Origin of the sequence: Cupriavidus sp. Agwp_2, from assembly GCF_040784895.1 — a bacterium.
GTDB lineage: Bacteria > Pseudomonadota > Gammaproteobacteria > Burkholderiales > Burkholderiaceae > Cupriavidus.
Genome location: NZ_CP088085.1, coordinates 630,506 through 688,176, shown reverse-complemented (window position 1 = coordinate 688,176; position 57,671 = coordinate 630,506). Strand labels below are relative to the sequence as shown.

Annotated in this window: 46 protein-coding genes and 13 pseudogenes (2 of these 59 running past the window's edge); 33 read left to right on the top strand and 26 right to left on the bottom strand. The window is 60.5% G+C overall.

Features of this window, described 5'->3' with window-relative positions:
• The 6 genes and pseudogenes from merA to LPA45_RS33420 all read left to right on the top strand — a co-directional run.
• On the top strand, positions 1–60 hold the final stretch of the coding sequence (merA, locus tag LPA45_RS33445; protein WP_367395188.1) for a mercury(II) reductase. 1,626 nt of this gene lie to the left of the window's left edge; 60 of the gene's 1,686 nt are visible here — the last part of the coding sequence; the start codon falls outside the window, past its left edge; its stop codon occupies positions 58–60.
• Positions 61–137: 77 nt separating this feature from the next.
• Positions 138–497: a mercuric resistance transcriptional repressor MerD gene (gene merD / locus LPA45_RS33440; protein ID WP_367395187.1), complete on the top strand. Its 360-nt coding sequence runs from the start codon at positions 138–140 to the stop codon at positions 495–497.
• A gap of 176 nt (positions 498–673) precedes the next feature.
• Positions 674–934, top strand: coding sequence for a broad-spectrum mercury transporter MerE (gene merE, locus LPA45_RS33435; RefSeq protein ID WP_367395186.1), 261 nt, complete (start codon positions 674–676; stop codon positions 932–934).
• A gap of 196 nt (positions 935–1,130) precedes the next feature.
• Positions 1,131–1,787, top strand: a complete 657-nt coding sequence (gene merB, locus LPA45_RS33430) for an organomercurial lyase (protein WP_367395185.1) — start codon at positions 1,131–1,133, stop codon at positions 1,785–1,787.
• A 121-nt stretch (positions 1,788–1,908) separates the two neighbouring features.
• Positions 1,909–2,564: pseudogene (locus LPA45_RS33425) on the top strand (FAD-dependent oxidoreductase); the annotation flags it as partial.
• A gap of 180 nt (positions 2,565–2,744) precedes the next feature.
• Positions 2,745–4,100 carry an NAD(P)/FAD-dependent oxidoreductase gene (locus LPA45_RS33420; protein WP_367395184.1) on the top strand — a complete coding sequence of 452 codons (1,356 nt, stop codon included), beginning with the start codon at positions 2,745–2,747 and terminating at the stop codon, positions 4,098–4,100.
• 473 nt (positions 4,101–4,573) lie between these two features.
• Here the strand turns inward: LPA45_RS33420 and LPA45_RS33415 are convergent, their stop codons facing one another.
• A complete protein-coding gene (locus LPA45_RS33415) occupies positions 4,574–5,593 on the bottom strand; it encodes an IS110 family transposase (RefSeq protein ID WP_367395183.1) in 1,020 nt (339 codons plus the stop codon).
• A 186-nt stretch (positions 5,594–5,779) separates the two neighbouring features.
• Here LPA45_RS33415 and LPA45_RS33410 point away from each other — a divergent pair.
• The 5 genes and pseudogenes from LPA45_RS33410 to LPA45_RS33390 form a co-directional block, all read left to right on the top strand.
• A pseudogene (locus LPA45_RS33410) lies at positions 5,780–6,247 on the top strand (transposase); the annotation flags it as partial.
• A 576-nt stretch (positions 6,248–6,823) separates the two neighbouring features.
• Complete coding sequence (gene ltrA, locus LPA45_RS33405; RefSeq protein WP_367395182.1) at positions 6,824–8,014, top strand: group II intron reverse transcriptase/maturase; 1,191 nt, start codon at positions 6,824–6,826, stop codon at positions 8,012–8,014.
• Between the two features lie 609 nt (positions 8,015–8,623).
• A pseudogene (ltrA, locus tag LPA45_RS33400) lies at positions 8,624–9,888 on the top strand (group II intron reverse transcriptase/maturase).
• A 64-nt stretch (positions 9,889–9,952) separates the two neighbouring features.
• Positions 9,953–11,023, top strand: a pseudogene (locus LPA45_RS33395) (IS3 family transposase); the annotation flags it as partial.
• Positions 11,024–11,041: 18 nt separating this feature from the next.
• A complete protein-coding gene (locus LPA45_RS33390; protein ID WP_367395181.1) occupies positions 11,042–11,239 on the top strand; it encodes a hypothetical protein in 198 nt (65 codons plus the stop codon).
• 75 nt (positions 11,240–11,314) lie between these two features.
• On the opposite strand, the pseudogene LPA45_RS33385 reads toward LPA45_RS33390, so the two are convergent.
• The 4 genes and pseudogenes from LPA45_RS33385 to LPA45_RS33370 all read right to left on the bottom strand — a co-directional run.
• Positions 11,315–12,836, bottom strand: a pseudogene (locus LPA45_RS33385) (tyrosine-type recombinase/integrase).
• A pseudogene (locus LPA45_RS33380) lies at positions 12,833–13,770 on the bottom strand (DNA-binding protein). Before LPA45_RS33380 ends, LPA45_RS33385 begins: the two co-directional pseudogenes overlap by 4 nt.
• 768 nt (positions 13,771–14,538) lie before the next feature.
• Positions 14,539–14,880, bottom strand: a complete 342-nt coding sequence (locus LPA45_RS33375; RefSeq protein WP_367395180.1) for a hypothetical protein — start codon at positions 14,878–14,880, stop codon at positions 14,539–14,541.
• A 522-nt stretch (positions 14,881–15,402) separates the two neighbouring features.
• Positions 15,403–15,706: pseudogene (locus LPA45_RS33370) on the bottom strand (IS4 family transposase); the annotation flags it as partial.
• A gap of 525 nt (positions 15,707–16,231) precedes the next feature.
• On the opposite strand from LPA45_RS33370, the gene LPA45_RS33365 reads away from it, so the two are divergent.
• On the top strand, positions 16,232–16,570 hold the full coding sequence (locus LPA45_RS33365; RefSeq protein WP_367395179.1) for a hypothetical protein: 339 nt from the start codon (positions 16,232–16,234) through the stop codon (positions 16,568–16,570).
• Between the two features lie 1,001 nt (positions 16,571–17,571).
• Here the strand turns inward: LPA45_RS33365 and LPA45_RS33360 are convergent.
• A complete protein-coding gene (locus LPA45_RS33360) occupies positions 17,572–17,964 on the bottom strand; it encodes a hypothetical protein (protein WP_367395178.1) in 393 nt (130 codons plus the stop codon).
• A gap of 754 nt (positions 17,965–18,718) precedes the next feature.
• On the opposite strand from LPA45_RS33360, the gene LPA45_RS33355 reads away from it, so the two are divergent.
• The 9 genes and pseudogenes from LPA45_RS33355 to LPA45_RS33315 form a co-directional block, all read left to right on the top strand.
• The gene (locus tag LPA45_RS33355; protein ID WP_367395177.1) at positions 18,719–19,312 is read left to right on the top strand and encodes a hypothetical protein; all 594 of its coding nucleotides are present in this window, start codon (positions 18,719–18,721) and stop codon (positions 19,310–19,312) included.
• A 292-nt stretch (positions 19,313–19,604) separates the two neighbouring features.
• Positions 19,605–19,946 carry a P-II family nitrogen regulator gene (locus LPA45_RS33350; protein WP_367395176.1) on the top strand — a complete coding sequence of 114 codons (342 nt, stop codon included), beginning with the start codon at positions 19,605–19,607 and terminating at the stop codon, positions 19,944–19,946.
• A gap of 801 nt (positions 19,947–20,747) precedes the next feature.
• A complete protein-coding gene (locus LPA45_RS33345; RefSeq protein WP_367395175.1) occupies positions 20,748–20,972 on the top strand; it encodes a hypothetical protein in 225 nt (74 codons plus the stop codon).
• A 91-nt stretch (positions 20,973–21,063) separates the two neighbouring features.
• On the top strand, positions 21,064–21,411 hold the full coding sequence (gene tnpB, locus LPA45_RS33340; protein WP_367395174.1) for an IS66 family insertion sequence element accessory protein TnpB: 348 nt from the start codon (positions 21,064–21,066) through the stop codon (positions 21,409–21,411).
• A 36-nt stretch (positions 21,412–21,447) separates the two neighbouring features.
• Positions 21,448–21,684, top strand: coding sequence for a transposase (locus tag LPA45_RS33335; RefSeq protein ID WP_367395173.1), 237 nt, complete (start codon positions 21,448–21,450; stop codon positions 21,682–21,684).
• A pseudogene (locus LPA45_RS33330) lies at positions 21,681–21,839 on the top strand (hypothetical protein); the annotation flags it as partial. The gene LPA45_RS33335 and the pseudogene LPA45_RS33330, both read left to right, overlap by 4 nt.
• A 190-nt stretch (positions 21,840–22,029) precedes the next feature.
• Positions 22,030–22,923, top strand: a pseudogene (locus LPA45_RS33325) (IS66 family transposase).
• A 17-nt stretch (positions 22,924–22,940) separates the two neighbouring features.
• Positions 22,941–23,441: a hypothetical protein gene (locus LPA45_RS33320; RefSeq protein ID WP_367395172.1), complete on the top strand. Its 501-nt coding sequence runs from the start codon at positions 22,941–22,943 to the stop codon at positions 23,439–23,441.
• 50 nt (positions 23,442–23,491) lie between these two features.
• A pseudogene (locus tag LPA45_RS33315) lies at positions 23,492–23,863 on the top strand (bifunctional UDP-4-keto-pentose/UDP-xylose synthase); the annotation flags it as partial.
• Positions 23,864–24,049: 186 nt separating this feature from the next.
• On the opposite strand, the gene LPA45_RS33310 reads toward LPA45_RS33315, so the two are convergent.
• Both LPA45_RS33310 and LPA45_RS33305 read right to left on the bottom strand, forming a co-directional pair.
• Positions 24,050–24,340, bottom strand: coding sequence for a hypothetical protein (locus LPA45_RS33310; protein ID WP_367395171.1), 291 nt, complete (start codon positions 24,338–24,340; stop codon positions 24,050–24,052).
• Between the two features lie 193 nt (positions 24,341–24,533).
• Positions 24,534–25,598 carry a porin gene (locus tag LPA45_RS33305; protein ID WP_367395170.1) on the bottom strand — a complete coding sequence of 355 codons (1,065 nt, stop codon included), beginning with the start codon at positions 25,596–25,598 and terminating at the stop codon, positions 24,534–24,536.
• A 300-nt stretch (positions 25,599–25,898) separates the two neighbouring features.
• Here LPA45_RS33305 and LPA45_RS33300 point away from each other — a divergent pair.
• Positions 25,899–27,436 (top strand): IS3 family transposase gene (locus LPA45_RS33300; RefSeq protein ID WP_367395169.1). Its coding sequence is split into 2 segments (ribosomal slippage): positions 25,899–26,283 and positions 26,283–27,436, totalling 1,539 coding nucleotides; the frame shifts between segments, so codons are not numbered across the junction.
• Here the strand turns inward: LPA45_RS33300 and LPA45_RS33295 are convergent.
• The 10 genes and pseudogenes from LPA45_RS33295 to LPA45_RS33250 form a co-directional block, all read right to left on the bottom strand.
• Positions 27,399–27,944, bottom strand: coding sequence for a hypothetical protein (locus LPA45_RS33295; RefSeq protein ID WP_367395168.1), 546 nt, complete (start codon positions 27,942–27,944; stop codon positions 27,399–27,401). The genes LPA45_RS33300 and LPA45_RS33295 overlap by 38 nt on opposite strands.
• Positions 27,904–28,698 carry an ATP-binding protein gene (locus LPA45_RS33290; RefSeq protein ID WP_367395351.1) on the bottom strand — a complete coding sequence of 265 codons (795 nt, stop codon included), beginning with the start codon at positions 28,696–28,698 and terminating at the stop codon, positions 27,904–27,906. Before LPA45_RS33290 ends, LPA45_RS33295 begins: the two co-directional genes overlap by 41 nt.
• A 21-nt stretch (positions 28,699–28,719) precedes the next feature.
• Positions 28,720–29,757: pseudogene (istA, locus tag LPA45_RS33285) on the bottom strand (IS21 family transposase); the annotation flags it as partial.
• A gap of 122 nt (positions 29,758–29,879) precedes the next feature.
• A complete protein-coding gene (locus LPA45_RS33280; RefSeq protein ID WP_367395167.1) occupies positions 29,880–30,881 on the bottom strand; it encodes a tyrosine-type recombinase/integrase in 1,002 nt (333 codons plus the stop codon).
• Positions 30,882–31,198: 317 nt separating this feature from the next.
• Positions 31,199–32,197, bottom strand: a complete 999-nt coding sequence (locus LPA45_RS33275; protein ID WP_367395166.1) for a tyrosine-type recombinase/integrase — start codon at positions 32,195–32,197, stop codon at positions 31,199–31,201.
• Complete coding sequence (locus LPA45_RS33270; RefSeq protein ID WP_022535032.1) at positions 32,194–33,126, bottom strand: tyrosine-type recombinase/integrase; 933 nt, start codon at positions 33,124–33,126, stop codon at positions 32,194–32,196. Before LPA45_RS33270 ends, LPA45_RS33275 begins: the two co-directional genes overlap by 4 nt.
• Positions 33,126–34,181 carry a site-specific integrase gene (locus LPA45_RS33265; protein ID WP_367395165.1) on the bottom strand — a complete coding sequence of 352 codons (1,056 nt, stop codon included), beginning with the start codon at positions 34,179–34,181 and terminating at the stop codon, positions 33,126–33,128. The genes LPA45_RS33270 and LPA45_RS33265 overlap by 1 nt, the downstream gene beginning before the upstream one ends.
• Before the next feature lie 281 nt (positions 34,182–34,462).
• Positions 34,463–35,266 (bottom strand): tyrosine-type recombinase/integrase, encoded by an 804-nt coding sequence (locus LPA45_RS33260; RefSeq protein ID WP_367395164.1) that lies wholly within the window; start codon positions 35,264–35,266, stop codon positions 34,463–34,465.
• On the bottom strand, positions 35,263–36,510 hold the full coding sequence (locus LPA45_RS33255; protein ID WP_367395163.1) for a tyrosine-type recombinase/integrase: 1,248 nt from the start codon (positions 36,508–36,510) through the stop codon (positions 35,263–35,265). Before LPA45_RS33255 ends, LPA45_RS33260 begins: the two co-directional genes overlap by 4 nt.
• A 144-nt stretch (positions 36,511–36,654) precedes the next feature.
• Positions 36,655–37,182, bottom strand: a pseudogene (locus tag LPA45_RS33250) (IS21 family transposase); the annotation flags it as partial.
• 187 nt (positions 37,183–37,369) lie between these two features.
• On the opposite strand from LPA45_RS33250, the pseudogene LPA45_RS33245 reads away from it, so the two are divergent.
• Positions 37,370–37,516 (top strand): annotated as a pseudogene (locus LPA45_RS33245) (arsenical resistance protein ArsH); the annotation flags it as partial.
• Positions 37,517–38,136: 620 nt separating this feature from the next.
• On the opposite strand, the gene LPA45_RS33240 reads toward LPA45_RS33245, so the two are convergent.
• The gene (locus LPA45_RS33240) at positions 38,137–38,328 is read right to left on the bottom strand and encodes a hypothetical protein (protein ID WP_367395162.1); all 192 of its coding nucleotides are present in this window, start codon (positions 38,326–38,328) and stop codon (positions 38,137–38,139) included.
• Positions 38,329–38,729: 401 nt separating this feature from the next.
• On the opposite strand from LPA45_RS33240, the gene LPA45_RS33235 reads away from it, so the two are divergent.
• The 4 genes from LPA45_RS33235 to LPA45_RS33220 all read left to right on the top strand — a co-directional run bounded on the left by LPA45_RS33235 (position 38,730) and on the right by LPA45_RS33220 (position 42,911).
• On the top strand, positions 38,730–39,938 hold the full coding sequence (locus LPA45_RS33235; protein ID WP_367395161.1) for an ATP-binding protein: 1,209 nt from the start codon (positions 38,730–38,732) through the stop codon (positions 39,936–39,938).
• A gap of 205 nt (positions 39,939–40,143) precedes the next feature.
• Entirely contained in the window at positions 40,144–40,986 is an 843-nt protein-coding gene (locus tag LPA45_RS33230; RefSeq protein WP_367395160.1) for a DUF5677 domain-containing protein, read from the top strand.
• Between the two features lie 174 nt (positions 40,987–41,160).
• Positions 41,161–41,859: a competence protein CoiA family protein gene (locus tag LPA45_RS33225; protein ID WP_367395350.1), complete on the top strand. Its 699-nt coding sequence runs from the start codon at positions 41,161–41,163 to the stop codon at positions 41,857–41,859.
• 146 nt (positions 41,860–42,005) lie between these two features.
• Positions 42,006–42,911, top strand: coding sequence for a hypothetical protein (locus LPA45_RS33220; RefSeq protein ID WP_367395159.1), 906 nt, complete (start codon positions 42,006–42,008; stop codon positions 42,909–42,911).
• Positions 42,912–42,943: 32 nt separating this feature from the next.
• Here the strand turns inward: LPA45_RS33220 and LPA45_RS33215 are convergent, their stop codons facing one another.
• Both LPA45_RS33215 and LPA45_RS33210 read right to left on the bottom strand, forming a co-directional pair.
• The gene (locus tag LPA45_RS33215) at positions 42,944–43,483 is read right to left on the bottom strand and encodes an SDR family NAD(P)-dependent oxidoreductase (RefSeq protein ID WP_367395158.1); all 540 of its coding nucleotides are present in this window, start codon (positions 43,481–43,483) and stop codon (positions 42,944–42,946) included.
• A gap of 37 nt (positions 43,484–43,520) precedes the next feature.
• On the bottom strand, positions 43,521–44,750 hold the full coding sequence (locus tag LPA45_RS33210; protein ID WP_367395157.1) for a tyrosine-type recombinase/integrase: 1,230 nt from the start codon (positions 44,748–44,750) through the stop codon (positions 43,521–43,523).
• Positions 44,751–44,900: 150 nt separating this feature from the next.
• On the opposite strand from LPA45_RS33210, the gene LPA45_RS33205 reads away from it, so the two are divergent.
• The 4 genes from LPA45_RS33205 (at position 44,901) to LPA45_RS33190 (ending at position 47,636) form a co-directional block, all read left to right on the top strand.
• Positions 44,901–46,112 (top strand): DNA-binding protein, encoded by a 1,212-nt coding sequence (locus LPA45_RS33205; RefSeq protein ID WP_367395156.1) that lies wholly within the window; start codon positions 44,901–44,903, stop codon positions 46,110–46,112.
• A complete protein-coding gene (locus LPA45_RS33200; protein ID WP_367395155.1) occupies positions 46,096–46,362 on the top strand; it encodes an H-NS family nucleoid-associated regulatory protein in 267 nt (88 codons plus the stop codon). Before LPA45_RS33205 ends, LPA45_RS33200 begins: the two co-directional genes overlap by 17 nt.
• A gap of 239 nt (positions 46,363–46,601) precedes the next feature.
• Entirely contained in the window at positions 46,602–46,781 is a 180-nt protein-coding gene (locus LPA45_RS33195) for a hypothetical protein (RefSeq protein WP_367395154.1), read from the top strand.
• A gap of 3 nt (positions 46,782–46,784) precedes the next feature.
• On the top strand, positions 46,785–47,636 hold the full coding sequence (locus LPA45_RS33190; RefSeq protein ID WP_367395153.1) for a DUF6338 family protein: 852 nt from the start codon (positions 46,785–46,787) through the stop codon (positions 47,634–47,636).
• 250 nt (positions 47,637–47,886) lie between these two features.
• On the opposite strand, the gene LPA45_RS33185 is transcribed toward LPA45_RS33190, so the two are convergent.
• From LPA45_RS33185 to LPA45_RS33165, 5 genes are read right to left on the bottom strand one after another with little or no spacing between them, the layout of a single operon-like run.
• A complete protein-coding gene (locus tag LPA45_RS33185; protein ID WP_367395152.1) occupies positions 47,887–50,571 on the bottom strand; it encodes a hypothetical protein in 2,685 nt (894 codons plus the stop codon).
• A 9-nt stretch (positions 50,572–50,580) separates the two neighbouring features.
• Positions 50,581–51,429 (bottom strand): hypothetical protein, encoded by an 849-nt coding sequence (locus LPA45_RS33180; RefSeq protein WP_367395151.1) that lies wholly within the window; start codon positions 51,427–51,429, stop codon positions 50,581–50,583.
• A 19-nt stretch (positions 51,430–51,448) separates the two neighbouring features.
• Positions 51,449–52,459: a hypothetical protein gene (locus LPA45_RS33175; protein WP_367395150.1), complete on the bottom strand. Its 1,011-nt coding sequence runs from the start codon at positions 52,457–52,459 to the stop codon at positions 51,449–51,451.
• Positions 52,460–52,491: 32 nt separating this feature from the next.
• Positions 52,492–53,544 carry a GTPase-associated system all-helical protein GASH gene (locus tag LPA45_RS33170; RefSeq protein ID WP_367395149.1) on the bottom strand — a complete coding sequence of 351 codons (1,053 nt, stop codon included), beginning with the start codon at positions 53,542–53,544 and terminating at the stop codon, positions 52,492–52,494.
• A gap of 18 nt (positions 53,545–53,562) precedes the next feature.
• Positions 53,563–55,047, bottom strand: a complete 1,485-nt coding sequence (locus LPA45_RS33165; RefSeq protein WP_367395148.1) for a metallophosphoesterase — start codon at positions 55,045–55,047, stop codon at positions 53,563–53,565.
• Positions 55,048–56,300: 1,253 nt separating this feature from the next.
• On the opposite strand from LPA45_RS33165, the gene LPA45_RS33160 reads away from it, so the two are divergent.
• Together LPA45_RS33160 and LPA45_RS33155 are read left to right on the top strand one after the other, a co-directional pair.
• The gene (locus LPA45_RS33160) at positions 56,301–57,314 is read left to right on the top strand and encodes an adenosine deaminase (RefSeq protein ID WP_376790716.1); all 1,014 of its coding nucleotides are present in this window, start codon (positions 56,301–56,303) and stop codon (positions 57,312–57,314) included.
• A protein-coding gene (locus tag LPA45_RS33155; RefSeq protein WP_367395146.1) for a non-canonical purine NTP pyrophosphatase crosses the window boundary here: on the top strand, positions 57,311–57,671 show its 5' portion. The gene runs 200 nt beyond the window's last position; 361 of the gene's 561 nt are visible here — the first part of the coding sequence; the start codon lies at positions 57,311–57,313; its stop codon lies off the right edge, out of view. The genes LPA45_RS33160 and LPA45_RS33155 overlap by 4 nt, the downstream gene beginning before the upstream one ends.

Here is a 57,671-nt window from a genome sequence, read left to right as displayed (position 1 = left end):
AAACTTGCCGCGCAGACCTTCTCCAAGGACGTGACGCAACTGTCGTGCTGTGCAGGGTAGGTGTCAGGGCGCAAGTCATTTCCGGACCGTCGGGCGGACGAGGGCAAGGCAGACGAGACGAGCAGGAAGGAGCGGCCATGAACCCGTACACGGTCTCCAAGCTGGCGGAGCAGGCAGGCGTGAGTGTCAACGTGGTGCGCGACTATGCGCTGCGTGGCCTGCTGCACCCCGCGCGCCGCACGGAGGGCGGCTACTGGCTCTACGATGCCCAGGCATTAGTACGGCTGCGCTTCGTGCGTACCGCTTTCGAGGCCGGCATCGGCCTGGATGAACTGACCCGGCTCTGCCGCGCGCTTGATGGGAACGATCGCGCCGCCTTGATCGGGTGTGTCGAGCGGTTAGGTCAGCAGATCGCGACCCGGCAGGCAGCATTGTGCGCAGTCAGGGCGGAACTGGCCGAGCTGGCTTGCTGGTCCGCCGACGTTGCCCCGGCGTAGGGTCGTCGGGCGGTCGCGCTTTGGTGCGGAATGCGCCGCGCGGGTTCGCGGCCTGAGTCGGACATTAATGGGACGGGCCCCCACGTGGATCGGTCCGGTCCTAGCCCGAGAGCCGTTGGCGATGATGGCGACGGAGTTGACCACAACGCTGCATCACCTCGGTAAAGGAGGCAGCCATGGATGATTTCGATGAGGCAATATCGAGCAAGGGCTCGCGTTGGGGCGCCTATGTCTGGGGTGGGCTCGCCGTACTCACCTGCCCCTGCCATCTGCCGCTGCTCGCCGCATTGCTCGCCGGCACGACTGCCGGCGCCGTCATCGGTGAGCACCAGGGTACGGCAGTCGTCGCGGCGACAGGGTTGTTCGCCCTGTTCCTGACGCAGGCGATCAGGGCTTTCAAACGACGCGCACGAGCGCTCGGCGACCGGCGACACTGATGCGCCGCCCCGGTTGACGCTGCCGGTCGGGCACGGGGCAGCCTGAGACTCACCAGCAGCCGGCCATCGGCGCCGGGTGTGGTCGCGGGGACCGAAGCCGTTGCGTTGGCAGCGCTCGCGGTCCCGTGCCTGCCGCCACGCGAGGCCACATCCGGTCGGATCGGCTTCCGTTGCGGCCCGTCTGTCGAGGTAACACATGAAGGTTTCGGACAATATCCGGCGTGAACGCAAGGCGGCCGTGCTGCGCGCCATGCAGACGCTACGAGCGGCATTCCCTTTGCAACAGGCCATGGAAGGGGCCGATCTCGCCCTGCGCGCCGCTTATGTCAGAGCGCTTTCACACTGGACCCTGCAGGGCATGCCCCCTCCGCGAGATTTCGCTTCCAACCAGGCAATCCAGGAGCTGGTCGCGCTGGATGCGCTGGTCATTGACGAGTGCGGGATTGGTTGCTATCCGTTTAGTGCCCGCGAGACGGGCATCCATGTCCACTTTTCCGGGCATCGCGTCGCTGCAATGTGCGCGATCGACGCCCTGGCGATCCCCCGCCTGGTGCAACACACGTCGCGCGTCGCGGCTCGGTGCGCCGTCTGTCATTGCCATCTCGCTTGCGCGGTCGCGGCCAACGGCAGCGTCGACGGGGGCAATCCGCAAGGCGTGCGTGTGGTCTGGCATGCCGGTGCAGTCGCCGAAGGCGCCTGTTGCCGCGTCCTGTGTCCCGGCATTCGATTCGTCTGCAGACACTGCGCCGAACCGCCCGGGGCGACAGGCCTCTCGCTCCCCGAAGCGGCGGCGGTGGGGAATGGCTTTTTCGCGTTCCAACGGCGGTTGCTGCACCACCATGAGCAATCCTGACACCAGGAGAACGCGGTCCCCGGTGGCCTTGGTCTTTTGCGGCGGCGGCAGCCGCGGCGCCATGGAGGTGGGCTTATACAAGGCCATCTGGGAATTGGGGCTACCGGTGGATCTGGTTGAGGTGATCGGTGCCGAGCAGGTTCTTCTGACCACCGGCCGATCTCCGAACACCAACGGTCTTGGACTTGTCGAGGCAGGGATCAGGCTGTCCGACAATGGCGGCATTGCCGTCGACGAGCGGATGCGCACCTCGAGGCCCGGTGTCTATGCGACGGGTGACGTGACCGGCCGCGACCAGTTCGTCTACATGACGGCCTATGGCGCCAAGCTCGCGGCGCAAAACGCGCTGAACGGCGACAGCCACGCCTATGACAATGCCGCCATGCCCTGGGTAACGTCTACCGATCCTCAAGTAGCCGGCGTCGGGCTGACCAAGCAGGCGGCGCAAGCCGCCGGTACGAGACCACCTCGATCGTCTCCCACGACCAGGTGCCGCGGGCGCTGGCCGCGCGCGACACGCGCGGGCTCATCAAGCTGCCCGCCGATGCCGGGACCGATCGTCTGCTTGGCGGGCAGATCCTAGCGCCCGAGGGTGCCGACAGCATCCAGACGGTGGTGCTGGCCATCAAGCACGGTATGACGACAAGGGAGTTGGGCGAGTCGATCTTTCCCTATTTCACTACGGTCGAAGGGCTGAAACTCGCTGCGCAAGGCTTCGGAAAGGACGTGGCGAAGCTGTCCTGCTGCGCCGGATACGAGGCTAAGATGGAACATTGAATATTTCGGCTCCAGTGGTTTTGGTGCTGGGAAAAGGAAACGTTGTCATAAGAGGGGGTTACCGCGCCCTGGTCCGAGAGCGCTGGGCCGTGGAGGAGGCCCACAATGAATTTGATGTTGGATCCCCAAAAGTGGGGGAACAGAGCTAAACAACTGCAACGGACCGGAATGAGGAAAATCATGAGCGACAACAAAGGTTTCGATCTGATTGTGATCGGAGGTGGGACGGGTGGAAACGGTGTCGCTCGGATGGCCGCTAACGCTGGCTGGACGGTTGCCAGCATCGATAGCCTGCCTTTCGGCGGCACCTGTGCGTTGCGGGGCTGCGACCCCAAAAAGATGCTGATCGCCGTGACCGAGGGGGTCGAATGGGCCCACAACCTCGACGGCAAGGGGCTCGGGGCACAGACCGCCGTCAACTGGCCGGACATGATCGCCTTCAAGCGCACATTCACCGACGCGATGCCCGGCCGCATCGAGGGCGGGCTGGAGAAAGCCGGGATTACAGTGTTGCGCGGCGAGGCGCGTTTCACCGGGCGAGACAAAATCGAGGTGAATGGCGAGAACTTGTCGGCACGGCACTTTCATATCGCCACCGGCGCCCGGCCAATGACGCTGAACATCTCCGGCGAGGAATTGCTGGCTACCAGCACCGATTTTCTTGACTTGCCCGAACGGCCGGACAGGGTGGTGTTCGTTGGCGGCGGATTCATCGCGATGGAATTCGCCCATATCTCGAAGCGTGCGGGCGCGCGCGAAGTGACGGTTCTGGAAATGATGGAGCGGCCGCTGGGGAATTTCGATCCTGACCTGGTCGCAATCCTGTCCGAAGCCACGGCCGATCTCGGCGTCGACCTGCGGACGGAGGCCAAAGTTCTAAAGATCGAGAAGAATGGCACAGGTTTCACGGTCACCTACGAGACGCCGACAGGCGTACAGACTGTCGGCTGCGATCTGGTGGTTCACGCAACCGGCCGCGTGCCCAATATTGACCATCTCAACCTCGAAGCCGCGGGCGTCGAATATAGCCGCAAGGGCATCAAGGTCAGCCCCTTCATGCGCACCACTAACCCAGCTATCTTCGCCGCGGGCGATTGCGCGGACAGCGGCCCTAATCTGACTCCCGTCTCAGCCAACGAAGGTCGCATTGCCGGCAAGAACCTGCTTGCCGGCAAGGACGAGCGTGAGGTGAATTATCCGCCGATCCCAAGCGTCGTCTTCACACTGCCGCAAGTGGCCTCCGTCGGGCTTTCCGAAGCCGCAGCGCGCGACAAGGGATTGGAGTTCGACACCCATTTCGAGAAAACCACGGGCTGGTATTCGTCGCTGCGCGTCGGCGCCAGGCACTCCGCCTACAAGGTTCTGGTCGAAAAGGGGACTGGAAAGATCCTCGGCGCGCATCTCATCGGCCCTGGTGCAGAGGAACAGATCAACCTTTTCGCAATGGCGATGGCCGCAGGCCTCACCGCGAACAGGATCAAGGGCATCATCTTCGCCTATCCCAGCTTTGCATCCGACATTAGTTCGATGATTTAGGAAGGTCCGGACCAATACTGCGGTGGTCTAATTTCCTCGGCCAGGCGAGCAATAGGTCGGCGTAAGGCAGCCGAGGGATGCTTGACCTTCCCTACATAGGAACGTCCATAGTGACCAAATGGGACTGGAGCACCTGAATCCTGTCAGCATGGACCATTGGATTTCCTGTTGGAGGGCCGACCCCCGGCGTCAGAATAGTTTATATGAACGCCCCCGATGCGCTAGGTTTTCTTGTGTTTTGATTCGACAGGATAGGTTGCAGCTTTATATGCGGCCTTTCTGCAGCATATGCTGCGGGCCCCGATGAAATCCGCTGATTCGCTCCTAATTTGTCGCGCGAGCTGAACGCTCTAACTATTCTTCAGGTTTAGCGAATCCCGGTCCGACCTGTCTTGTCATCACACTCGATTGCCAACGCAACCTTTCGACGTCATCCTGTAATCTTCGCGGATCTCCTCAGCACTATTTTCGAGTCAAGCCGGTCGTGTGCTCACGTGATCCTGCTTGTATGGCCTGTCATGCGCGAGGACTGCCCAGATGGTTCGAGCCATCTTGTTAGCAAGTGCTACGGTGACCACGTTCGACGGTCGTCGTTTCTGTATTTGCTCGGCCCACGTTCCGGCATGCTTCGCGTGAAAGAGCACGCTGCGCGCGCCGTGGATCAGGAGCGTGCGCACATACGTGTCGCCGCGCCGGCTAATTCCCAGTAGCTGGATTTTCCCGCCGGTGCCGATCTGCTTGGGTACGAGACCGAGCCAGGCGGCAAACTCGCGCCCGGACTTGAACGCCTTCGCGTCACCCATGCTCGCGACAGTGGCCGTCGCTGTCAGCAAGCCAACGCCCGGGATCGCGGCAATTGCCTTGCACGCCTTGTCTTCTTTCATCCACGTTAGCAAACGCCGTTCAATCTCGGCAATTTGCTTGTCGAGCCGCTCAAGGTCATTCCATAGCTCGCGTAACGATTCGATCAGCATCGCTGGCAGACGCTCCGCGAGCCTTGCCAGCACCCCGGGGATCGCCTTGTCCAGCGCGGCGCGGCTCTTGGCCATCACCTCGCCGTATTCGGTTAGTAACCCCCGCAGACTGTTCATCTGCATCGTTCGGAACTTGATCTTCTGTTGCCGCAACCGATGCAGCGCTAGTACGGCCTGCTGCGCTTCGGTCTTCACTGCGACGGCCTTGCTGGGCATCTGTGTGGCCATCCAGATCGCACGCGCATCGGCCGGGTCATTCTTGTTGCCGATCACGAAAGCCTTGACGAACTTCGCCGGCATCAGCTTGACCTGATGGCCCATCTCGATCAATCGCCGTGCCCAGTGCTGGGCACCGCCACAGGCCTCCATACCAATCAGACAGGGTTCGCGATTCGCAAAATGCTCGAGGAACACGGCGCGCTTCAGTTGCTTGTTTACGATTTCACCTGTGTCAGTATCCACCCAGTGAAGCTGGAAGACATTCTTGGCGATGTCCACCCCGACCGTCGTACACTTCATTTCGAACCCTCCGGTTAGCCAGTGAAGAACTCAATGATCTTCCTCATTTTGGCACTTTGATGTTCGTCGGAATGTGAGGATCCTCTCTTTTCAGAGTCCCACATCTGGTAGGTGGGGGCGTTCATTCCATTTGTCGTGTTACCTGATTTCGATTGACCCAGTCTGGGGGCGGTAGAGTCAGAGTGAATGAGAGCCTATTCAGCAGAGAGAAAGGAAGCGCTGTTGCGCCGCATGATGCCCCCCGAGAACGCGTTGGTGTCGGCGCTGGCAAGGGAGACTGGAATCACTGAGCAGACGCTGTATGCTTGGCGTCGACAGATGAAAGCGCAAGGAGTCCCGGTGCCGGGAGATGGAAAGAACCCCGAGGCCTGGTCCTCGGAAGACAAGTTTGCGGTGGTGCTGGAAACCGCGCCGCTCAATGAAGTGGAATTGGCCGAGTATTGCCGCCGCAAGGGTCTTTACGCGGAGCAGATCGCTGCCTGGCGAGAGGCCTGTCGATCGGCCAATGCCAACGCCGGTGAGCAGGCGCGAGAACAACGGCTTCAGTCCAAGGGTGACAAGAAGCGCATCCAGCAGCTTGAGAAGGAATTGCAGCGAAAGGAGAAGGCGCTGGCGGAAGCGGCCGCACTGCTCATCCTGAGAAAAAAAGCCCAGGCGAGTGTGCTATGAAAACTGTTGGATCGATGAGGGTGGGCCCCTCGATGTCGTCTTTTAGGAGAAGGCATCAAACCACTTCAAGCTGCTGCGTTTAAGAGACGTGGTGGTGAGCGTTGAAGAAAAGGCGCAGTGAATGCGTCAGGTATGGAATAACGAGACGAGCGCAAGCGAACCGTCGATGAGGTGTCGATAGCTTTTTCCACTCGTCGTCAAAACCAAGGTCCTCGCCTTACCTTGGGACAAACCAAGCGGGAGCCTGATGACTGGCTTGGTGGCGACCGGCATAAAGACGGCGTGACGTTACTCCAGGCGATTGAACGGAACATAGGAACCTGTCATCTCGATGCGAAGGGAGAAGCTTAATTTGAAGGACTCAAAGAAGGCGAGAGTACCGATGCGGGGTACAGGGGCGGAGCATTTCGTAGTAGCTGTGAAGCCTCGTAATGGGGGCGGAGCGAAGGGAATGCGTCATCCGGCAAGACCTGTGGGCCAACCAGATAATGGGATGAGTCGATGAGTCAAGCCAGGCCGTTTGCAATAACGAAGCAGTCTGTGTGGGCAGCATGGCTTCAGGTGAAAGCGAACCGTGGGGCGCATGGTGTGGACGGGCAAACCATCGAGGCATTTGAACAGCGGCTTGGATGCAATCTGTACAAGCTGTGGAACCGGATGTCTTCAGGGAGCTACTTTCCACCGCCGGTGCGCGCCGTCGAAATTCCGAAGGGCAATGACAGAAACAGAAAGCGACTGTTGGGAATTCCCACAGTAGCGGACCGCGTTGCCCAGGCGGTTGTGCGCAATTATCTTGAAGCGCAGGTAGAGCCCTGTTTCCATCCAGATTCCTATGCTTACCGTCCTTCCAGGTCGGCGCTGGACGCGATTGCTGCTGTCAGGGGGCGATGCTGGAAATACGACTGGGTACTGGAATTTGACATCAAAGGCGCGTTTGACCACGTTGATCATGAGCTCATGATGAAAGCGGTGCGGAAACATGCCCGCTGCACATGGGTGGAGCTGTACGTGGAACGCTGGTTGAAGGCGCCAATGATGAGGGGACAGGAAATGGTGTCGCGGACGCAGGGCACGCCGCAGGGTGGTGTCATCAGCCCGGTACTGTTTAATCTCTATATGCATTATGCCTTTGATACCTGGATGGCAAGGCACTTTCCGGACACGTCATTCGTGCGGTATGCGGACGATGGATTGGTCCACTGTAAAAGCGAAGCCGAAGCCAGACGGTTACAGGAGGCAATCGGTGCGCGTCTGAAGGCCTGTGGTCTGGAATTGCATCCTGAGAAGACGAGGATCGTGTACTGCCGGGATGGGAATCGCAAGAACGACTATCCTTCCACGAGTTTCGACTTTCTGGGATACACCTTCCGTGGTCGGCTGGCCAAAAGCAAGCGCGGCATTTACTTTAACAGCTTCAGTCCTGCCCTCAGCGGCAAGGCGGCGAAACGCATCCGCGAGAAAATGCGGGGGTGGAATATCGGTCGCTGGACGGAGGCTGGGATTGAGGACATCGCCGCGCGAGCCAATCCTGCCTTGCGAGGGTGGTGGAACTATTACGCGGCGTTCTACATGAGCGAGTTCAAGCGTGTGATCACCCACCTCAACGACATTCTGGTGAAATGGGCGGCCCGCAAATACCGCCGGTTTAAACGGAGTCGTACCAAGGCCCGGACCTGGCTTAGGCGGATGGCCGAGCGTGCGCCGGATCTGCTGTATCACTGGACCCTGGGTGTATTGCCCTCGGCTGGATGACAAGAGCCGTATGAACCGAGAGGTTCACGTACGGATCTGTGAGGGCCTGGCGGGGAAGTTCCGCCGGGCTACTCGACTTTGGGGAGGTGTGTCACGAACGCAGGCGTGAGTCTGCGATGCTGTACTGAAGATGGGAGTAGGCCTCCCGAAATCGGCTTGCAGGAGCAGGTTTCAAACCGCCCAGTGCTGCTGCGCCCAAAAGGTGTGGTGGTGAGCGACTGTGGAAAAGGCATCGTCAAGGTGTCAGGTACGTGTTGAGAAGATGAGCGCAAGCAAACCGTCCGATGACGCATCGTCAAATCGATAAGGCGCTGTCAAAACCGAGGCTGCTCCCCAGCTTCGGGACCAGTCGGGGCGACACCTGTCTACGGACCCGACGGCAGCCGGTGTATAGGCGGCATGATCTCAATACAGGCTTCAGTACGGAACGTGAGAACCTTGCTTCGGATGTTAAGGGAAATGAACAAGTGGCAGACACCATGAGGAAGAATACCGAGGCCGGAGCAAGGGGCGGAGCTGCCCGTAGTAGTGTTGAAACCTTTGTAATGAGGGTGGAGCGAAGGGGCAGCGTTATCCCGTTGACGAAGGTCATCAACCCACACTGTGGGGATGAGTGACATGACATCAACAAAACCTTATCGCATTGCGAAGCGCACAGTGTGGGAGGCGTACCAGCTGGTGAAGGCCAACCGCGGCGCTGCCGGCGTGGATGATGAAACCATCGCCATGTTCGAGCAGAACCTCTCGGGAAATCTGTACAAGCTGTGGAACCGGATGTCATCGGGATCGTACTTCCCGCCGCCGGTGAAGCAGGTTGAAATTCCGAAGGCCAAGGGCGGCACGAGAAAGCTGGGCGTGCCTACTGTGTCGGATCGGACCGCGCAGACCGTTGTAAAGCTCATGATCGAGCCGATACTCGATCCGGTATTCCATGAAGATTCCTATGGCTACCGGCCCGGCAAGTCGGCGAAACAGGCGATTGCCGTGACGCGCAAGCGTTGCTGGCAGAATGACTGGGTTGTTGAGTTTGATATCAAGGCGGCGTTCGATCAAATCGATCATGCTTTGTTGCTCAAGGCAGTGCGACGCCACATCAAGGAAGACTGGATCCTGTTGTACATCGAGCGGTGGCTGACTGCGCCGTTCGAGACCGAAGATGGGGCCCTGCCTCGGACTCGGGGGACACCCCAGGGCGGGGTGGTCAGTCCGATCTTGATGAATCTGTTCATGCATTATGCGTTCGATAGCTGGATGAGGCGGACCCATTCACAATGCCCCTGGGCGCGCTATGCCGATGATGCGGTGGTTCACTGCCGTAGCCAGGCGCAGGCCGAAGAAGTGATGCGGGACATTGCATCACGGTTGGAGGATTGTGGACTGACGATGCATCCGGAGAAGTCGAAGATTGTGTATTGCAAGGACAGCAACCGTACTGGTGCTTATCCGAACGTGCAGTTCACGTTTCTCGGTTTTACATTCAGGCCGAGACGGGCAGTGAATAAGTACGGCCGAAGGTTTACCAACTTCCTGCCAAGCGTCAGTAACGATGCTCTTAAGCGGATGCGGCAAACAGTACGAGGGTGGCGAATGCATCGTCAGACTCCGGCAGTCCTTGCCGGACTGGCGAAGCAATGCAATCCCATATTGCAAGGGTGGTGGAACTACTACGGAGCGTTCTATCAAACGGGGATGCTTCCGCTTTACCGGTACATTGACGAGAAGTTGGCGCAGTGGGCCCGGCGGAAGTACAAGACACTGCGGCGGCATGAACGGCGCAGCGTGGCGTGGCTCCGTAAGATGAAATTGATCTCTCCCGTGTTATTCGCTCATTGGCGCAGTATGGGGTGCAAGGTTGGATGACGGGAGCCGTATGAGGCGCGAGTCTCACGTACGGTTCTGAGAGAGTCTCAAGGTGCAATCCCTTGGGTCTACTTACCAAAAAGAGGACGACTGATCAGCGTCCCAGATCGCCGGTTGTGTATATCGTTGATTCGTGAGGCAGAACGCTCTGGCTGCCGACTGGCGCAGGCTTGCGACGAGTTGGGTCTGAGCTTGCGCACCTTCCAGCGCTGGGTTCAGGAGGGCGATGAGGTGGTCGCAGATGCTCGCACCACCACTGAGCGGCCGGCGCCAGCCAACAAGCTCAGCGAGCCGGAACGCCAGTTAATTCTTGAGGTAGCCAACAGCGTGGAGTTTGCCAGTTTGCCGCCCAGCCAGATCGTACCGACGCTGGCGGACCGCGGGCAATACGTGGCCTCGGAGTCGAGCTTTTATCGTGTCTTGCGTAGTGCGTCGCAGCAGCATCACCGCGGTCGAGCGCGCAAGCCCTCGGCCCGGGTGGTGACCAGCCATTGCGCCACCGGACCCAATCAGGTGTGGAGCTGGGACATCACCTGGATGCCAGCGGAAATCAAGGGGCAGTACTACTACTGGTACATGATGCTGGACGTGTTCAGCCGCAAGATCGTCGGTCACGAAGTGCATCGGGCGGAATCGGCAGAGTTGGCGGCGTTGCTCATGCGGCGAGCCAGTTTGGCCGAAGGTCTGGCTGGACGTCCCCTGGTGCTGCACTCGGATAACGGCAGTCCAATGAAGGGCGCGACGATGCTGGCCACCCTGGAAAACCTGGGGGTGGTCGCTTCGTTCAGCCGGCCGCGTGTGAGCAATGACAATCCCTACGCGGAGTCGCTGTTCCGGACCTGCAAATATCGGCCGGACTACCCGGGCCAGGCGTTTGGCAGCGTCGACGAGGCTCGCGCATGGACGCAGCGATTCGTGCGTTGGTACAACCATGAGCACAAGCATAGTGGACTGAAATTCGTCACGCCGGCGCAGCGCCACAGTGGCCTCGCCCCGGCGGTCCTGGCGCACCGTGAAGCGGTCTATGCCGAGGCTAAGGCCAGAACGCCTGCGCGATGGTCAGGGCCGACGCGGGACTGGAGCCTGGCGGACGAAGTCTGGCTCAATCCGGAGCGGATTGCGCCGGCAGAATTAAAGCAGGTTGCGTGAGGTGACACGACAACTACGTTGACAACCGCCGCCGATGATATGGAAGGTTCGGGGCATACGTTGTATGCAGAGGTCTTTGCAGTGTTCGAAAGAGCATGCCGAGAAGGTGATCTCGAGTTGGCCGATCACATCCTGTTCGCACTAGAAGCGATTGCTCATCGGCAAAGGGATGATCGGCAACTCGACCGTGCATATTTCCTATTGGCCGGTTTCTGAGAACTGCTGTCATGGGGCCATGCTTTAACCCCACGACCTCTACCTCAGCCATGTCCGACTCACACCGCCAGAGGGTCACGCTTCGGGTTCGGGCGGCGGCTTGGGCTCGGCAAACGTCTGCTCGACGAAGTCGCGCAATTGGCCCAGATCGGTTTTCGCGTACGCCGCTGTGGTCTGCACCGAGGCGTGGCCGAGCAGCGCCTGCGCGACGGGCAGCGGTACCTGGTGGTCGACCACCAGCGTGCGGGCGTAGGCGTGGCGCAGCCAGTGCGGGGAGGCGGCGCGCAGCAGCAACGCCTGCGCCGGCTCGTGCGCCTGGAGGCCATCGGCTACGGCGGCAAAGATCGCCTTGATCTCGCGGTACAGGCCCGCCGACTGCAGCGCTTCGCCCTTGTGGCCGTGGATCACCGGCAGCGCCTCGTGCACGGGTGGCTCGGCCGGCAGGCCGCGGGCGCATCGGTAGGCACGCAGCACCGCCACGCACGGGGTCGGCAGCGGGATGGCGCGCACCTTGCGCCCCTTACCGCAGACATAGAGGGTCCAGCGCCCGGGCGCTTCCGCCTCCAGCCGCGGCAGGCCGGTCGCGGCCGACCAGGCCAGTTCGGCCAGGCGCACGCCGGCGTAGCGGTACAGCGCCCAGATCGCGCGCCGCCGCTGTGCCGTCAGCCTGCTTGCGGCGTCAGGCTCCGGCCCATCGAGCCACGCGTCGCACGCGGCCAGCAGCGCCGGCGGGATCAGCCGCGTCGGCGCGAAGCCGGCCCGCGCGCGGCCGCCGGCGGACAGGCCTGCGGCCGGGTTGGCGTGCAGGTAGCCGGTGTCGTACCAGTAGCGGTAGCAGCTCGCCACCACCGCCAGCGCGCGCGTGCGGGTGGCCTCGCTGAGGTGTCCAACTGACGGCGAGGTCTCAGCCGCGCTGCGCCCGCCGTGCTGCAGCGCATGCCGGTAGGCGAGCAGCTGTTGGCGTGTCAGGTCCGACAGCGGGGCCAAGGCCGCGCGCGCCGCACCAGCGCATCACGCGGCGCAGTTCGGCGCCATAGGCGCGCTGCGTGTGCGGCGAGCGCCCGGCCCGGTCGCGCAGGAACAGCGCCAGCGCCTGCGCGTCGTCGGCGGCGCCGAGCGCGTTGGCGGCGGCGTGCGGCTGGGCGAAACGGCCAGCGCGCGCGAGCCACGCCAGCTCGTCCGGGCTTTGGGTGGCTAGCCATTGGTTTGGCGCGGTCGGCGCCGTCACCAGCTCGGCTCCGTCCACCGTCACCGTCGACGTGGATGACACTTGCCGGAAGCGGCGCCGGTGGGTATGCAGCAGCCGCGTCAGCACCGTCGCAGGACTGGGCGCTTCGTCTGCCGGCACCGTGCGCAACCGCCCGCGCTCCCAGTACTCGATCACCCCATCGTGCGCCAGCAGCAGCTTGAGCACGGCCGGCTGCGCGGCCTTGGCCTCGGCCAGCGACCCGTAGCGCCGCTTGACGCGTGCCAGCGTCCAGTGCGCGTAGACCGGGTGCCCCAGCGCCTCGGCCAGGTAGGCGAGCGACACGCCAACGGCAGCCGGCAGCGCGCGCGGCGGCACCGCCGCGGTGTCGATCCAGTCGGCCGGGTTCATGGCTGGGTGGTCCGCTTGCCGGCCGGCTTACGCGTCGACGTAGGCGCGCGCGCCTTGGTCGGTGATGGCGCGGCGGCCAAGGTCGCGCGCAGTAGTTCATCAAGCTGGGCGCGCTGGCTGGCGGTGACGGCCTTGAGCGCGCTCGCCTCGCCCGCGGCGGTCTGGCGCGCCGCCCGCTCACTGGCCAGGTCCGCGCCGATCCGCTCGCGTTCCTGCTCCAGCGCGGCGAGGCGCCGCTCGGCGAACTTGAGCTGCGAGGCCAGTGCGTGCGCTCGGCCTGCACCGCGTCGCGCTGGTGCGCGGTTTCCTGCAACAGCTGCCTGGACAGCGCCTCGTAGCGCGCCTGGATGGTGGCGACTGCCTCGGCGCGGGACCGCTCGCCGGCGGCAATGCGTTCCTGCGCGGCTGCCAGTTCCGTGTCCAGTTGGCCGACCCGGCTGGCGAGCTGGTCGGCGCGGGTGGTCATCGTGGCCAGCGCGGCGCGCGCTTCGGCTAGTTCGGTGTCCCGTGCGGTGAGCGCCTGGCGGGTTTCCGTGAGTTCCTGGCGCAGCAGCTCGATGCGCAGCTCGGCCTCGGCGCGCGCTGCCTGTGCGGCCTCGACTGCCGCCTGCGCTTCGCGCTTGAGGCGCACCACGTCGTCGAGCTGCACCGCGACCGCGGCTTGCCACAGCGCGCGCATCTGTTCGGCGATCTCCACCGGGAGCTCGGGCAACGCCAGCTCGGCCAGGCCCGCGCGCACCACCTCGGCCTCGATCGCATTGAGCGTGCGCGACAGCGTGGCCGGGTCGCCGCCGCCCAGGCGGGCGCGCAGCTTGCGCACCGAGACCACGCGGCGGAAGCGCGCGGCGGTGGGCGGGGCCGCGTCGCCGGCTTCGGTGAGCATCGCCAGCACGGTGGCGCGGATCTGTTCGGGGGTGGCGGCGGCGCGGGGCATGGCGGTGTCCGGGAGCAAATTGCACCATATCTTACGCACGCTGCTAACGTTAGAAAGGCTTCTTCTCCATGGATAGCGACATTCGAAGACCGATAAAGCTTATTATCTTGCCGAAACAGCCGATCGCACGCCCCGCGGGCGCGCCTGACCGCGCGCCGCGGATGGTCAACGTTCCATAAGCAGAGGAAAAGGACCAGTCAGCAAATGACTGATTTGATTGGGGTTTCAGGCAGGCATCGCCCGGAAACCCGCATGGCTGCTAGGGCTGGCTAACCCGGTAAATTGCACGGGAATCAAAGGGACCCCCTATATGACGCCGGAGACTTCACGGAGGCGGCGGTTCCCTCCTCCGCCGCTAACCTGCTCTATGACAGTGTGACCGGCCTGGCCGCGCGGGGACGCAGCCAGGCCGTAGGCGGCAGCGCCGTCCACGCCAGTGCCGCGCATGGCGCGACGGCACTGGCGGACGGCCAGGCCGTTCCGGGCGCGGGCCAGCATGACCTGGTCAAGCGCGTGGTGCGGGATTTCGGCGGCCGGCGCTGGGTGATCGCCTTTGCCGTCGATGCCAAGGCCATCAGTGGTTCCCAGCGCTACCTGGCGCTGGTGGTGATCTCCGGCCTGATCATCAGCGTGCTGCTGGGCTGGCTGGCCAACCCTCGCTTTGGCCTTGGCGATTGCAGTAAGGACCGACGTCATGTCACCGGCCGCCACCGAGCACCGGCTCGGCCCGCGCACGCTTGGGGCTCCTATTGGAATTGCCAGGTCCTATCAGTCGTCGTGCCCATGTCGCCCGTGTCCGTGGTGGCCACGCGCGCGCCACCTCCGCTCGCCCTGGTCGTCATCGTCATAATCGCGTCCGCGCCAGTAGGGCGCATAGACGGGCGCAGGAGCGACAACAACTGGGCGAGGAGCATACACGGGCCGGGGCGCTACATAAACCGGTTGGGGCTCTACATACACCGGCTGGGGCGCAACATAGACCGGCGCCGGTTCCGCGTAGACGACACCGGGAATTCCGATGCCAATGTCGACATTTACACGCGCTTGGGCAGCGGGAGCAATTGTGAGAAGTGCTCCACCGAATGCCGCAATCAATACAAGCTGCTTCATTTTTTCCTCGACTCTGGACGAGCGTAACTGTACTGGTTTGCGGCAATCGTCTTTGCGCGAATTCCGTAAGGATTTGTAACCGCAGTGTCGCAAGCTTTCGGCAATCGGTATGGCGTGTGGGTCGCGGCCGAGCCGGCCTGGGCTTCTGGCAAACTTGATAGCCTCGTGCGAGCCGGCGAAAGCGATTGGCCCAGCCGAAGTTGCGTTCCACAAGCCATCGTCTGGATAAAACGGTACGGTCGGCGTCCGAGTTGACCCACAAGTCGTGACAATCCGTAAGTTCTGCAACTGGCAAACATGAATCACGAGGTTACCGAACCCGCCTCTACTTTCAGCCGGCTTCCTCGTCCTTCTGGAAGTTGTCCTCCGCGCGGACGCTGTCCGCGTTGCGTTCATGCCCGCTGGGAAAGCCAGCGCCCTGCATCGCATTACAAAAAGTAACGGTCGAGCGATTTGACTAATGCACTATCGAACCGGACCAGCCTAAACTCATCTCCTTATACAGAACAGAACGTGAAGCCTTCAATCCCGAAGCGCCTGTAAGATCTGAGTGGCGATTATTACTTGCTGCAGCCCGGTCCAGATTGCCTGTGCACCTGGCTCGCCGTCGCCCGTGCGGGCCAGAAAGCCGCCGAGTCGCATAATCAGTCGCAACACCTCGTTGAGCCGTGGGGGGCCGATCAGGGACGTTTCGTCAGCAGATAAGCACCACGGATTTTATCCGGGGCGAAGAACAACGCAGCATCCGATCCGGGCAGGTCCTGCCAAGCCGCATCAGGTACGCTGCCCAACTGACGCCCATCGTGTCAACGATTGCGGCCTGCAGGAGCCAACCGAGAGCGCACGCGGTCATGTGCGCGAAGTCTTTGATGAGCTTATCGGCATGGCTCGACGATCGTGGTCAGTCGTCAACTCCCAATCGAGCATTGGGCGCAGTGATTCAACGCTCCGACGCTCGCTAACACCATTTTGGCTCTGCTGGTCCAACGAGTCGCACAATATCCCGCAAAGGACAAGTCCATGTGCAAGCGCGTATCGACCGACGCTAACAGACGATCATTGCGATCACCTCGATCACCTACGCTACAATCTCCTGAACGCAGTACCACCGTTGTTCCTTGGTCACGTTCGCCGAAACCACCTTCAGCTTCAACGAAATCCAAAGATCGGGCCCTGCATGGATTGTGTCGCCACGGGTGGCGCCTTCCGTTGGGATCGGAACGTCATGGACATGCGCGGTCCACAGACACGCTGTCCCGTTCGCTTTGCTGCAGCGCTTGCAGCAGATTGGCACAGTGGCGCAGATTGTTTTGGCGCCTACTTGGCCCACATGCAGATTCTTGGAGCCACAATGATTGACACGCAGACCCCGCCCCGCGCGGAAGCCGTGCCCGTCGCGGTGCTGCGGCTGACGTCGGCCCAACTGTTCGGCACGCTGTTGGCGGCCTTCGTCGCCGGCATGCTGGTTATCGGGGTGCCGGTCATGACGATCGCCGTCCCGCTCTGGCGCGAACATGCCCAAACCTGGCAGCAGATCGTCGAGGATTACAAGGCGCTCAATGCCGCTTGCCAGGATCAGGCGGTCGGTCCGGACGACATGCCAGACCAGACGCAACTGCAAACTCCCCGAATGCCGTCAATACATGTCAACCTGCGGCAACGCCAGGCACATTGGCAGGCAAACCTGTGAGACCGGCTCCCGATTCGCCGGCACCAGGAGCGGCAGGCATTGGCCACGTCGCACGCGCCGCGTGACGCCCTGGCGCCGTGCGCGCGCTCGCACGGCGCAAGACTTGACCAGGGCCTGCAGAACTGGCTGACGGAGAACCGAAGTCATGAAACCAACTTTGCTTCCACCCCAGAAGACCTTCACAGTGCAGCGCTGCTCGACCGTGAACTTCGGCGCCAGCATCCGTGGGTCGACGTCCCGATGCTCTGGATTCCGTGCTACTCAAGGTCACCCTGATCTCGTCCAGTGCTTCCAACCTGCGACGGGTAGAAGCGTCGGTCAGTGCGAATTGGCCACACTCACGAGCATCAGGCCGAGCACGGTCGCGAAGGGTGCAGACGTAGCGCCGACAGCCCACTGTTGCGACGAACCCCACGGAACCACGCCGCCCCTCTTCGCGCGGCGGAATAATTCCTGGACGTACCACCGCCTCGGAAGGCGCCACGCCCTGATGTTGCCCCTGTTTGGTGTAGCTCTTAGCTCCCGAGTTATGCGGCCTTTTTACGCTGTGCCGCGTGCCAGCTGGCGAACCGCCTCCAACTTGTATTCCTGCGTGTATTTCGCTCGCGTTTGCTTGCCTGACATCTCTACGGGGCGCGGTCCAACGCGACATGGCGCCGAACGCTTGTCGCGGGGGAAGGGTTGTCAGCGTTCTCAATTCCCCACTTTTGTTCAGCGTGGCCGGAAGCCGGCACTCCGCGGTACAACCTCGGGATCGAGACGCCCAGATTCCTAGCCATGCGACTGACTGTCCTGTTCTCGCTTTCCTCTGCGGCGGTGCCTGCCAGGCGTGGGCGTCGTCATCTGGCTGGCGATGGCCCGGATGTTGTCGCCGAACACCAAAAAATCTTCAGTGGCGAAGTGGCGTACGGGACAAGATCCCAGCAATGAGCCAGCCGGGGCCCGATTGCACAGGTAGATACTGCGTTGGCATGTGCCGACGCGCGTGCCGAAAGTGGCCGTCAAGACTCCTGCGGTGTCGCCGGTCGGGTCGGGGCGCAGTCTTCGTTCTGCCGCTTTGGATCGCGCGATGGCTTGGGATTGGCACTAGTCGACGGGGCCCCGGCGCTGTTGCCGTGCTTGAATAAGCGGTGCCGCGGATTCACGGCAAGCACATACTGGAGAATTTCCTTGTCCCGCTGCGCCGTATAGTACAGCGACCCAGTTTCCGATTTCTGGCTCAAGGCTGGCCACGTCGCGGGCGGGGTAACAGCCGGACCGCCGTCGCACTTCAGCCACCAATTACTGCTGAGGTCTTGCATGGGCTCCCAGCCGAGCTGAATGGCGCGAATTGAACCGGGCGCAATTCCCATTGCCGCGCCACCGAGCAAGACCAGCAGCCTTCCGACTTTCATGGATCGCTCCTGAGTTAGCCGACGACTCGTGCCATGCTGCGTAAGCATGACAATGCAGATAGGACTCAGACTAACCCCAAGAAGCCGGAGCGTCCATATTGGATCCCGCCACATTCACCATTTTATTATTCAGCGATTGGCCTTGACTGGCTCGATACAGAATGTAATCGCACGGACAGCTGGCGGTTATCCAGCGGCGGACCAGTACCTGACCGGCGCCTCGAATGAGTTCAGAACCAGATGCCCACGTCCCGGTTAGGCTCTGTTTTGGCAGGCTGAGTTTGCGAATGCTTCGGGAGCACGAATGTTCCGCGTGGACTAGCGGCGGAAGAAGTTGCTCTCGGGACGCCGCTGACTTCCGCAAACCAATCGGCTAACTCGTTAGGCTATGTCGCAGCAAGCTTAAAAATAAAGCCGAAAGCGGCAGGAGGCCATGTGCCGGTTTGATCACACTCTTAATTTTTCGCGGATGTCATTGCAATAAGATTGCGATCAGATTACAAAACTGTAATTTATCTAGCGAATCGTTTTATCCTAAGCGACAATTAAACTCGGATTTGTCTACTGCAAGGAAGACGAAAGTTTAATACGACAGGAATTCTTAGTATGATCCTGTTCTCGACAGTTTATTGAATATTGAATTCGCGGCGTTCACGTCTCGAAAGAAGGGGCCGGTGAACTCGTGGTTCCTTCCGCGCGGAGAATTGGGGGGAATATGTTGTGTGAAGACATTATCCGAGACTTGGAATCGGCTTTGGAAGTGATTCAGAAGAAGGGGCACACAATCGTCTCGCCCGCTGCTATTAAGGCCTTCCTGGACGAGGAGCGAAGATTGCTCGCAATCCAGAGTCCAGAAGGAACAAAGCTTCGTGAAGGAAATCGGCTGGGACTTGTGATGTCCGCACGAGCGACAGATCCTGCTGAAAGCTTTAAGGGTGCGACGGACGCGGGCCAAACGACTGTATGCGCGGCAATCTTGATTAACGGTGGCGGTGCAGTGATGGCGCTGGTTTTATTGGGTGTAGTTATGTCCAGAACCGGCATTCCGATGTTGGGTCTTGCGGGTATCGCTGCTGTACTGGCGGCCTTTTCCCTAGGTGTCCGCGCAGCTGCCTCAGCTTTCCTCAATCGCTATCAGAGTCAAGATGCCTACTGTGATGTTTATAGCTGGGCGGCTTCTGGAGAACGGCCTCGAGAAGAACAGTACAAGCGTCGGCGTATGGCTGAAGAATTTCGTGACAAGGCGCTGGCCGATTGCGCATCAGCTTTTCGAAGGTTCATTGTTGGAGTGTGGATAGCTTTCTGGGTGCTTATTTACTTGGCCTACGCCCTCCAAGAGGTATTATGAGATTCAACCAAGGCCCAATGTAGTGGTCAAGGTCGGCAACTTCCGGATGGAGGAGGAGAGGGCGAGATGAGCCCGACCGACAGGTGTGAGAAAGCATGGCGGAGGGCGGCGACACAGCAACTCGAGAGAGGGCGCCGCCTCGCGGCGCGCCAGGGTCCCATCTGATACGGATGGAGTGCCGGCATCGCCGCTCCTCCAGAATCACCTCAGCCGGTGCTATTGGTGCGCGTGGACAAACGGCATTTCGTGACCAATAATTATCAAGCAGTCGCACCGCAAAGGGGGCGCAGCCATGAAGCAAATCATCGCGGTTATCCCTCCGCATCGCTTGGAGAGCGTCGAGGCTGCCCTGCATGAAACCAGCCATTTGCCCGGTTTTACGTGGTTTCGTGCGCATGGGCATCCACGGGGGACCGGTCCCCACCATGCTTTCACTGACGTGGAGTGGAATCCAGACGCTCATGATCAAGTCGTCGTGATTATGTTCTGTGCCGATGAGGACTCGGACAACATCATCAACGCCATTCGCACAGCGGCCTATACGGGTAACCGCCATGATGGGTTGATCGCCGTTTTGGGCGTGGAGAGTATTCTGCGGATCCGGACTGGCGAGCGCGGCGACGCTGCTGTCTAAAGCATTATTTCTCGATTTCGAAGCAGGAATGAGGGTTGGCCGGGATCCAGCCTTATGCTGCAGAGCATAAGCCCAATATCCCGGCCGCCCCTCAAGACAGACCAGCGATACATCGGTCCGATAGATAGCTACGGCACATCGTCAGTAAACGTGGCATCGACGAAGGCACGCAACTTCGTCTGATCGGTGTTGGCATATGCCGCCGTGGTCTGCACCGAGAGCATGCCCGAGCAGCGCCTGGGTGGCGGGCAGCGGCAGGTGGTGTCGACCACCAGCGTGCGCGCATAGGCGGGGCGCAACCAATGCGGGGACCCACAGCGCGCAGCAACAGCACCTGCGCCGGGTAGTGTGCCTGCAGGCCATCGACCACGGCGGCAAAGATCGCCTTGACCTCCCGCCTGCCTGCTGCAACGCTTCGCCCTTGTGCCCGTGAATCACCGGCAGCGCCTCGTGCGGCGGCGGCTCGGCCGGCAGGCCGCGGGCGCGCCGGTAGGCGCGCAGCACCGCCACGCACCGAGTCGGCAGCGGGATAGCCCGCGTCTTGCGCCTTTGCCGCAGACATAGAGCGTCCAGCGCCCGGGCGCTTCCGCCTCCAGCCGGGCAGCCCGGTCTCGGCCGACAGGCCAGTTCCGCCGTAACCGTCAGCGGAACCCGTCTGGCGAGGCGGTAGTGACGGTGAGAAGGTAGCGGCTTCACGGCATATGGGAGTGAAGCAGTGGCCGAACAACGAGATGACGGTAGCGGACGCGAAGGGGCGAGGTATTACGGTATTACCGGCATGACGAAGCCTTCTGGCGGGAGATGCTTGCGCAGTGGCACGACAGCGGGCTGAGCATCCGCGCGTTCTGCCGACAGCAGGGCCTGGCAGTCAGCACCTTTGGCCTGTGGCGCAAGCGCGTGGAGCGCGAACGGCCGGCTGTGGCGCCGCTGACCGTGACCGCTGAGACGGCGTTCATCGCGGCGGGCACGAGTGCGGCGGCGTCTGCCACACTGCCGCTGTCCGACACGGGGGGCGTGACCAGGTAGTGGTCGCGCTGGCCGGCGCCCGCATCGAGTTGACCGGCGCGCATGCCGAGCGCATCGTACGCTTCGTGCTCGGGCAGTTGGGAGGCGGACGGTGCTGATCACCGGCGATGTGCGGGCCTTCATTTGCCGCGACACGGTCGACATGCGCAAGTCCATCGACGGTCTGTCATACCTGGTGCAGCCGCTGCTGGCACAGGACCCGCTGTCGGGCCACTTGTTCGTCTTCGTTGGCCGCGACCGCTCGAAGGTCAAGATCCTCTACTGGGACCGTACCGGCTTCGCGCTGTGGTACAAGCGACTCGAGCGCCGCCGCTTTCCCTCGCCGGCGGCGTTCGCCCAGCGCGCCTTCTCGCTGGCCGAACTGAACGCCTGGCTCGAAGGCATCGAGATTCTGGCGCTTCGCCCCCACCGCACGGTGCAGGCCACGCGCGTCATGTAGCTTGTAAACGCTGCGATACCCGGGCATCATGGCAGCGTGCTTGCCGTCCTGACCCCCTCCGATCTGCCTGCCGATCTCGACGCGGTACGCGCCCTTCCGCTGGAGCAGAACCGGCTCGCCCGCACCCTGTGGGAGCAGCTCGAGATCCTGAAGCACCAGATCGCACAGCTTAACCGCGCGCAGTTCGGCGCAAGTTCCGAGCGCCTGCCGGGGCAGGTCAAACTCTTTGCGCAACCGCTGGACCTGCCGACACCGCCGGCGACGCGCAGGTGAAGGTGGCTGGCCACACCCGCAAGGGCCGCCCGGCCTTGCCCAAGGACCTGCCGCGCACGCGCATCGAATACGACCTGTCCGAGGCGCAGAAGGCAAGCTTCGACACCCTGGAGCGCATCGGCGAGGAGCGCAGCGAGACGCTGCACTACGAGCCGGCCCGGCTCAGCGTGATCGAGCACGTCCGCTTCAAGTATGTGGCCACCAAGGATGGCGAGTCCACCATCGTGACCGCCGCCGCGCAGCCCTCGCCGCTGCCCAAGAGCAACGCCAGCGCCGGGCTGCTGGCCAGCATCCAGGTCGACACCTTCGTGGACCACCTGCCGATCAATCGGCAGGAGACGCGCTATGTGCGAATGGAAGCTGGCTTCTGCCGAGCTGCTGGCAACGCTGCTGCCGCCCTTGCGCAACCACGTCCTGCAGGCGCCGCGCCTGCATCTGGACGACACCACGCTGCCACTACTCGAGCGCGGGCGCGCCACCACGCGGCAGGCCTATCTATGGGGCTACCTCGGGGCCGGGCAGCGGCAGGAGAACGGCTTATGGGTCGACCACCCGCCAGCGGTGCTGTTCGAGTTCGCCGAATCCCGCGCCGGCGCCCATCCCCTGAACTTCCTGCGCGACTATCATGGCTACCTGCAGGCGGATGCCTACAGCGGCCACGATGCGCTTTACCGTACCGGCCGGATCTTCTAGGTCGGATGCTGGGCGCATTGCCGCCGACGCTTCTTCGAGATCGCCAAGGCCCAGAAGACACCAGGGCTGGCCGCGCAGGCATTGGCGTGGATTGCCAAGCTGTATGCCATCGAAGCCGGCATCAAGGACAAGTCACCGGAGCACAAGCTGGCGGTGCGCCAGGCCGAGGCTGTGCCGCTGCTGGCGCAGTTCCACCAGTGGCTGCAGGGTAATGCCCACGGCCTGCTCGCCAGGCAGCCGCTGGCGCAAGCCTTCGGCTACGCGCTGCGGCACTGGCAGGCGCTGGTGCGCTACACCGAGAGCGGCATCCTCGAGCCCGATAACAACCGCCTCGAGCGCGCGAACCGCCCGATTGCCCTCGGCAGGGCGAGCTGGATGTTCGCGGGCTCACCGCGCGGCGGGCGCGCCGCGGCCACGATGTATTCCTTGCTCGGGACCTGCCGCCTGAACGGCATCGAGCCCTATGGCTGGCTCAAGGATACGCTGGAGCGCCTGCCGGCCCACCCGATCAGCCAGGTCCACGAACTGCTGCCGCTGGCGCGCTAACCGCTACACTGCGCGTCATGGACATCCTTGACGCCCTGCGCCTGGCCCCAAGTGCCGACCTGTACCGCCTGTATCTGACCATCGGGCGAATGATCAACGATCCCAAGCGTATCCTCGAGGTCCGCAGGCACCTGCATATCGGTATGACTGTGGGCTACGTCGCCGACGATCTCACCCAGCCGGTGCGCCAGGGGCGCATCCTCGAGCTGCGTCAGACCCAGGCGGTGGTCCAGGACACCACCAGCGGCCGCCACTGGATCCTGCCCTACGCCGCCGTGCTCGCCGAGCCCACTACCGCCGCGCAGCAACCGCCGCATGCTTCACCGCCACCCCCGCCCCGGGCGCAGCGTGCGAACTTCCTGGTCGGCGACACCGTCAGCTTCACCGACCAGCACCTGCGCGAGCGCATCGGCACCATTGTGCGCGTCAACCAGAAGACCGCCTCCATTGAGTGCGACCCGAACGAAGGCCACTGGCGTGTCTCCTTCGCGCTACTGCGCAAGGTCGTCGACCTGTAGCTCCCACCGCTTACCGCTGCTCGCCGGACGGGTTCCGCTGACGGTTACATATCTCGGACGGCATCAGCGCGCTGATGCGCATCATCGAGAACCCCAACGGCGTCGCCAGCGGTAATATCTTCAATATTGGCAACCCGGCCAATATCCATTCGGTGCGCAAGCTGGCCGAGATGATGCTGAAGATGTCCGCGGACTATCTCGAGTACGCCGAGGAAGCGCGCAAGACGCGGATCATCGAGACCTCGTCGGGCGACTTCTACGGCAAGGGCTACCAGGACGTCCAGCACCGTGTGCCGAAGATCGACAACACCATCGAAGAGCTGGGCTGGAAGCCAGAGGTCAGCATGCAGCAGGCGCTGCGCCGGATTTTCGAGGCGTATCGTGGACATGTAACCGACGCGCGCACGCTGGTAGGGCAATAAGAGGCCCGCCCCTTCACCCAGGGTCGAGCGTCTCGGAATTTGGCATTACACAAAAAGAGACCTGCCTTTAGGGCAGGTCTCGAAGCCTTCGCTACATAGCGGCGAAAGGGCACCATGAGGTGGCGAGTCAACCAAGTCTGTCGCGTCCAAACGTGGCGCTACAGCGCGGCACAGTGGACTCGACACTTACAGATAGTTAGTGTCCGGCATCAGCATACGTGCACCGTCCGTAAAGGTATCACGAGGCCCGATGCGTGCGCCATCGCTGAATACGTCGCGCTTGTCAATGCGAGCCCCGCCTGCATACACGTCATTGGTTGCAGAACGGGCACCGTCCGTGAAGGAATCGCGGGGCCGGTGGATTTGACCGTTATCGTAGGTGGCAGCGACATTCAGCGAAGCGTTTGCCGCGTGCACGGAACCGATTGTCAGAATGGAAGCTGCCGCAGCAAAAATGGCAGTGTGGATTGCTTTCATGGCCTTTCTCTCCTAGTCGTGTTGCCGAGTCTTGTCTCACCATGATTCAAGTGTAAGGGGTGCCTACCCACTAACAAATGACTCATTGATTACGATCCCGTCATTTTCCAGGAAGGTCTGCAAAAAAATGACCCCCAAGAGGAGGCCAAAAACTCTCTTGCGTTGACAAGGGAGTGTCGATTCCTTCAAGACCTCAGAACTTGTGACGCACGCCAATGACCGCCCCGGTCTGGTCCTTACCAGGAACGACATTGTTGGGCGCGCCCGTTGACGAGTTGAAGCCACTCATGCCCAACTGGGAGTTGCCGCGATTCAGTGCATATCCCACGTTCATGTAGACGTCCGTGCGCTTGGAAAGCGCATAGTCTGCTGACGCTACGAACATGATCGGATCTGCATTCGAGTCGCGTGTATCCGTATAGTACGCCGCACCGACAAGCGTCAGAACTGGCGTCAGGCTGTAGCGCAGGCCTGCCCAGTAGAGATTCGAGCGGTTGGTTGGCAGCGTTCCAACGTTACCGTTGTACCAACGATAGCCGATATATGCCTTCGCTGGACCAATGGCGTAGCTTGCGCCAATCAGAGCACGGCGGTCTCTTTGGTTGGCGGTCGCAACCGTAGTGCCTTCAAACTGGTCGTACACAGCACCCACGGCGAATGCGCCCGCCTCATACATCAGGGAGACGCCAAGGTTGCGGTCAACTTTGTAGTTACCCGGAACCTCGCCGCCGCCTGTTCGACTGAAGCTGTACAGGCCGGATGCCGTCAGGCCGCTAAATGATCCACGGTACTTGATGGCATTGTCTGCGCGGCCTGCGAGGACGTCGTCGCTCTTAAAGAGCGAGTAGCGAGGGGCGAAGCCCATCGGGTCTAATTGAATGGCAGTATCATACAAAGGCGTCGTTTGACGGCCCAAGGTGAGCGTTCCGTACTTGCTGCGCAGACCAACGAAAGCGCCACGATCAAAGAGCCTGGTGCTGTTATTCTGCGCACCGGTGTCGACGGAGATGCCGCTTTCGAGGTCGAAGATCGCCTGTAGTCCGCCACCAAGATCTTCAACCCCACGAATACCCCAGCGGGACGTTGACATGTTGCCAGACGTCATTCGAACCTGGCTCGATCCGCCCGAGGCAGACGGGACATTGCTGAGGTACTCAATGCCGGCATCTGCGACACCGTAGAGCGTAACGCTGGACTGAGCGAATGCCGTGCTGGCGAACAGGCCGAACGTTGCGGCTGCTATGCGACAAATCTTCATTGCTTCTCCTCGTTAAGTCAGTGACTAAATTCGTGCGCCCGAGTATAGAAATCGGTAGATGACTGAAAGATTGCGAGGAAATTACACAGCACTTATCGTGGTTTATCTGCGACAGTCGACGTTTTGATGATAGGACTTGCTGAAGCTCTATCAGGACATGCGCCCCTAGTGGAACTCGCATTATGCTAGCCCCCCGCGGCAGAATAGATGTCGCCCCAATAGAATTTGAACCCTGGGGGCGATAAGGGATAGAAGTGGGCTCGTTACGGACAAGAATTCAAGGACCGGGCGGTAGCACGGTTGTTACCGCCGGAGAGTGCGGCGGTGGAAGTGGTTTCAAGGGAATTGGGTGTGGCAGTGGCCACGCTGGAGCGCTGGCGTGCGGACGCTATGTCCATGCCCGCTCGCGAGCGGGCATGGACAGCGGCGGCCAGGTTTGAGGCGGTGCTGGCGACGGCTGCGATGGACGAGGCCAGCAAGAACGCCTGGTGCCGTGAGAACGGTGTGTATCCGCAGGAGTTGGAGCAGTGGCGCACTGCCGCCACGCAGGCGCTGGCTGAGCCCGAGGATGCGCGCGCCACCCATCGTGAGACAAAGGCCGATCGGCGCCGGATCAAGGAGCTCGAGCGCGAGCTGCGCCGCAAGGAGAAGGCCTTGGCCGAAGCAGCCGCCCTGTTGATACTCTCAAAAAAGCTCGAGGGGATCTTCCCGAAGGACAAGGACGAGGACGAGGACGAGGACGCATGATCGGCCTGGAAGATCGCCACACGATGGTCCGCCATATCGAAACCGCTCACGCAGGCGGTGCTCGCCTGCGCCTGGCCTGCGAGGTAGCTGGCATAACCGTGCGCACGCTGCAACGCTGGAAGGCCCACGATGGCTTGGTGGTCGTCGACCGCCGCCCCGGGGCCGAGCGGCCCACGCCTGCGCATGCGCTGAGCATCGAGGAGCGCGAACGCATTCTGACCGTTGCCAACGAGCCGCGCTTCGCCGACATGCCGCCGGCGCGCATCGTGCCCATGCTGGCCGATGAGGGTGTCTACCTGGCCAGCGAATCGAGCTTTGGTCGGGTGCTGCGCGCCCATGGGCAGACCCGGCATCGAGGACGCGCCAAGGCACCGCGCCAAAGCCGCCCACCCACCACGCACATGGCCACGGGGCCGCGCCAACTGTGGTGCTGGGACATGAACTACCTGCCGGCCGAGGTTGCCGGTCGCTGGTTTTATCTGTACCTGATCCTGGACGTGTATAGCCGCAAGATCGTGGGCTTTGAGGTCCACGATCGCGACGACGCCGACCATGCGGCGCACCTGGTCAAGCGCACGGCACTGGCCGAGGGTATTCACGCCCTGGCGGCCAAGCCAGTGCTGCACGGGGATAACGGCGCCACGCTCAAGGCCACGACGGTGCTGGCGATGTTGCACTGGCTGGGCGTCAAGCCTTCGTATTCGCGTCCACGCGTGAGCGACGATAACGCTTTTGTAGAAAGCCTGTTTCGCACGGCCAAGTACCGCCCGGAGTTCCCGTCCACGGGCTTTGCCGATCTGGCAGCGGCACGCAGTTGGGCGGCGCACTTCGTCCACTGGTACAACCACGAGCACCGGCACAGCGGCATCCGCTACGTGAGCCCGGCACAGCGCCACGCCGGGCAAGACGATAGGATTCTCGCCGCTCGTCATGCGCTTTATGCCGAGGCCCGCGAGCGCAACCCACGTCGCTGGTCACGCCACACGCGAGACTGGTCGCCAATCGGCACGGTCACGCTCAACCCGGAGCGCGAGATTGCCGTGCCCAGCGGTATCAAGCCAGGCGCCGAAAAACAGCGTTTGGCTGCATGAATGAGGCGACAACTGCCTTGACGCGCGCCGCAGTGCCCGCGTTTCTGAGCAGATTCCGGATGGAGATGCTGTAGGTAGCCAGTGTCGAGTTCTTCGTTCCTTGCCTTTCACGCATCCATCGGCAGAATTCAATCAACAGATCCGGATCCAATGGCTCGGCGCTCGAATCGAATTGCTCCATGACTCTGGCTTTCCGAAGGTAATCCATAAAGAGGGTTACGCCATGCATCAACCCTTTGTGGTCTGCATGATCGTATCTCGAACAGGTGCATCTCTTCAGGTGGTTACCGAAGCGTGCTATAGCCTCGGGAGAAAGAGCTGTACATGCGATTCTGTTCTTGTAAGTCCAGTGAAGCAGATGTTCAGCTGCACGAATATGTCCGCGAGCAGTGATTTCTGCAAAACCGGCCTCCCACAACTCCGACGCGAACCCCTCAAGCAGGTAGCTTCCAGGATTCTCGGAAAGCTCATCTATTCTCTGTTGAGATTCGAAGTACTTTGCAAACATGATGTCCTCCTGTTTTGCCGACACGGCTAACAAAGACATCACGATTATGCATAGACGGAAAGCCGCTGGACGCTGACAGCAGCGGGGTTCGCGTCGACGGACTCCGCATAAAGCTGTTCAACGCATTACAGCTCTTACGGGGTCGAGCTCGTAACAACTGGCTGGTGACGATGGTCGAACGGGCGCTGTGGCGGTCGTCGAGCACCTCCAGTAGATCGCGGCGGTGCACATCGTCGAGGACAGCCAGACCCCAGTCGTCGATCACCAAGGCGTCAATTCTGGCCAACTGCTTGAGCAATTTGGTGTAACGGCTGTCGGCTCGGCCGATGCTCAGTTCGTCGAGCAGGCGCGGCAAGCGCACGTAGTAGGCGCTGTAGCCCTGACGGCACGCTTGGTGGGCCAGCGCGCAAGCGAGCCAAGTCTTGCCCACGCCCGTCGGGCCGGTCAGCAGCACGTTCTGCTTCTCAGACAGCCACTGCCCGGCCAGCAGGCGCTGGAACAATGGCTTGTCCAGTCCTCGTGCGTGGCGGTAGTCGGTGTCTTCGGCAACCGTATTCGGCTTGAGCTTGGCGCGCAGTAGGCGCAAAGCCAACTGCCGCCCATCACGCTCGGTCGCCTCGCGGTCAACCAGCAGGCCGAGGCGCTCTTCGAAGCCGAGGTGATCAAGGTCCAGGCTGCCCTGATCGTGCAAGGCGCGCGCCATGCCGAACAGGCGCAGCTTGTTCAGCTTGTCGTAGGTGGGATGGTGCAGCATCATTTTCCTTTCGTTGGCGCTTCAGTGCAGGATGGAGTTCGATTGGTAGTAGTGGGCGCCACGCAGGTTCTCGTGCTCCGGCAGGTCGAGCGTGCGCTGCGCGCCCGGCGGAGTCTGCAAGTCCAGGCCATTCTTGAGGATCGATTGCAGGCTCTTCCAACTCACGGCGTTGAGTTTGAGCGCATGCGGGCAGGCCGCTTCGAGGCGCGCGTTGCCGAACTCCTGTCCCAGCCGAAGCACACCCAGGCAACTGCGGAACGCCTGCTGCGGATGGCGCCGCTGGTGCAACAAGCGTTCGACCAGCGTGGTGCAGCGGGGGCCGATGGCAGTAGCCCGGCTGGTCAGTTTCTCCGCGCTCCAGCCTGCGACCTCGCGGTGGGTCCGCGGCATATGCATGTCAACCGTCGTGTGCCGGCCCTTGAAGGCGCAGTGGGCATGACTGGCCAGCCGCTGGCCGTGTCGGAAGATCTCGACCGTCGCTCCGGTGACGCGCACATCGACCTGCTCGCGTGCGTGTTGGTAAGGAACCGAGTAGTAGTGACCGTCGACCTCGACGTGGTAGTCAACGCCGACTCGGGCAAGCTTCCACTCGGCGTACTCATAGGGCTGTGCTGGCAAGGGGCGCAAGGCTGGTTGATCCATTTCGGCGAAGGCGCTGGCGCGGCTGCCGGGCAGCTTCTTGAACGGGCGTTGGTTCAGGGCGGTCAGCAGGGCACGCATCTCGCGGTTCAGTTCGCCAAGGCCGAAGAAGCGCTGATGGCGCAGGCGCGCCAGCACCCAGCGCGACATCACCAACACCGCATTCTCCACTTTCGATTTGTCCTTGGGGCGGCGTACGCGGGCCGGCAGCACAGCCACGCCGTAGTGGTTGGCAAGGTCCTGATAGGTCGGGTTAAGGTCCGGCTCGTAGCGCGACGCCTTGGTCACGCCGCTGCGCAGATTGTCCGGCACCCACAACTCGGTGCAACCGCCGAAGAAGTTCAGGGCACGCACATGGCTGGCGATCCAGTCGGGCAGTTGTTGGGACCAGGTCGCCTCGATGTAGGTGTAGTTCGACGCGCTATGGTCTTATGTACATGACGCGTCTAATGCGAACAGCTTTTTTATGTAAATCCGGCTGAGACGAGCGAGTGGCCGCGCTCGGTTGGAAGCGCGGCGTGTCCTCCATTTGGTTCACATAATCACAGCGACTTCAGGAATCGCAGAAGCGTCTCGGGTGGCTGGTACCGAGCTCGCTTCACATCTGGCGGATTCAACCGAGCGAGCGCGCGTTCCTTCATCTCGAGGTCCGCCTCGACGTACATGTGCGTCGTCGGGCTCTCGTGACCGAGCCACAACGCAATCTCAGTGGGCCATACACCGGACTGCAGCATCGCCATTGCGGTCGAATGCCTGATGCGGTGCGGGGATACCTTGACGTTAGCGAGTTCGGGATGCCGATCCGACGCTGCCTTGGTCGCCAGCTTCAGCCGCTGACAGACCGTGGCTCGGTTCATTGCATTGCCCTGACGTGTGGGCAGCAGCGGCGATCGTTCGGTCAGCTGCGGATTACGGCCAAGCCAGTCGCGAACATCTCGGGCTGTGCTCTTCCAGAGCGGCAGCGAACGCTGCTTGCGTCCCTTGCCATGCAGATGAATGAAGGATATCGGGCCAAGGATGACATCGCCGACCCGAACACCAACGATCTCCGATACCCGAGCGCCGGTGTTATAAAGCAAGGTCACCATCAGTCGATCTCGATGACCGAGCCAGCTCGCCGTCGAAATGTCCATGACTGCCAGCATTTGCTCCCTTGACAGGAATCCTATCATTGGTCTGTCGAAGCGTTTCATTGGAACCGCCAGCGCCTGCTCAATGACACGCAGGTTCGAGAGATCGCGACGAGCGGCGAATCGCAGGAACGACCGTATCGCCGCCAGCCGGATATTGCGACTGCGTACCGTGTTGTGGCGGTCTCGTTCCAGGTGCTCGAGGAAACTTGCCAGGAACTTCGCGTCAATGTCGGCCAACAGCAAGGCCGATGGCGACTTGCCGAGGTGTTGCTCGGCGAAATGCAACATAAGCAAGAAGGCATCGCGATAGGACGCTACGGTACTGGAGCTGAGCGCTCGTTGCTGCACCATGTAGTCAGTGAAGAACTCCTGCACCAGGCCGCCGAAGGTGGGCGAGACTGAGCTACGCATGACGAATCTCCTCCAATGCAAAATTCTCGAACCTCGCGCCCACCACCGACATCAGTTCCGGCGCCCCGCTGAGGTACCAGTAAGTGTCCGAGATGCTGGCATGACCAAGGTAAGTGCATAACCAGAGCACGGCATGATCGACGGTCGCTCCTGTCTCATACCATCGCAGCAATCGAGCCACGGCGAAACTGTGACGATAATTCCGAGGTCGGAATTAGAGGCAGATGCTCGCGGCGCGAATTATTCCGAGTACTTCTTACAGATAGCCGAGCCGTATGGCAAATCCCGTGGTTGGGAGTGCATGCGACTCGGCATAATCAGAGGCTCTTCAGAAACGCCAAGACACGATCCTCGGGCTGGTACCGCACCGGGCGCACACCGGCGCTCACGGTCTTCGCCAGAGCTAGTTCCTTCAACTTCAAATCGGCGTGCACGTACATTGCGGTCGTCTCCACTGATTCATGCCCAAGCCACAGGGCGAGAACGGAACGGCCAACGCCGTGCTGTAGCAGATCCATTGCCAGTGTGTGTCTCAGGCAGTGGGGCGTTATGTGCTTGCGAGCCAGTGAGGGGCAGTGACGCCGGGCGGTTGCCAGGTGTTTCGCAAGCACATATTGCAGTCCGTCATGGCTGAGTTCTGTGCCCCGGGCATTGGGGAAGACGGGATCATCGGGGGCGCCGTGACGCTCTCTCAACCAGCTACGCAGCACTGTGACAGTCTCCTTGCGCAGCGGCGTACAGCGGACCTTGCGCCCCTTTCCGAGACAACGGACGTGGGCGCCGGGGCCGAGTACGATGTCCTGGCAGCGGAGGCCGATGAGTTCGGCGGCACGCAGTCCCGTTTGCACCGCGAGCAGCAGCATTGCATGATCGCGTCGTCCAGTCCAGTTGTCTAAAACCGGTGCCGCCAGCAGCGCCTCAACTTCAACTCGTGTGAGGAACTCGATTGGACGCCGAGTGTAGCGTTTATTCGGCATACCGAGCACGCGCTGAGCCACCGCGCTGTATTGTGGCTCATGCAGCGCGACGTAACGGAAGAAGGAATGGATGGCTGCCAGGCGTACATTGCGGCTGCGGGCGCTGTTCTCACGTTCCTGTTCGAGATGGTCGAGGAACGAGCCGATTAAAGGCGCATCGAGTTCCGGCACCGTCAAGTCCGAAGGGGCCTTGTGAAGTCGTTCCTGTGCATAGTGCAGCAGCAGGCGAAAGGTGTCGCGATAGCTCAGAATGGTGTGTGGACTGGCTTGCCGCTGGCGCATCAGCCGATCGGTAAAAAACGCTTCCAGAAGAGCTGGGAAGCCGAATGTATCGTTCATGGCCGCTGTCCCCCCCTTGCTCCTTCCACCCTTCGCAACGCTTGTCGCAATAGCTGAGGAGTGGCGGTCAGGTACCAGTAGGTATCCGAGATATGCGTATGCCCGAGGTAGGTGGATAGTTCGGGCAGGTGCTTCTCGACGTCGATGCCGCGGCGATACCATCCGATCAGCGTGTTGATGGCTAACCGGTGGCGGAAGTCCAGCAGCCGGGGCCCTCGTGAGTCCCCCGCTTGGCGCAAGCCGATCTGGCGCGACAGGTTGACAAACGTGTAGCGTACGCTCCACTCGGTCAGACGAATGCCACGGTCGGACAGGAAGAAACTTGGGCTTTGTGGGTTGGGACACAGACGATCGCGCCGAGTGGCGTAGCGCTGCAGGGCACGTTGCGTGGAAGGATGGACCGGTAAGTAGCGCGACTTGCCGAACTTGGCGCCATGAATCGTCAATACTCCGCTCGCAAGATCCACTGCATCACGATCAAGCTGTAATGGCTCGTTGGTGCGCATGCCAGTAACCGCGTACAAGCCAAATAGCGTGGAATACGTGAGTGGCCGCAGCCCGATGATGGACGGCAGCTGTTGTGCCGCATGGATGAGGCGGATGACTTCCTCATCGCGGTATATGTACGGAGACGACCGGGCTTGTCGATAAGGGAGCAGGTCCGGCGGTGGCACAACGGTGCGCGGATCAGTTGCGCTGCAGTACTGCGCGAAACGGCGCACCATGCCGAGGCGATTCGCCCACTGCGCTTGTGCGCTCTCTGGCTGAGTGGCCCACTGCAATGCCAGCTCTGTCGTGATGTATGTGGCGCCGGCGTGTTCTGCAAAATCGACGAACCGTTGCAGCATTCGGCCTGTCAGACGTAGCTTGACTCCGAGGGCGCGGCGCACGCCAAGATACTCATTGAGGGAGGTTCGTAACGTGCTCATTAGACACCCCCCGGCCAAGGTTGCGCGATACCTCGCAGTGCCCGGATATCCACCTTTGCATAGATCTGCGTGGTGTCGGGTTGGACATGGCGTAGTAACTGACCGATCTCGTCCAGAGAAGCACCCTTACGCAACATGTTTGTGGCGAGCGAATGACGCAGCAGATGGGCTCCTTTGAATGCCGGATCGAACCCGGCACGCGCGAGCGCTCGGCGCACTACATCGCAAATGGCGGCGGATCCGGAGAATCCACATCGCGGTGCCTTCATGCGGACGAAGACGCGCCGCGTCGGGCAAGGAGGGCGAACGTAACGGAGATAATGAACCAGTGCCGAGCCGACATCTCGCGGCAGCGGCAATCGTTCTGGGCGGTCGCCTTTGCCGTGTACAACGAACTCGCCAGCCTGCCAGTCGAAATCATCCAGGGTCATCGCAACCACTTCGCCAGCGCGCAAACCGAGCCGGGCCAGAAACAGAAGGATCGTGAAGTCGCGCTGGCCTATCAGGGTTCCGCGGTCACAGCAGGTGAGCAGACGTTCGATCTGATCGCTCGTGAGCGAGATGGGTAGGTGCGACAACCGCCAGTTCGCGACGGTCGGCACCGCAGCAGCGAGATCCAAAGCGATGGCGCCTCGCTGATGCAGAAAGCGCAAAAAGCTACGCAACGCCGTGACCATCAACTTGGCATAGCTTCGTCGAACATGGCGAGCTCGTTCAAGAATAAACCGATGAATATCGTGCAGACGTAGTTCGTCAAGACACGGCTCCTGGCGCCTAAAACGGTGGACAAGAAAGCGTCGCACCGTGCGCAGGTAGTTCTCCACGGTAGCGGGCTTGAGCCCGCGCTCCGAACGGAGGAATCGCGCGAAGTCGCGCTCGATCAGACCCAATGCGGTGTCGTCGATCGACTCAGGAGGCATCGGTATGCAACCGAGCCCGCGCAGATATAGGAGCAGTTGCCAACCGGTGCGCTCATCGCCGCGCCTGGTGCCACGTCGGCGGTGGTATGCCAGAAACAGCCCAAGCCGTTCATCGTCGAGGTCGGTGACTTGCATCTTGCGACGCTGAAGCCAACCGCTGAGAGCAACGAGTAGTTGTAGCTTCGTCTGTACTGTTGACAGGGCATAACCCTGCCTTCCAAGGAACGTTGCGAATCCCTCAATATGGGCGCTCAACGGGCCCGCGCATGAACACGTCGCCCACGCTTTGCCAACACAGTGCCGCTCTGACATGGCCTGTCTCCTCCAAACTCCGGCAAACTCGCCAGCTATAGGAGACCACAGGATTATGCCGAGTCGCTGCCCCCCAAAACCACGGGATTTGCCATACGGCTCGGCTATCTGTAAGAAGTACTCGGAATAATTCGCGGCACGGAATTATGGCGCAGGTCCTGAATGCGCGGATGCGGGTAGTCCCCGCGTGCCTGCCAAGCCAATTGCCGACGCAGTTGGACGAAGACGCCTTGAACCGTCCTCTTCGGCAGGGCGCAGCCCGATTGCGACACGAAGAACGGCATGTCTGCACGGGTTTCGACACGCCGATCACGAAGTTGCCGGTATTCGTTGAGCGCTTGTATGACACTGCTGTGCAACGGCAGGCAACGCGGTTTTTTAAACTTGGTGTGACGCACGGTCAGACAAGCACGTCGCAAATCGACGTCCCCATCACGAAGGTTCAAGGCTTCTGAGAGCCGAAGCCCGACGGAGGCGATAAGGCCGAACAGCGTCCGGTAGGTCGCGGGTCGTACTCCGTCCAACGGGGGCAGGCGACCCGCCTGCTCGAGCAAATCGCACACTTCCTGCCCGGTGTAAATGTGCGGCGCTAAGCGTCGATGGCCTGGCCCGAAGGTGTGTAAGTCAGGGATCTCGGTGTCCGGCTGGAACTGGCGGTAGTATGCCGCGAAAGGTCGAACGACTTCCAGCCTGCGAGCCCAGGTCACCGGTCCGGTGCGCTTGACATGCTCGCGCGCCCAGCCGAGTTGCAGGTCGAGTGTCAGAGGCCCTTGATGCCCGCGGGCATCTGCGTACCTGGCAAAGCGCATCAGTTGCTGGCCGGTGATGCCCAATTCGAAGCCGAGCTGTCGGCGCTGCTTCAGATAGCGTTCGACAGCTGCCTGGATCGCGTTGTTGCCGGTGCTCATGTCACACCTCCTGGCCAGGGCATCGCCACGGCCGATAGGCGAACCATGTCGACCTTCGTGTAGATCATTGACGTGTCGAGCTCACGATGACGCAGCACATCGGCGACTTCCTTGAGGGTGCTTCCGCTGGCCAGCATCCGACTGGCCAGCGTGTGGCGCAAAATGTGTACCCTCGTATGGGGTAGTCCGCTGCGCCGATAGGCCTCGCGCACGATCTTGCGTAGCACCTCGGGACCGATCGGGGCATCGACCGGCGCGACATGGCGAACAAAGACTCGCCTGCTTGCCGTCGGAGGTCGCTCCGCGCGAAGATAGGTTGCGATGGCCTGGCCCGTGGTCTGCGGCAACGGCAGCACGTCTACTCGACGCGACTTATTCTTGGCGATGCGAAGCGTTCCCGCTTCCCAGTCGATGTCGTCCAGATCGATGGTGACAACTTCGCCGGCTCGCAGGCCCAGATCGACGAGACAGCGGACCATGGCGTAAGCGCGATGCCTGGATGGCAACCCTTGTGGGAAGGCGTCAAGCAGCTGCAAAACCTCCTGCTGCGACAGCGTCTGCGGCAATGCCGCCAAGCGCCGGTTCGCCGGTGATGTGATGACCGGCAGCAAGTGCACCACCGAGTCCCCCAGTGTTGCTCGATAGCGGAGATACGCGCGCAGCGTTCCCGCAACAACCTTTGCGCTGGCCGGACACAGTCGCCGAAGCTGTCTGTCGATGAACCGACGCAGTTCGTCCTGGGTAGGACAGATCGGCACGCGCGAGCCTGCACCGTGGCTCTGTTGCAGGAAGGCTCGCAGGATGTTGAGACGTTGCATTCGCGTGCTTCGCGCCAGTCCGCGAGCACGGTTCATGTATTCATCGAAGCGGCGAAGTTCATCGTCAATCGCAGAAACAATCTTGTCTTTACGCAGCACCCCGGCCTCATCCAGTGCGATGAGCAGATGCCGCAGTGCCGCTCGGATCGTGCGCGCGTGCCTTCGCACTGGCGGCGGACAGGTACAGTGCGGGAGGTGTTCAGCGATAAACCGCCGAACCGCATCGTCTGTGAGGTCGCACGCGGCAATCCGACGGCGTCGTATCCAGCGGGCGAAGTGAGCGATGCAGTACAAGTACATCCTTGCGGTGTGATCGGCGTAGCCTCGCCTGACGAGATGCTGCCAATAGCCACCGATGTACGGAGCGAGAACGCCGTCGCGCAGCCACGAGGCTGGTACAGCGTGAAGCGAAGGAAGCGTACCCATGACGGCTCCTGAAGTGGTATACCACGTGCAGGAGATCTCCTTTTTTATGTGAAGTCCAGTTCCGTCTGACTTGGCCGACGACCACGCTTGGTCTGCACGACCGCTGGACCGCATCGGTCAACGTCGCATAAAAAAGCTGTTCGCATTAGACGCGCCCAGAACGGCAACGAAGATCTGGGCCTGCTTGATCTCGCCAGTAGCACCGTCCGTCACGGCCACCGTCTGGCCGGCGTAGTCGATGAACAGCTTCTCTCCCGGCGTGTGGGTCTGGCGCATCGACAGCGACAGCCGCTGGCGCCAGCGCCGGTAGTGGTCGCAGAAGGCGCTGTACTGGAAGCCGTCCTCCTGCCCGGCCTTGTACTCCTGCCACAGCAATTCCAGTGTCACGCCCTTGCCGCGCAGTTCGTTGTGGACGCGCAGCCAGTCCGGCGCTGGTCGCTGCACCGAAGACGGCTCGCTGGGCGGGAACAGCAGCCGTTCCAGGGACGGTTCGTCCAACTCCGACGGCAGCGGATAACTCAGGCCCGCCAACTTGGCACGTGCCAAGTAATCGGACACGGTGGTCGGCGATACGCCAATGATGCGAGCGATTTCTCGCTTCGATCGGCTGTGGCCGAAATACAGCCGCAATACTTCTTGGATTTTACGCATGGATAACCTCTTGTTGGCCAACTGACACCACGGAAAAATCTGCCAGAGTGCCACGGTTATCCCGCGTTGCTACGCCCTTCTTGGCCGCCTCAAACTGTCCAGTTTGAGGCGGAATCAGTGTCCAGTTTGCGCTGGAATCGCCGTCCAGATTGCCGTGGAATCAGTGTCCAGTTTGCCGTGGAATGGGTGTCCAGTTTGGCGCGGAAAACGCAACCAGATCGACTGGCTTCCGATGGAGAGCGGCGGGATTCGCCCGACCCAAGGCAGGACCTTGGCCGTCATGCAAGTCTGCGGCGGCTCGCAGTCCTTCAATTCCGTGAACGCCCTGCGGGTGCTGGGCCGTTGGATGCGGATGGAATTGGACGACTGGATTCTGCTGCTCAGGCGCGCCGCGCAAACGCTGCGGCCGTTGGAGTCTCTTCGCCCCGGCGACAGCTGCTGACATGGCCGCCCGCATTCTAAACCGCTGACGCGGTAATGGTGGTCGGCTGGTGCCGGCAGCTCCGATATCGCGTTGGTGATCGGTTTCCCCTCGAGTGGGAGGGGATGGAAGCGCAGTTTCTGCTGCTTTCGTCACTTCGAGAGGAGACCATCATGACGGCACTACGTCGGCGCATGACCGAGGACATGCGCGTACGCAACCTCTCAAGCTCGAGACTCCCCTTGACATCGAGTTCGACAAGCTCAACGACGCTTTCGACTTCTTCCTGCCTCTTGCGGGTATCGAGCGCTCGCGGCGGTCGCTACCACGAGTGTGCTCCTGGACCGCTGAGCTTCCACCAAGTGCAACTGCCAGGCGTGCACCTCGTCCGGGCCTAGGAACTCAGGTGACCGCTTGAAATGCTAGGCAAACGCCTGAACGTACTGGAGGTAGGCACGCTGGGTATTGGCTGCGAGGGTCGTAAGCCACGAACTCGAACCCGTCGGTGGCGGCCACGAAGCGCGGCGCGTTCTTCCCAGTGCCCACCTCCGCGATCATCGCTTGCGCTTCCAGTGAACTTCGCCGCGGTTCAACTCCTCATCGCTTCGCGACAGCTTCAATTTGGTGATGGTCGCCTTGGGCGCGTCATAGGCCACCATCAGGTCGAAGGCGAAGGGGTCTCCCGAGCGAAAGGCTTCGCCACCAGGTCTCCCATCCAGTGATGTCTCGATCCCTGCGATGTTCATTTACGGTCTCGTCTTTTTGGTGTCCCCGGCTCAGGGCGGGCGCTGGCGCAACCGGCGCCAATAGTGTCAAAATTGTAACAAATGGTTGCCTCATGCCGCTTGCGCAGTTTGCCGTTCCGGCCCGCATGCGCTGTGGCCGCCGCTTCCCGTTTCATTGCCGCAACGGTGCTTCGCTCCAGTTCCTTCTCAGAACGGCACCAAGCCGGCCGTGAATCTTTGAGGACAGCCGCCGGGTCGTCGATATGGGTGACGCTGATGTGCGCCGAAAGGCGCCGAAGGGGGCGCAGGCGGGCGACTTCTGGGGGAATTTATGTGACGGGCATTGCGCTGCCAACGGCTGAGGTGTATAAAAGTTAGGAAGTTTATTGTTTTCTCATAAATTACCTAACTTCCCTACAACCATGGATCCGATCCTCAATCCATACGCCCCGGGCGCAGGAAGTCCTCCTCCAGAATTGGCAGGCCGCGGCGACGTGCGAGAAGCTGTCCGTATCTGCATAGAACGGCTCCGGCGTGGCCGGCATGCTAAGAGCGTATTGATGGTTGGTCTCCGGGGGGTTGGGAAAACGGTTCTACTCGATCAGATGAGACACGACGCCGAAGCCAGCGGCGCTCACACTGTTCGTATAGAAGCGCCGGAAAATAGATCGCTTCCGGCGATGCTCGCTCCGCAGTTGCGCCTCGCTCTGCTTCGACTGAGCCGGGTGGAGGCGGCCAAGGAATACGCGGTTCGGGGACTGCGAGCACTTGCCGGCTTCGCCAGCAAGCTGAAAGTCACATACAACGACATTGAAGTGGGGCTGGACTTTGACCCAGAGCCCGGTCTAGCGGACAACGGTGACCTGGAGGGCGATCTGACGGCCCTTTTGGAGCAGGTGGGGGAGGCCGCTAGGCAGGCTCAAACCGTGCTCGTCATCTTCATCGATGAACTGCAGTATGTGGAGGAAGGGCAGATGGCGGCGCTGATTTCGGCGCTGCATCGCTGTACTCAACGCCAGCTTCCCGTCACTGTCGTCGGCGCCGGATTGCCGCAATTGCGAGGTCGGATGGGTGAAGCGAAGTCATATGCGGAGAGGCTGTTTAACTTCCCGGAAATCGGACCTCTGGCTAGGCCTGACGCCACACAGGCGCTCGTGAAACCTGCAGAAGACGAAGGGGTTGCGCTTGAGCCAGAGGCGGTGGATCGTATCCTGGCGGAGACTAAGGGTTACCCTTACTTTTTGCAGGAATGGGGCAAACATGCTTGGGACGTAGCGCCCCAGAGTCCTATCACGGGCAACGACGTGGCAGGGGCCTCGACTGAAGCCATTGCTGCGCTAGACGAGAGCTTTTTCCGAGTTCGTTTTGATCGATTGACTCCAGCGGAGAAGCGGTATTTGAGGGCCATGGCAGAACTTGGGCCAGGCCCGCATCGCTCCGGCGATATCGCTCAGCAACTGGGTCGCAACGTGCAGTCGTTTGGTCCCACTCGCAGCAGCCTCATTCTAAAAGGCATGATATGGAGTCCCACACATGGGGACACGGCGTTCACTGTGCCGCTGTTTGATGAGTTCATGAAGCGAATCATGCCGGGTAACGAATGGGCGAACGGTCAAGCTGCTGAGCAGTGAGGCCTCTCGCAAGCTCCGCAAGACAAACATAGACGTCGCTATGATACGGAGCGCTTCTTGCGGGGCCGACTTGGCTCGCCAGAGGTGCGCATCGGTTGAAATATCAGCCCGCACCTTACGCGGCGCGTCATATTGTGCTGGCCGATGGCAGGTGGGGCGTGTTCCGCATGCGGAGGCGCATGTCAATTTCAGAAAGGGCCCCACGATGCTGACCAAGAATCTTTCGGTGGATTTTGAGCGCTTGCTCACGCTCATGATGCAACTCGTTCAGTCTCAGGCCGGGCAGCAGATTCCGACGAGCCAGTTTTGGATGAACGATGCGCAGGTGCTGGCCAGGAAGTTCTGCAACCACCTCGCCTCGCTGCGCCTCATTGCCCAACCCATCGAAATCGACATTGCCGGGTATGGCTTTGATCGCCACATCGACCACAGTTCCGTGATGATTCTCGCGCGCGCCGCGCTGGAAACCTACCTCACGTTCGCCTATATCTATGGCAGCAAGGATGCGCATGTCAGGCAGTTCCGCCACCTGATCTGGCGCCGCGCCGGCCTGCTCGACCGGCAGGAGTACCCCGCCCGCGAGTCGGAGCACCAGCAGAAGCTGGCAGACGAGAAGGCCACGATCGATCAGCTCCAGATCGAGATCGAAGCCCATGGCGTATGGCAGCAGTATTCCGACTCGGTGCGCAAGCGGGTCCTCAAGGGAGAATGGCGCGCCGGGCAGTCCTGGGTCGAAGTGGGGGTCGCGGCCGGTTTTCACCCAGTCTACATTCGCAACGTCTACAGTTTCCTCTGCGGTTACGCACATTCGAGCTGGCTCAGCATTCTGCAGATCCGTGATGCAAAAGCGCTGAACATTCAGGAGGCGATGGCCGCCAGGTTCGTGAGCGCAGCCCTCGTCTTCATGAGCTTCTTTGCACAGAGCTATGTCGGGCTCTTTCCACAGGCCGCGGCCGTTCTGACGAACAGTCCTGAAGCGGCCAACCTCGCAAAGAAGTGGCATCTGACTGCCGATCGCCTATCCACCCAATATGGCGCTGCGAACTGATCCTGGCGGCATGCCCTTGATCGGTTGCCCGCCATGCAGGCAACTTGGCTGGCCTCGGTCGTGGATACGCGAGGCAGAATCCCCCAAAGAGGGAATGCTAGGTAAACAACACGAGCAACGATGCCAGAGGACGCCTCTTCCCTCCACGGGCGGCTTTTTTTGAAGGACACTACCATGACGCAATCAGCTTGGACCCGCGACGGTCGGCCGCTGGATGCAGCAATCATCCCCAGCACCGAGTGGGAGGCGTTAAAGCGGGCGGCGCAGCTCGGCGACTTCGTGATGCCATGCTGCAAGGCGCCGGCGGTGCTCAAGACCAGCATCAACGGCCTGCCCTTCTTCGCCCACTTGTCGGACGAGTGCGCCACCGCGCCCGAGACGAAATGGCACAAGGCCGGCAAGGCGGCCGTCCTGGCCGCATTGGACGGCATGGGCATCGAGGGCCGCGACGAGGAGCCAGGAAGTTCACCGAGCGGCGACAAGTGGGAGGCCGATGTTCTCTTCTCGGTCCCCGGCCGCACCATCGTGATCGAACTGCAACGCTCCTACCAGCACCTGCGCGACTTCACGCGCCGGCAGCAGCGGTACACGGCCTCGGCCGTCGAGTGCTATTGGCTGGTCCGCAAGGAGACCTTCCTAACCTTGAGCAAGGCCACCTCCCGCCTGCTCTTGAAGCGCGACTTCGGCAACGTGTTTCCGCATGGCGGCATTGGCACCGGCATGCTGCCGGAACTGCCGGTGGCGATCCTGGACACCGAGGGCGCGCAACTGGTCCAGTTCGGCGACTTTAAGACCGCGGCGGTGCCGGCGTGGCTGGCCGGCATCCTCAAGGGCACCTACCAATATCGACGCGGCTCATGGAACCTCGGCTGACTGCGTCGGCCTCGGCTGCCGGTATCATTTGCCTTGGGCGACACCACACTGAAAATATGCAGAGCCCCTTTACCGTGCCTCGCCTGGCCACTGTCGAGCCCCTCCGTGCCAATTCCGTCGGAGCGCGGCTCGCTTGGGAGCATGGCATGAGCGAACAGGACAAGATGGCGGTGAAAGTCACGCTGGAAACGGCCGAACGGCTTGTGGTCGAGGCCGGCGGCGGCAAGGAGCTGTGCTACTACCGCAATCCGATCCGCACCATGGAGCTGACCGTCGATGCGCTCGCCGTCACCCGCAGCTATCGGCTCCCCAGCACGTTCCTCGACCAGGAGCTGGGTGAGCCGTCGCCGATGGCCACCGCCGTGACCGGCGTGGCGGCGCTGGAGGGATCGCGGTCGATCGCCGTCATTGGCGATCCGGACACCCGAGCGAGCCACTTGCGGATCCGCTTCACCGCACCTAGCGATGCAGACCGCGCGATGGCCGAGCAGGCCGCGCAGCGCGAAGGCAAGGCGCCCCGCTACACGGGGGTGGTGCTGGGCTACTTGCGCGGCAGCTGGGAGGTGGGGGAACGCGCGCATTGGTACATCGAAGCCAGATTACCCCGAGAAGCCCTGCGCGAGCTGGCGGTGGAGGTGCGGGCCGGGCACTTGCAGTCGCTGCAGCTCGGCCTGCAACTGCGCGACATCTATACCGATGACGAGTGGGCGCCGCCGGCGGTGAGCACCAACTGGTATCTGCGGCCCAACCGTGCCGACAATACGCTCCAATTCCCCGAGTCCGCACACGGCGACATCTCCCAGTTCATCATGCAGTTCGTGCCCACGCGGACCGAGCCGGCGGCCGCAATCGCCGACCCGCTGGTGGCACCTGACAATGCGCATGAGGAATCCCCGGACGATGCGCGCACGGCCAGCGGGCCTGCGCGCGCGGGTGGGCGCGGCGAGACGGTGCCGGCGGGGCTCGCCGAGGCAGTGTTACGCTTGACGAGCGCCGTGCGCTGGGTCGGTGGCGCGATCGCGCTGCTATTGCTGCTGGGCCTGCTGACGTAAGCGAGGGGCATCCGTAGAGCGTATTAAATCTGTCACTGCGCCATGCGCTTGACCACCGGGTCAATCACATTGATGTAGCTGAAGTACTTGGCGGTCATGGCTTCCTGCCACAGCTGTGGGGTCAGCTCGTCTGGCGGCCGGCGCTTGGCCGCGCCGGCGGAGGTCACCAAAATGTCGATGCCGCCAAGTCCTGCCACCGCTTCTTCCACCGCGCGTGCGGCCTCGGCGATATTGGTCAGATCGGCGGATACCGCGACCACGTCCTTGGCAAATTCGCCCTGGCCTTCGGCCAGCTTGGCGCAGGCCTTCGCCAAGTTTTCGGCGCTGCGCGAAACGATGGCCACGCGCGCGCCCTCACGCAGAAAGCCGGCCGCGCAAGCGAGGCCGATGCCGCGGCTGCCGCCGGTGATGAGCACGCGTTGATTGCCGAGTTCGAGATCCATGATGGTGTGTTTTGGCTGGCGGGGAGCGCGGGCGTCGTTCGACAAATGGCGAATCCCCATGTGTGGCGGGCCGGTTGCAATGCCGGTGAGACGACAGGGGGTCATCATGGCGCGCCTGTTGGTGCCCACCACAGTTTCACGATGATGAAATAATTTCCACGGGCTGCTACCTCTTGCTGCCCCACACGATCCGATGCCGCGCCTGCGTGGCTTCGTGGCGCGCATCCTCCTCGCTATGCAGGTAGCCGCTCGTCGTCGAGAGCGACGCATGCCCGAAGTTATCCCTGACGTAGCGCAGGTCCACCTGCTGATCGGTCATGTGCGAGCCGGCGGTATGGCGCAGCCAGTGGGCCGAGGCACTGGCCAGCACCGCGGCTTGCGCCTCCCACTCTGGCCCGCGCGCCCATAAGCGCGCCGCGGCCATGCCGAATACTTCTTTCAGGATCAGGTGCAGCGCGCCACGCGACAGAGGTTTCTCGCGACCCTCGCTTCCGATCACCGGCAGCACCAGTGGGCGCGTCTCCCCGAACTGCGGGGTAGGCGGCAACTCGTGGGCGCGGCGGTAGCGCGCCAGTTCGGCAATCAGCTCGTCGGTAGCCGGCACCAGCCGGCTCTTGTGGCCTTTGCCGGTCACCTCCAGCCACCAGCGCTCGATCCCCTGCGCATCGCGGCGGCAGAAGAACGCCCCCATGGGGGTGCCCGTCAGCTCGGATGCGCGCAGCCCGCCCAGGTAGAGCACGGTCAGCACCCACCGGCAGCGCGCCGCGTGCAGGCGCTCGCGTGCGGTGTCAGTCGGCATGGCCGCCACCGTGTCCTTCACCGTCTCCCACAGCTCGTGGCTCAGATACCGCGTGATGCGCGCCTTCGCGGGCGCGCGCCGGCGGCGCGCCAGCGCCAGCGGGTTGCCGGCCAGGTAGCCGGCCTCGGTCAGCCAGGCGAACAGCGCGTTCAGGATCACCAGCGCCTGGCGCACGCTGGCGGGCGACAGCGGCCCGGCAAACGGGCGCCAGTCGGGGTGGCCGCGCGCGAGTTTCTTCCTGCTGCCGGCCAGGACCCAGCGCGCGGCCGGATGCGGGTCGGCGAGGAAGCGCTCGTACGTGAGCAGATCCTCGTGCGTCAGAGAGGACAGGGGCTTGCCCAACTGCAGCACGGCCCACAGCAGCAGCCGTTCGGCTTCACGCCGGTAGGTGGCAAGCGTCGCCGCGCTGTCGGCATAGCGCGCGAGCCAGGCGGTGACGGCGGCGAGGTCGTCGGCGGCGGCGATGCGAGTGGCGGTGGCCGGGGCGCGGTTGCTGCCGGCCACTCCGGACAGCCCCGGGGTCAGGCGCAGGCGCTCCAGCGGGGTGAGGAGTGGGGCGGCCGGGCCGTCCGAAGATTGGATCGGGAGCAGTTCCATGAAGGGTGTCGGCTGAAACACATGCTGTATGTATCAATATAGCATATTGATAGACATAAGCGCAGTTATGTCTAAAGTATGTCACCTGAAATTGGATTTACTACGTATTACGTTATAATATTTATCATTACTTTTTTGTTTATTGTCCCCATGCCCGCTGCCGACCTGGATCTGACCGACGCCGCCCTGCAGGCCGACCTGGCTGAGCTGCGCACGCGCTTCCCCGAGACCCGCGCGCTCTACCGCGAGGTCTGCGGCCTGCTGTTCTTCCGCTATGGCGTCACGCCCACCGCCAACAAGCTCTACAGCCTGGTGCGCAAGGGCAGCATGGGCACGCCCGCCGAGGTGCTGCAGGCGTTCTGGCAGGAACTGCGCGGGCGCACGCGCGTGACCATCGACCATCCCGACCTGCCGGAGGCGTTGAAGGACATTGCGGCCGGGGCGGTCCAGACCATCTGGCAGGCGGCCAACGAGGCCGCCACCGGCGAGCTGGCCACGCTGCGCGCCGAGGCACGGCACGCGGCCAGCGCCGCCGAGGCCGAGCGCGATGCTGCGCGGGCCGAGACCGCGGCCGCCCGGGAGGAGGTGGCCGCCCTCTCTACGCAGCTGGCCGGGGGGCGCGCGGCGCACGACGCCGTGCAGGCGGAGTTGACCGCTGAGCGGCAGGCCCACGCCGCGACCCAGGCCCGGCTGGAAGCGGGGCGGGCGGAACTGGACGCCGCCGGGCGGCAGCTGGCGGAACTGCGCACCCAATTCTCGACCGAGCTGGAACGCGCCCGCGAGCAGGTGACCCTCGCCCAGGAACGGGCCGAGGCCAGCGAGCGGCGGAGCTTGCGCGAACTGGATGCGGAACGTACCGCGCGCCAGCAGAGCGAGCGCACGGCCGAAGCGTTGCGCGGCGAGCTGGTGGCGGCGCGCAGCGAGGCCCGCGACGCAGCCGTGGCGCAGGCCGAGGTCCGCGCCCGGCTCGAAGCGCAGGCCGCGGCGCTCGCCGATCGGCTCGCCAGCGCCGAGCAGGCGCAGCGCAAAGCGGCGCACGACCTGGATGCGGTGCAGGCGGAGTTGGGTGCGGCGCAGCGCCGGGCCGAACGGGCCGAAGCCGAAGCGGCGCTGGCGCGCCAGCTGCTGGCAGAATTGCGGATGGGGCCGCCTGAGCGAGATGGTGGTGGGCGGCGGCGCAAGGCCGGCAGCCTGGCGCCGACCGAGCAGGCGGCGCCAGGCGAAAAACAGGACCAACAGCTGGACGAACCGCAAGACGACAAGCAGGGCGCACCAGCCGCAGCCTTGAACCCGGATGACGGCAGCGACAGCAGTGACGACAGCAACGACAGCAACGACAGCACCAATGACAGAAATCAATGAGCGGGCGGCGGCGATCCGCTGGATTCAGAATGAGATGGCCGACTACGGGCTGACCATGGAGGAGCTGGAAGCGGCGGGGTGCTTCGATCCGCCGCCCCCTCCGCCCCCGCCGCCACCCCCACCAGCGCCAGTGGTCTGCTACCGCAACGCCGCGGGGCAGAGTTGGGACGGGCAGGGCGACGACATGCCCGACTGGCTGCGGCGGGCGGTCAATGCGGGGCAGAGCGTGGAGTTTTACCGGGTCGGATAGACGAAGGTCGGTGGTTGCTGAAAGCGATGAATTGTCTTTTCAATCAAGGGCTTGCAGGAGGATGTGGCGGATTTTTTTCGAATCCCGATCAATCCTCTAGGGGCGGGCCTTAACGAACCTATCCCAGCCCCAAGTTCGCGGCTAAGACGTCCCTGTAGGGTGGCGTTTTCACCACTCCGTCCTTGGCTCCCCAGCTAAGGTAACGTGGCCTATACTTACGGAGCGAACAGGGAAAGCCTATGAAAGTCATTCTCAACGAAACGATCAAGAAACTGCGCAATGACCCGGCAGGTGCCAAGGCGTTGCGCGAGTTCATCGCAAATGGAAAGCTCAACGAATCAAAGGTGATCACGATCCACGAAAAGGACAAGGACCGTACGACGCAGGTTAGGCTCAAAATTATTCCTGCACAGAGCTAAATCTTGAACGTAGCACTGCCTGCCATCGTCCTTTTTTTGCTGGTCGCACCCGGGTTCATCTATCACCACTTCAGCCAGGCACGCGAGGTCCGCGAAGCGGACATGACCCCCTTTGGCACCACTGTGCTGAAGTCGGTTGTTGTAGCCTTCTTCATTAACGCTATTGTCGGCGGCATTGGTAGCACGTGTTTCGGTTACCAACTGTACCTGGGCGATGCAGTTCGCCTACTCTCCGGTACGACCGCGGCTAGTACCGTTCCCCCCGAACGCTATGGCTGGCTTAACGACCATCCTTGGCCAGTTCTGACCTATTTTTGCGTGACGCACTTATTGTCATTTGGCCTTGCATTCGTTCGACGGATCGCGGTAAGTCAGTTTGAGTTGGACCATCCAAACAAGAAGTTCGCGAGCTTTTTCCGCCATCAAGCGCCGTGGCACTATCTCTTCAGCGGCATCGATGTGGTCGGCAATGAGACGCCCGGCGGTGTTTTGGTCAGTGCGGTCGTGTCGCTTAAGGATGCCAGCTATCTCTACACTGGCTTGCTGGAAGACTACGAGGTCAAGACGGACGGGGAACTTGACCGCATCATCTTGTCGTCGGCGATGCGTCGCAAGATCGAGGACGATCGCATTCTGCAGTTCGAGGACGAGCACGATGAGGACAAAGCGCATGAACTCTTCGCTCTCTGCGGCAATGGCTCAGCACCAGCCAAGGAACGGTTTTATCCCATTGAGGGTGATCGCCTGATTCTGCGGGCCAGCGAATGGGTCACGCTGAATGTTAAATTTATTGCCGCAGTAACGGATTCCATATTGGAAGCGGAAACTGAAAGCGCTCAATCGGTGGCATCTTGAGTAGTGCGTGGGCTTTTCGACGTTGCTCCAAATGCAAGCCGCTGGCCGTAATTGGCTATCGTACTTTGATGTGAAATCCTGAAATCCGGTCCTGAAAACCCCTGGGAATCAAGTTGCTTGTCTGGAGGGAGTATGGAAACGCTTTCTGCAAGCCTATTTTAGTGATGAGAAGTTAACTTGGAACGCCTCTGCAGCACACCACCTGCCAGGCTTTCATTTCGACACGCGATCCGCATCGATGAATTTCTAGTTAGTCCCAGATTGATGAATTACCGACCGACACGTATTGTTCAAGTTCTCGAGCGATATCAATAACAGAAGGATCGTCTCGCCGTTCAAAGAGGTCCCGTAACGCGTCGCGAAATAAATTCGGACTCTCCCGTCGCGCACGCGACGCAATTTTATCCAGAATTCCCGCCCCTGCCGCAGCTAAGAAAAGATCTCCAGGAGGCCAGTCTGATCGCTCATACGAGCGGATTAACTCCTTTCTGAGTTGCTTCCCTTTATCCCAATCGCTGGTAAAGTTGAATAAATCGAACAGAGTAGGAATCGACGTTGCCAGTGTTGTGCGATAAAATTTCGGGAATGTCGCTAATACTATCTCGCTCAAAGGCAATGATGTGTGGCGCATAGCAAGGCGCAAACTCATCGCTTCTAATGGGTTGGGCGCGACGGCGGCATTGTCCTTCGAGGTCTGCTGCAGAATATGAAGCCATGTTTGAGTCGAGGCATCTGTCCAAAAATCTACTGTGGTCTGAAATACCTTATTTACAAGATTCGCCAGATCGGCGACGGGTCGTGATGGTAGGTGAAAATTGAGTAGCCGCAGCCACGTCCAAAGACGGTCGGATTCTTCAAGGTTGGAAGCTTGTCGTAGGGCTACCATACCCAATAACTTATCTCCGCTAGCGAAGCGCAATCGCTCCGTAACTATGGCAGTGCTAACCCAGCGAGAAAATGTAACCTCAGAAACTTCATTTTGTAAAAAAACCTGAGTACACGCTGAAAAAATTCCATCGGCCAATTCTTTGTGAATACTTTGCGTCTTCCAAGTGTCAATACTTGCCGGATCCGTCAATTTAACGAAAGAATTGAAGTCGAAGAATCGGAGGCAGACACGTATGGCCTCCACGGTCCGATCGACAAGCAATCCATCGCTTGAAACAGCGCGTTCTAGCCACCATGTGCCGCTAGCGTTGACGTACTCAGCAAGATTTTGATTATCCGAATATCGAAGGATAACTTCCGAAAACAGCCAAACAGAGTCCGTGTGCGCTGACAGATCTCGCGCAATTTCGAAGGTATCATTCGACAGAGGAAGGCTATGAGCCGCGATCCGGGCTACGTCTAAATCTCGGATTCCGTGAGAGCAAATTGCGCGCCAAGCCTCATGTGGGAACCTCCCGGCAAGTGCTTCTAGTCCCGATAGGACGTGTTGCGACTTGATACCAAGGAAGGTATGCATGATTGAGGGCACATCGCTTGCTTCGGCAACTGACAGCACGGCGCTCATCAACTGTGCGTCTAGGGCGAGCCGAATGTCTCCATAGAGCGCCTTTCCAATCTGTAGTTGGGCCCGCTGACTTGTTGAAGAGAACCATGCGTAAACGGCGGTAGACCGATGTCGCCATGACGCATCCTCCTCTGCCGATTGAAGATAGATAGCAGCCAAGACCGGTTCGATTCTTACCATCCACCTTACAATCCGTGGATGTGTAAGAGCGTATTCCTCAAGCACTTGCAACGAATGGGGTGGGGCGTGTAGCAGAGCGCGGGCCGCAGCTGCGACCAAGTCTGTACGGCGGCCTTTCATCTGTGCCAAAACAGAAAGTATTTCGCGTGGATGGCTTGCACCTAGATCGGCGAGGATCTCAACAATATGACGCCGTACATCCCGAAACCGTCGATAAGCTGGGCGGATACAGCGTTGACTAATCGCCGCTAGCAAACTTATCGCCATCGACGGCTCAGTGGCACGGGCGCTATCGAGCGCAGTTGCAATAGCGCTGCGCTTTTCAGCTAGGGCAGCGTCCTGATCGGCAGCTAGCGCACCAATGACGTCAAGCGCCGCGACAGCGGCTGCAGGCGTTTCTCTACCGCGAACATAAAGATCGTCTAACACGGACAACCGAACCAGGGCCATTGGATCGGCCGGCATCGCTTCCACAAGCTCCCTTCGCTTCAATCCAGATACTAGCATCTTCGCAGTACTGAAGGCGAGGTAGCGCTTGGCGGAATCGCTTTCGCTTCCCATGAAAGAGTCACCATAACCAAGAATATGGCGACGATGGTATTTGCTGTATCGACTTAACGCTGCCGCGGGGGCAAAAGATAGATCGAACGCTCTTTGTTCGATGCGACGGAGTTGCAAACTGTATGTACAGCACGAAAATCGCGCCCGCAACGAGGGCCAGAAGGAATCGAGGAGTGAAATGAGAAAATCGTTAGCTGAGAAAGGATAATTTACCCATATGATCGGAGTGATACCGTTACAGAAGTAGCGAATTGCAAATTCAGCCATCTCATCATCATTTATGTCACTATCCCAAGAACGAGCGGTGCGTAAGCAACGGTCAATGGGCTCGAGCCGATTGCCAATGGAGCCACGAGAAGGTCTAGACAGCAGCCCTGCGATCTCTCTAGCGGGCGAGCCGGACAACCATGCCATCATTGGGATTAGAATGCTGTGTGTTAAAACACAACCCTCCCTGGGAGCCTCAAGATCAGGCCAGGTGCGTGCAAGTACATAGTAATCTCCGCTCGGCAGAGGATAGGCCGTAAGATATGACTCAAACGCAGCACCCGCGAGCGCCATGCCGGACAAATCGCTCAGCTGTGTGAGAGCATCCGAATCTTCGGGGCGTAGCGCGACGCTCGTTGCAATCTGCTCGTGCCCTCGGTGATACCCGTGCAGGGTCTGATGAAGTTTGATCAATTGTTCGTCTCAAACACTGTTGTCTTCCAGCGCCCACATTATCGGCACGGTGAGATCATCCGACTCTGTGATAGTTGCTCCACTCTGGCGCAAGACGTAGCCGAGCTTCGACGGGTCCCCATCGAGAAAATCCTTCTTAAACGCGGCCTGATGCTTAAAGTCGCCTCCGTATAGGGACACTCCGAAGACTTCAAATTCAAAGCGGTCGGAGTTGCTCTCTAAAAAATCAGCAAGGAAGCCGTACTCACTTTCCATATAACCGCGGGGGCCAAGTGCTGCATCATCTTGGGATAGTAGATCCCACGCCGAAAGCACGATTCCAATTCGGGGGCGTACTCCCTCCGAAGTTTGCCGCTTATACAGCATTGAAAGCATTTGAATCCATTCCACCAACACCACCTGAGTTGGTTCGACATCTTCAAATGCTGTAGAGGGCCTCGCAAAATTTCCACGATTTCCATAGGCCTGCTGTACCGTCATCCAATCGATCAAGGAGCGATTGTTCTTACTATGGATGCGCAGAAAAATCAGGCAACTAGTATTAGCATCGACGAGCTTCTCCCACGCTTCTGGCCATCGCCGTTCTCTATAGACTCGCAACCAGTCTTCACCCGGTCTATCAGGGAGTATCAACTTCACTTTGTTCCCTTTCGATATAACCGGAATACGGCTAAATTCTTGGGTAGCGGCTGGAGTGTGCCCAGCGAAAGCCCCACCGAGCTGCGTTTGGACACCGGTGTTGAGATACTCCGCTTCGTCAGGCGAACCATCGGGCAGCAAGTCTCGCTTTTTTCCATCACGGATTGCCAACCACAGGCGAAAGATGTAGTTACTCTTTCCGGCGTCAGGATAGCCCATTAAAAGGACTGTCTTTCCGTTACTCACAAATGCTTCCCTCCAGTTGTGAAAAGGACCCAAACAGACGCGAAGGCCCAACTTCAACAGTAACAGCGGGTCGTCGTTTGATGAACCGTGGTTCACATATCGCGCGAACAAGTTCGAATACACCGGTACCTGACTCGATTTTCTCATCCCCAGAGAAGGACGCGACAACGGCGCCTCGGGCATCGAATCCATGCCGCTCAATCGCGTATTGGACCAGGTGATCCACAGCAGCGGGCCTCTGCATCTTTATTCGATCGGCCTTGCTTGCGACGATGAACAAGCGCGCTCCAGTAGCCGGTCCGATGAAAGCTATGCGGTCGATAAGTTGACGGGTCCGATCAATTGCAATGTGTCTTAGGGAAGATTCGCTTAGTTCAGTCGCGTCAATAAGGACAATGATTCCATCAGCACGTGCAAGAAATCCTACGCGGTCCGCATGGCGCACACTGTTGACAAGAGATGTCGTCCATTCTCCGGGAAGGTCGGACAGCAAAATTCGGCTATGGTGACGAGAAGGACGATGATAAATGTCCAAATGAAGAAAGCCAGAACTTCGCGGATCAGACAGAACGGTGTGGTAGGACATCCGCTCTGGCATGCTACCGGCTTGCCATTTCCTTGTTGCTCTAGCGCGGGCTTCAAAGCCAGGTAGCGTACGACTTCCGGCGAATGCATAGCCATGTTGCCGAATCGCACCCGAGGTGAACAATAGATAGAGAGCCGTCAGAAATAGAGTTTTACCAGCGTCGGTATTGCCAAGGATTCCAATTAAATGGGAATGTTTCTCCCGCATCAAATCATTGATGTCCGAAAGGCCCAATTCCATGCCGGCGTGTAGGGTCACATGGGTAAATTCTTCTGCCGGCTTATCGTCTTGTCTGACCTCGGAGATTGGCGAAAGCGCAGATAGATGTTCTGTGATTTGCTTCTCGAGCAACTGTACGGCATGGTCGCACGGTTTAGGAGCACCGCTTACGGCGCAAATACCGGTACTTTCCAGCAAGCAGCCATCCTGGGAACAGGATTGGGACATGGTTATGCCTCTGTGATCAGGGAAAGCAGAGCCTTCTCGCTTGCAAACTGTTCAGCAATCTGGGCTACAGTAACTGGAACTTCCCGGAGTCCAGCGGCATAAGCCATATCTGCTGGCCGTCCTGCATCCACAGAGAACAGCACGAACCTGCTAACCGGAAAGAGTAGCGGATTGCCTTTGATGGATAGGCCAAATGAAGAGTCCGGCGCGGCCAACGCCATGGTGTCGGCAGAAACGTCGCTCATAAGTGTGGCGAAAGGCATAGATTCCTCTCCTTTCTCCTTCACCGCACGCCGTGCAATAGCAATCAGTCCGATTGCAGCTGGTGGGTTCACGAGCGTGGTCAGCTCTGCGCCCGCCATGAGCGCTGCAGTCCCTGGAGACAAATCGGAAAAGCGCTTCCCGGTTAGAAAGGAGCTACCCCCGAAGAGCCACCAGAGCGCCTGCAATTCCTCTCTGTCCCTGAGCATCTCGTCATACAAGCTTTTGACTACCGTTTTGACGCTTTGCAGTATCTGAGGACTTTCAGTAGAAGCCTGAAGATTATCTAGCCGCCGCAGAGGTTGAGCGGCTCGTTGTCGACGCTTGAGGTCGGCTGCGGTGATTACCTCTTCTGATCGGCCGAGAAGTTGAGAAGCCAACCTGGCCGAAGTCGCGCCGCTTCCAATCCTTCTGAAGCGCAGAGCGCTCGCAATAGCAGAGACCGCGAGTAGGACGCGCTTTTTTTCATTCGCATTAGCTGGTTCACGACCGATGAACTCGGAGAGTGCTACAGCAACGCACAGACGCGGATCCAGCGTTTCCGCGATCAATTCCCGATTTAAGGAAGGCTGTGCCTTTGCCATCTCGTCTAATACCGACATCGGTACTTCGCTGCCATCTTGCTTACCAAGCAAACCTTCGAGAGCGCAACTGATAAGACTGAGGAAAGTCGATATCTGCGCACGAACGAAGTGTGAGAGAAGCGCTTCGGATGCTTCACGGCGCATCCGCAGAACCTCGTCGTTAGGCTCTGGGTCCTGAATGCGATACCAATCGCCGATCGATTTAAGCACTTTGTGATTTCCTTTTTTTTAGAAGGGGTTAGCACTACGCTCGGTATCCGGCACATGGACCATGGTCGCGTCCCAAAGTTTCGCAAGGAGATTTCGGCGCGCCGCTTCTTCAAAAGCCTCTCGCTCAAACGCCGACGGCAAATTGGTGTTGCCCTTCGGCATAAGCTCGAGCTCCGCCAGCACGGAATGTCGGGTGGATCGATCCAAATATCGCCAAAATAAAAAACGCAGCGTCTCGAAAGCCCCAATATTGCCAGCCTCTGGAGGGACTCCATTGGTATCAGTCATCTTGGCCTCCGAATCAACGGATATCGACTTAACCGCCAAAACTTGCGCTTGCATCTGTAGATCCGAGGCGTCGCATTTCCCACGCTCTGGAGAGCTCGTGATTGCGTCCTCAGATCGTTCGAGCGGTTGGGCAGGTTGTTCCGAGGCTACGCCACAATCCACCACCAGGGTCTTGAAGGCCTTTCCCGACAACCTAACATAGTCAGCATCAAATCCGGTTCGCTTGGGGCTCCAAACGCGCGGATACACTGTGACGTTTAGCTTCGCGCGTCCATTGCTATTGTTCCAACTAAGCTCAATCCAATTATAGGTGTACTGGTGATAGAGGTCTTGCCTCGGAGGATTCGTTGCTCCGGCGGCAACAAGGACTTGTTGCCAATCGGTTTCACGATGCACAAGCGTAAGATCAGGCTTATGTTCGTGACCGGATAGAATCATCCGAGGTCGACCATGCAAGTATGGTTCCGCTTCTCGGCGGTCCATCAACCATTCCAAAGGGTGATGGATCATCACGATGTCCTCGCAATTGCTGTCGCGATTTATCGAGTACTGGCTTCGGCCGAGGAACATCGTGCCAGGCTTGTCATTTCGATCAGAGATCATTACCGAGCACAAACCGATAACACGAATTGCCTTACCTCCATCCAGTTTGTATGTTGCTACGTTATACGGCTCGCGAAAACCTTTGAAGTCACTGCCATACGCGCCCGCGAAGCTGCGATAATCTGCAAACTTTGCTACGAGAGGGTTCGTCGATTGCACGGCCGCTTTGTGGAGATAGGTTTCGACCATATCGACCGGCTGAGTGCGAAGATGAGACTGAGTTAGCAATCCCGTTGCGTCCAGCGCCTGCAAATCGATATCGTGATTGCCAGGGATTACTCGAACGTCTTGTCTACCACAGCCAACGATGTTGGTGAGCCGCTCAAGCCAAGCTCCAGCCGTCTTAAACTCCTCTTCTTTGCCTGACTGAACTAGGTCTCCAGTGATGAGAATCGCCGTTGGCGGGCCTGCAACCGTCTCCTCGTCAAGCATCCGCCGGCAATCGTTGAGTAGCTCTTCTCGAACGTCCTCTTGGATGAACAGGGAGCTGTCTTTTTCCTGGCCAAAGTGAATGTCGGACAGATGGATGAAGCGGAGTGTCATGGCGAGCGAGTATGGTGACGCGACATTGTTTTGTGCGAGATTATGCAGGACGACAAATGTACCGGCCATCAAATGTTGTTCGTGTTGCTACAATTGTCCCTTCCTGGGAGCCCGCGACAGGTCTTATAACCTGTCGAGCCGTGCAGGAATCAAACCGCCGAAGCCCTAGCTCGACCTCGTTAGTACGACGGATCTGGACGGAGAACCGCCGGGCTCACCCACGCCTGTGACGGATTGCTGGAGGCAGAGGCGACCTCACCATACGAGACTGACATGACGTCAAGCCATTGATTTTATTGGGACATTGATTGAGTGGTCGGCGGAAGGGTGGATGAGCGATTAACTTGGCAAAACCGCTTTTGTGCCCCACGTCAAGCTCCTACTTTGACGCGATCTTCTCGGCGGCAGCCACCGCGAGCCCGCAACTCGGATATGGTAGCCGTACAGGAGTAGACTTGGTTGACTAGGTTGCGCGCACTGGCCGGCTCGCGAAACTATGTCAAGCCCCGCGATAGAGGGGTGCTGCCAAGTTGTCCCAGAAAGATACGCACGTCTTTCGCCAAGTCGCAATGTCCGCGTTTGTACAGCACAGCGGAAAATCACAAGCGGCCAGGAATCGGTTCGCTCAGAAGTATGTGACGGCGCCTCGCACGGTAGCTCGAAAACTAAGCAAAAGAATGACGTCCTCGCATTGGTCGGAATTCCGATCAAGCGCTACACGTCCAAGGACGTGGATCTGAAAACAATTCTCAGCGACTACTTCAGTGTTGTCCCGCCCCAGACAGTCGAAGGAGTTGGTCCGTCAACGTCAGGCAAACCAAGGCTGCGGGCCGTATGGCCCGCTGTAGCCTCAAGTTAGCCATGCTGAGATATCTGACGATAGCGATGCTCGCCATGGCCGCCAAATGCCGCGGGCCAGACTATCTATCAACGTCGGAGTGCCGTGGGACATGTCACGTTGCAGGATGCCCCCTGCCACCACGACTCAAAAACTGAGTTGGTGAGGAAATTCTTCGGCCAACGAAACGCAGCGTATCGTGCCGAGCCATCTTCGTTCCTCGACCCGAAGATGGCAGGAACGGATCCCATCGAGCATGTGCCCGTCGCTGCTCCATACCAGGCTGCGGCTAACATGGCACTCAATTTATGCACGACGGGCGTTGGCTGAGTTGTTGCCAGAAGGCGGCTAACTGCACCAGGGGACCCAAACCTGCCGACACGGCCGCCTCTGACGCAGCGTTAGAATGGAGTCTAGCCGCGATGCGGTCGATGAACAAATGCAGGGGAGGCGATTGGAAGAACGGCAACTTGATCTGTCAGGGATGCTCGATGCCAGCAGCGAGGGGGAAGGTCCAGACGGCCCAGTCTCAGCCAGCATTGGTAGCCGCGCAGAACTCCATGTGCACTTGAACGGAGCGATCCCAGCGTCGACTATCAAAGAGATTCTTGCCGACGAAACGACTGTCCTTCCACAGGGTTTTGAGATCGCGCGGGACTTGCTCCGTCTCATTCCTTGCGATTCACTAGCGGCGTACTTGACCCCATGGCAGATTCTCCGCCTCTTTCCAAGGAAACGAGAAAACCTCGACCGTCTCTGCATCGCTGCCCTAGCCAACCTCGCCGCCAACGGCGTGCGTTTCGTCGAACTTCGAAGCAGCGTGTTGTACCTCGCCACGCTGCAGAAATGCTCGCCGACGCAAGCGCTGGAACGTCTCATCGAATCCACCAGAGTTGCAGCGCAGCGTCAGAGCATCCGGCGTGGGTTGATTCTTACGGTGGCGCGCGGCGATTATGGCGTCACCGCGCTGTCCACCCTCCTGCAGGCCTACCAAGATCTCGGCGAGCCGGACGATGTGGTCGGTCTCGATTTGGCGGGTGATGAAGAGATGGCGTATCCGGCACAACTGCCATCGCTGTTCCGCGGGGCAAAAGACCGATTCGGGCTTGGAATCACAATCCATGCTGGAGAGACCGGCCGAGTGGAAAATGTGCGCTCAGCCATCGAGCTCTTTGGAGCTGACCGCATTGGCCATGGAACGGCTGCCGGCAAGGATCCTGAGCTGCTGGATCTCCTGGCAAAGGAGGACGTTTGCGTCGAGGTGTGCCCGATCAGCAACCGCTTGACTGGTGCGGTGCCTGCCGAAGAAGCACATCCCCTCCAAGAGTTTCGGCGCCACGGCGTTCCGTTCGTCATCTGCTCGGATAACCCAGAGATCCACCAGCGCGGCCTAGTCGATGATCACGCCGCCGCCATGGCCGAAGGCCTGTCCGTCGGCGACATGCGCCATCAATTTCAGGTGGCCAAGCGCTACTCATTCATGGAGAACTTAGCTTGAAACTCCGATTTCTTTCCGGAAACCCGCACAAGATCGCGGAGGTGAATCGAATACTCGCGCCAATCGGTGTGGACATCGTGCCGGTGTCCAAGAAGATCGAGGAGCTGCAAACCGAGGACGTCACCCGTCTAGTGCAAGACAAGTTGATCAAGGCTTTCGAGGTGATCGGCCGCCCCCTTTTTGTTGAACACACTGGCCTTTATCTGAACGGACTTAACGGGCTTCCTGCCGGTCTGACCCAGATTTTCTGGGACAGGTTAGAGGCTGATCGCTTTGCGAACTTGGTGGCAGGGCTGGGAGATGCGAATGTGACTGCCAAGACGGTGCTCGGCTACTGCGACGGGCGAGAGATCCGGT

Coding starts and splice junctions, on each gene's coding strand:
- merD (WP_367395187.1), top strand. CDS start 138: ATGAACCCGTACACGGTCTCCAAGCTGGCGGAGCAGGCAGGCGTGAGT.
- merE (WP_367395186.1), top strand. CDS start 674: ATGGATGATTTCGATGAGGCAATATCGAGCAAGGGCTCGCGTTGGGGC.
- merB (WP_367395185.1), top strand. CDS start 1,131: ATGAAGGTTTCGGACAATATCCGGCGTGAACGCAAGGCGGCCGTGCTG.
- LPA45_RS33420 (WP_367395184.1), top strand. CDS start 2,745: ATGAGCGACAACAAAGGTTTCGATCTGATTGTGATCGGAGGTGGGACG.
- LPA45_RS33415 (WP_367395183.1), bottom strand. CDS start 5,593: ATGAAGTGTACGACGGTCGGGGTGGACATCGCCAAGAATGTCTTCCAG.
- LPA45_RS33375 (WP_367395180.1), bottom strand. CDS start 14,880: ATGAAGCAGCTTGTATTGATTGCGGCATTCGGTGGAGCACTTCTCACA.
- LPA45_RS33365 (WP_367395179.1), top strand. CDS start 16,232: ATGATTGACACGCAGACCCCGCCCCGCGCGGAAGCCGTGCCCGTCGCG.
- LPA45_RS33360 (WP_367395178.1), bottom strand. CDS start 17,964: ATGAAAGTCGGAAGGCTGCTGGTCTTGCTCGGTGGCGCGGCAATGGGA.
- LPA45_RS33350 (WP_367395176.1), top strand. CDS start 19,605: ATGAAGCAAATCATCGCGGTTATCCCTCCGCATCGCTTGGAGAGCGTC.
- LPA45_RS33345 (WP_367395175.1), top strand. CDS start 20,748: ATGCTTGCGCAGTGGCACGACAGCGGGCTGAGCATCCGCGCGTTCTGC.
- LPA45_RS33320 (WP_367395172.1), top strand. CDS start 22,941: ATGGACATCCTTGACGCCCTGCGCCTGGCCCCAAGTGCCGACCTGTAC.
- LPA45_RS33310 (WP_367395171.1), bottom strand. CDS start 24,340: ATGAAAGCAATCCACACTGCCATTTTTGCTGCGGCAGCTTCCATTCTG.
- LPA45_RS33305 (WP_367395170.1), bottom strand. CDS start 25,598: ATGAAGATTTGTCGCATAGCAGCCGCAACGTTCGGCCTGTTCGCCAGC.
- LPA45_RS33295 (WP_367395168.1), bottom strand. CDS start 27,944: ATGTTTGCAAAGTACTTCGAATCTCAACAGAGAATAGATGAGCTTTCC.
- LPA45_RS33290 (WP_367395351.1), bottom strand. CDS start 28,698: ATGCTGCACCATCCCACCTACGACAAGCTGAACAAGCTGCGCCTGTTC.
- LPA45_RS33280 (WP_367395167.1), bottom strand. CDS start 30,881: ATGCGTAGCTCAGTCTCGCCCACCTTCGGCGGCCTGGTGCAGGAGTTC.
- LPA45_RS33275 (WP_367395166.1), bottom strand. CDS start 32,197: ATGAACGATACATTCGGCTTCCCAGCTCTTCTGGAAGCGTTTTTTACC.
- LPA45_RS33270 (WP_022535032.1), bottom strand. CDS start 33,126: ATGAGCACGTTACGAACCTCCCTCAATGAGTATCTTGGCGTGCGCCGC.
- LPA45_RS33265 (WP_367395165.1), bottom strand. CDS start 34,181: ATGCAAGTCACCGACCTCGACGATGAACGGCTTGGGCTGTTTCTGGCA.
- LPA45_RS33260 (WP_367395164.1), bottom strand. CDS start 35,266: ATGAGCACCGGCAACAACGCGATCCAGGCAGCTGTCGAACGCTATCTG.
- LPA45_RS33255 (WP_367395163.1), bottom strand. CDS start 36,510: ATGGGTACGCTTCCTTCGCTTCACGCTGTACCAGCCTCGTGGCTGCGC.
- LPA45_RS33240 (WP_367395162.1), bottom strand. CDS start 38,328: ATGAACATCGCAGGGATCGAGACATCACTGGATGGGAGACCTGGTGGC.
- LPA45_RS33235 (WP_367395161.1), top strand. CDS start 38,730: ATGGATCCGATCCTCAATCCATACGCCCCGGGCGCAGGAAGTCCTCCT.
- LPA45_RS33230 (WP_367395160.1), top strand. CDS start 40,144: ATGCTGACCAAGAATCTTTCGGTGGATTTTGAGCGCTTGCTCACGCTC.
- LPA45_RS33225 (WP_367395350.1), top strand. CDS start 41,161: ATGACGCAATCAGCTTGGACCCGCGACGGTCGGCCGCTGGATGCAGCA.
- LPA45_RS33220 (WP_367395159.1), top strand. CDS start 42,006: ATGAGCGAACAGGACAAGATGGCGGTGAAAGTCACGCTGGAAACGGCC.
- LPA45_RS33210 (WP_367395157.1), bottom strand. CDS start 44,750: ATGGAACTGCTCCCGATCCAATCTTCGGACGGCCCGGCCGCCCCACTC.
- LPA45_RS33205 (WP_367395156.1), top strand. CDS start 44,901: ATGCCCGCTGCCGACCTGGATCTGACCGACGCCGCCCTGCAGGCCGAC.
- LPA45_RS33200 (WP_367395155.1), top strand. CDS start 46,096: ATGACAGAAATCAATGAGCGGGCGGCGGCGATCCGCTGGATTCAGAAT.
- LPA45_RS33195 (WP_367395154.1), top strand. CDS start 46,602: ATGAAAGTCATTCTCAACGAAACGATCAAGAAACTGCGCAATGACCCG.
- LPA45_RS33180 (WP_367395151.1), bottom strand. CDS start 51,429: ATGGGCTATCCTGACGCCGGAAAGAGTAACTACATCTTTCGCCTGTGG.
- LPA45_RS33165 (WP_367395148.1), bottom strand. CDS start 55,047: ATGGCCGGTACATTTGTCGTCCTGCATAATCTCGCACAAAACAATGTC.
- LPA45_RS33160 (WP_376790716.1), top strand. CDS start 56,301: ATGCTCGATGCCAGCAGCGAGGGGGAAGGTCCAGACGGCCCAGTCTCA.